Origin of the sequence: Streptomyces ruber, from assembly GCF_014648075.1 — a bacterium.
In the GTDB taxonomy this organism is placed as follows: Bacteria; Actinomycetota; Actinomycetes; order Streptomycetales; family Streptomycetaceae; genus Streptomyces; species Streptomyces ruber.
Genome location: NZ_BMQK01000003.1, coordinates 683411 through 741081 on the forward strand (window position 1 = coordinate 683411; position 57671 = coordinate 741081).

47 protein-coding genes (1 of these 47 cut by a window edge) are annotated in these 57671 nt (G+C 74.7%); 14 read left to right on the forward strand and 33 right to left on the reverse strand.

Annotation, left to right across the window (positions count from 1 at the left end; translation table 11 throughout):
• Positions 1-1251 carry the 3' portion of a glycoside hydrolase family 15 protein gene (locus IEZ04_RS11140; protein WP_189216568.1) on the forward strand. Its footprint begins 552 nt before the window's first position, so only the last 1251 of its 1803 coding nucleotides appear in the window; its start codon lies beyond the left edge, outside the window; it ends in the stop codon at positions 1249-1251.
• A gap of 161 nt (positions 1252-1412) precedes the next feature.
• On the opposite strand, the gene mptB is transcribed toward IEZ04_RS11140, so the two are convergent.
• Complete coding sequence (mptB, locus tag IEZ04_RS11145) at positions 1413-3047, reverse strand: polyprenol phosphomannose-dependent alpha 1,6 mannosyltransferase MptB (protein ID WP_308429792.1); 1635 nt, start codon at positions 3045-3047, stop codon at positions 1413-1415.
• Between mptB and IEZ04_RS11150 the strand changes: the two genes are divergently transcribed.
• Positions 3018-3719 (forward strand): thiamine pyrophosphate-binding protein, encoded by a 702-nt coding sequence (locus tag IEZ04_RS11150; protein WP_189216570.1) that lies wholly within the window; start codon positions 3018-3020, stop codon positions 3717-3719. The genes mptB and IEZ04_RS11150 overlap by 30 nt on opposite strands.
• A gap of 46 nt (positions 3720-3765) precedes the next feature.
• Complete coding sequence (locus IEZ04_RS11155; RefSeq protein ID WP_189216667.1) at positions 3766-4662, forward strand: transketolase family protein; 897 nt, start codon at positions 3766-3768, stop codon at positions 4660-4662.
• Positions 4663-4726: 64 nt separating this feature from the next.
• On the opposite strand, the gene IEZ04_RS34735 is transcribed toward IEZ04_RS11155, so the two are convergent.
• The 7 genes from IEZ04_RS34735 to IEZ04_RS11185 all read right to left on the reverse strand — a co-directional run bounded on the left by IEZ04_RS34735 (position 4727) and on the right by IEZ04_RS11185 (position 11608).
• On the reverse strand, positions 4727-6100 hold the full coding sequence (locus tag IEZ04_RS34735) for a tryptophanase (protein WP_229820949.1): 1374 nt from the start codon (positions 6098-6100) through the stop codon (positions 4727-4729).
• Between the two features lie 60 nt (positions 6101-6160).
• Positions 6161-7312 (reverse strand): tryptophan dimethylallyltransferase family protein, encoded by a 1152-nt coding sequence (locus tag IEZ04_RS34740; RefSeq protein WP_229820950.1) that lies wholly within the window; start codon positions 7310-7312, stop codon positions 6161-6163.
• Between the two features lie 383 nt (positions 7313-7695).
• Positions 7696-9039 carry a cytochrome P450 gene (locus IEZ04_RS11165; RefSeq protein WP_189216571.1) on the reverse strand — a complete coding sequence of 448 codons (1344 nt, stop codon included), beginning with the start codon at positions 9037-9039 and terminating at the stop codon, positions 7696-7698.
• Positions 9036-9641, reverse strand: coding sequence for a GTP-binding protein (locus IEZ04_RS11170; protein ID WP_189216572.1), 606 nt, complete (start codon positions 9639-9641; stop codon positions 9036-9038). Before IEZ04_RS11170 ends, IEZ04_RS11165 begins: the two co-directional genes overlap by 4 nt.
• Entirely contained in the window at positions 9616-10017 is a 402-nt protein-coding gene (locus IEZ04_RS11175; protein WP_189216573.1) for a DUF742 domain-containing protein, read from the reverse strand. The genes IEZ04_RS11170 and IEZ04_RS11175 overlap by 26 nt, the downstream gene beginning before the upstream one ends.
• Positions 10014-10415 carry a roadblock/LC7 domain-containing protein gene (locus IEZ04_RS11180; protein ID WP_189216574.1) on the reverse strand — a complete coding sequence of 134 codons (402 nt, stop codon included), beginning with the start codon at positions 10413-10415 and terminating at the stop codon, positions 10014-10016. Before IEZ04_RS11180 ends, IEZ04_RS11175 begins: the two co-directional genes overlap by 4 nt.
• Complete coding sequence (locus IEZ04_RS11185) at positions 10412-11608, reverse strand: ATP-binding protein (protein WP_189216575.1); 1197 nt, start codon at positions 11606-11608, stop codon at positions 10412-10414. The genes IEZ04_RS11180 and IEZ04_RS11185 overlap by 4 nt, the downstream gene beginning before the upstream one ends.
• A gap of 434 nt (positions 11609-12042) precedes the next feature.
• Here IEZ04_RS11185 and IEZ04_RS11190 point away from each other — a divergent pair, with 434 nt between their 5' ends.
• Complete coding sequence (locus IEZ04_RS11190; RefSeq protein ID WP_229820951.1) at positions 12043-12915, forward strand: hypothetical protein; 873 nt, start codon at positions 12043-12045, stop codon at positions 12913-12915.
• Positions 12916-13207: 292 nt separating this feature from the next.
• On the opposite strand, the gene IEZ04_RS11195 is transcribed toward IEZ04_RS11190, so the two are convergent.
• From IEZ04_RS11195 to IEZ04_RS11260, 14 genes are all read right to left on the reverse strand, one after another.
• On the reverse strand, positions 13208-13594 hold the full coding sequence (locus IEZ04_RS11195; protein ID WP_189216576.1) for a VOC family protein: 387 nt from the start codon (positions 13592-13594) through the stop codon (positions 13208-13210).
• A gap of 692 nt (positions 13595-14286) precedes the next feature.
• Positions 14287-15585: a zinc ribbon domain-containing protein gene (locus IEZ04_RS11200; RefSeq protein WP_189216577.1), complete on the reverse strand. Its 1299-nt coding sequence runs from the start codon at positions 15583-15585 to the stop codon at positions 14287-14289.
• Between the two features lie 4 nt (positions 15586-15589).
• On the reverse strand, positions 15590-16150 hold the full coding sequence (locus IEZ04_RS11205) for a phage tail protein (RefSeq protein ID WP_189216578.1): 561 nt from the start codon (positions 16148-16150) through the stop codon (positions 15590-15592).
• Entirely contained in the window at positions 16147-18108 is a 1962-nt protein-coding gene (locus IEZ04_RS11210) for a putative baseplate assembly protein (RefSeq protein WP_189216579.1), read from the reverse strand. The genes IEZ04_RS11205 and IEZ04_RS11210 overlap by 4 nt, the downstream gene beginning before the upstream one ends.
• Positions 18108-18563, reverse strand: a complete 456-nt coding sequence (locus tag IEZ04_RS11215) for a GPW/gp25 family protein (protein ID WP_189216580.1) — start codon at positions 18561-18563, stop codon at positions 18108-18110. The genes IEZ04_RS11210 and IEZ04_RS11215 overlap by 1 nt, the downstream gene beginning before the upstream one ends.
• Positions 18563-18880 carry a PAAR domain-containing protein gene (locus IEZ04_RS11220; RefSeq protein ID WP_189216581.1) on the reverse strand — a complete coding sequence of 106 codons (318 nt, stop codon included), beginning with the start codon at positions 18878-18880 and terminating at the stop codon, positions 18563-18565. Before IEZ04_RS11220 ends, IEZ04_RS11215 begins: the two co-directional genes overlap by 1 nt.
• Before the next feature lie 71 nt (positions 18881-18951).
• Positions 18952-20778 (reverse strand): VgrG-related protein, encoded by a 1827-nt coding sequence (locus IEZ04_RS11225; protein ID WP_189216582.1) that lies wholly within the window; start codon positions 20776-20778, stop codon positions 18952-18954.
• Positions 20775-21497, reverse strand: coding sequence for a CIS tube protein (locus IEZ04_RS11230; RefSeq protein ID WP_189216583.1), 723 nt, complete (start codon positions 21495-21497; stop codon positions 20775-20777). The genes IEZ04_RS11225 and IEZ04_RS11230 overlap by 4 nt, the downstream gene beginning before the upstream one ends.
• A 113-nt stretch (positions 21498-21610) precedes the next feature.
• Positions 21611-22036, reverse strand: coding sequence for a phage tail protein (locus IEZ04_RS11235; protein ID WP_189216584.1), 426 nt, complete (start codon positions 22034-22036; stop codon positions 21611-21613).
• A gap of 81 nt (positions 22037-22117) precedes the next feature.
• A complete protein-coding gene (locus IEZ04_RS35590; protein ID WP_189216585.1) occupies positions 22118-25360 on the reverse strand; it encodes a hypothetical protein in 3243 nt (1080 codons plus the stop codon).
• Between the two features lie 4 nt (positions 25361-25364).
• Positions 25365-25523: a DUF6760 family protein gene (locus tag IEZ04_RS11245; RefSeq protein WP_189216586.1), complete on the reverse strand. Its 159-nt coding sequence runs from the start codon at positions 25521-25523 to the stop codon at positions 25365-25367.
• On the reverse strand, positions 25520-26023 hold the full coding sequence (locus tag IEZ04_RS11250) for a zinc-ribbon domain-containing protein (protein WP_189216587.1): 504 nt from the start codon (positions 26021-26023) through the stop codon (positions 25520-25522). The genes IEZ04_RS11245 and IEZ04_RS11250 overlap by 4 nt, the downstream gene beginning before the upstream one ends.
• Complete coding sequence (locus IEZ04_RS11255; protein WP_189216588.1) at positions 26020-26460, reverse strand: phage tail protein; 441 nt, start codon at positions 26458-26460, stop codon at positions 26020-26022. Before IEZ04_RS11255 ends, IEZ04_RS11250 begins: the two co-directional genes overlap by 4 nt.
• A 35-nt stretch (positions 26461-26495) precedes the next feature.
• Positions 26496-28070, reverse strand: coding sequence for a phage tail sheath family protein (locus tag IEZ04_RS11260; protein ID WP_189216589.1), 1575 nt, complete (start codon positions 28068-28070; stop codon positions 26496-26498).
• Between the two features lie 199 nt (positions 28071-28269).
• Here IEZ04_RS11260 and IEZ04_RS11265 point away from each other — a divergent pair, with 199 nt between their 5' ends.
• Positions 28270-28431, forward strand: a complete 162-nt coding sequence (locus IEZ04_RS11265; RefSeq protein ID WP_229820953.1) for a hypothetical protein — start codon at positions 28270-28272, stop codon at positions 28429-28431.
• Between the two features lie 28 nt (positions 28432-28459).
• Here IEZ04_RS11265 and IEZ04_RS11270 read toward each other — a convergent pair whose 3' ends face one another.
• The 4 genes from IEZ04_RS11270 to IEZ04_RS11285 all read right to left on the reverse strand — a co-directional run bounded on the left by IEZ04_RS11270 (position 28460) and on the right by IEZ04_RS11285 (position 35343).
• The gene (locus IEZ04_RS11270) at positions 28460-30568 is read right to left on the reverse strand and encodes an ATP-binding protein (protein WP_189216591.1); all 2109 of its coding nucleotides are present in this window, start codon (positions 30566-30568) and stop codon (positions 28460-28462) included.
• Positions 30565-31272, reverse strand: coding sequence for a Pvc16 family protein (locus IEZ04_RS11275; RefSeq protein ID WP_189216592.1), 708 nt, complete (start codon positions 31270-31272; stop codon positions 30565-30567). The genes IEZ04_RS11270 and IEZ04_RS11275 overlap by 4 nt, the downstream gene beginning before the upstream one ends.
• Entirely contained in the window at positions 31269-34502 is a 3234-nt protein-coding gene (locus IEZ04_RS11280) for a DUF11 domain-containing protein (RefSeq protein WP_189216593.1), read from the reverse strand. The genes IEZ04_RS11275 and IEZ04_RS11280 overlap by 4 nt, the downstream gene beginning before the upstream one ends.
• Positions 34503-34647: 145 nt before the next feature.
• A complete protein-coding gene (locus IEZ04_RS11285; protein WP_373296289.1) occupies positions 34648-35343 on the reverse strand; it encodes a helix-turn-helix transcriptional regulator in 696 nt (231 codons plus the stop codon).
• Positions 35344-35571: 228 nt separating this feature from the next.
• Between IEZ04_RS11285 and IEZ04_RS11290 the strand changes: the two genes are divergently transcribed.
• Positions 35572-36957 carry a COG1470 family protein gene (locus IEZ04_RS11290; protein WP_229820955.1) on the forward strand — a complete coding sequence of 462 codons (1386 nt, stop codon included), beginning with the start codon at positions 35572-35574 and terminating at the stop codon, positions 36955-36957.
• Positions 36958-37171: 214 nt separating this feature from the next.
• Positions 37172-37852 carry an ATP-dependent endonuclease gene (locus IEZ04_RS11295; RefSeq protein WP_189216595.1) on the forward strand — a complete coding sequence of 227 codons (681 nt, stop codon included), beginning with the start codon at positions 37172-37174 and terminating at the stop codon, positions 37850-37852.
• Between the two features lie 4 nt (positions 37853-37856).
• Here IEZ04_RS11295 and IEZ04_RS11300 read toward each other — a convergent pair whose 3' ends face one another.
• The 3 genes from IEZ04_RS11300 to IEZ04_RS11310 all read right to left on the reverse strand — a co-directional run bounded on the left by IEZ04_RS11300 (position 37857) and on the right by IEZ04_RS11310 (position 40417).
• Complete coding sequence (locus IEZ04_RS11300; RefSeq protein ID WP_229820956.1) at positions 37857-38330, reverse strand: MarR family winged helix-turn-helix transcriptional regulator; 474 nt, start codon at positions 38328-38330, stop codon at positions 37857-37859.
• Complete coding sequence (locus tag IEZ04_RS11305; protein ID WP_189216671.1) at positions 38327-39400, reverse strand: alkene reductase; 1074 nt, start codon at positions 39398-39400, stop codon at positions 38327-38329. Before IEZ04_RS11305 ends, IEZ04_RS11300 begins: the two co-directional genes overlap by 4 nt.
• A 102-nt stretch (positions 39401-39502) precedes the next feature.
• Positions 39503-40417 carry an NADP-dependent oxidoreductase gene (locus tag IEZ04_RS11310; protein WP_189216596.1) on the reverse strand — a complete coding sequence of 305 codons (915 nt, stop codon included), beginning with the start codon at positions 40415-40417 and terminating at the stop codon, positions 39503-39505.
• Between the two features lie 246 nt (positions 40418-40663).
• Between IEZ04_RS11310 and IEZ04_RS11315 the strand changes: the two genes are divergently transcribed.
• Positions 40664-41989: an FAD-dependent oxidoreductase gene (locus tag IEZ04_RS11315; protein ID WP_229820958.1), complete on the forward strand. Its 1326-nt coding sequence runs from the start codon at positions 40664-40666 to the stop codon at positions 41987-41989.
• Positions 41990-42025: 36 nt separating this feature from the next.
• Positions 42026-42862: an alpha/beta fold hydrolase gene (locus IEZ04_RS11320; protein WP_189216597.1), complete on the forward strand. Its 837-nt coding sequence runs from the start codon at positions 42026-42028 to the stop codon at positions 42860-42862.
• A 223-nt stretch (positions 42863-43085) separates the two neighbouring features.
• On the opposite strand, the gene IEZ04_RS11325 is transcribed toward IEZ04_RS11320, so the two are convergent.
• Both IEZ04_RS11325 and IEZ04_RS11330 read right to left on the reverse strand, forming a co-directional pair.
• A complete protein-coding gene (locus IEZ04_RS11325) occupies positions 43086-43958 on the reverse strand; it encodes an NAD(P)H-binding protein (protein ID WP_189216598.1) in 873 nt (290 codons plus the stop codon).
• A gap of 79 nt (positions 43959-44037) precedes the next feature.
• Entirely contained in the window at positions 44038-47337 is a 3300-nt protein-coding gene (locus IEZ04_RS11330; protein ID WP_189216599.1) for an AfsR/SARP family transcriptional regulator, read from the reverse strand.
• A gap of 197 nt (positions 47338-47534) precedes the next feature.
• Here IEZ04_RS11330 and IEZ04_RS11335 point away from each other — a divergent pair, with 197 nt between their 5' ends.
• From IEZ04_RS11335 to IEZ04_RS11350, 4 genes are all read left to right on the forward strand, one after another.
• Positions 47535-48146 (forward strand): NADPH-dependent FMN reductase, encoded by a 612-nt coding sequence (locus IEZ04_RS11335; RefSeq protein ID WP_229820981.1) that lies wholly within the window; start codon positions 47535-47537, stop codon positions 48144-48146.
• Between the two features lie 26 nt (positions 48147-48172).
• Positions 48173-48928 (forward strand): thioesterase II family protein, encoded by a 756-nt coding sequence (locus IEZ04_RS11340; RefSeq protein ID WP_189216601.1) that lies wholly within the window; start codon positions 48173-48175, stop codon positions 48926-48928.
• Between the two features lie 430 nt (positions 48929-49358).
• Positions 49359-51818 (forward strand): ATP-binding protein, encoded by a 2460-nt coding sequence (locus tag IEZ04_RS11345; protein ID WP_189216602.1) that lies wholly within the window; start codon positions 49359-49361, stop codon positions 51816-51818.
• Positions 51819-51863: 45 nt separating this feature from the next.
• Positions 51864-52460 carry a hypothetical protein gene (locus tag IEZ04_RS11350; RefSeq protein WP_189216603.1) on the forward strand — a complete coding sequence of 199 codons (597 nt, stop codon included), beginning with the start codon at positions 51864-51866 and terminating at the stop codon, positions 52458-52460.
• 325 nt (positions 52461-52785) lie between these two features.
• Here the strand turns inward: IEZ04_RS11350 and IEZ04_RS11355 are convergent, their stop codons facing one another.
• Complete coding sequence (locus tag IEZ04_RS11355) at positions 52786-55008, reverse strand: ATP-binding protein (RefSeq protein WP_229820959.1); 2223 nt, start codon at positions 55006-55008, stop codon at positions 52786-52788.
• A 215-nt stretch (positions 55009-55223) separates the two neighbouring features.
• Entirely contained in the window at positions 55224-56840 is a 1617-nt protein-coding gene (locus tag IEZ04_RS11360) for an aspartate aminotransferase family protein (RefSeq protein ID WP_189216605.1), read from the reverse strand.
• 196 nt (positions 56841-57036) lie between these two features.
• Between IEZ04_RS11360 and IEZ04_RS11365 the strand changes: the two genes are divergently transcribed.
• A complete protein-coding gene (locus IEZ04_RS11365) occupies positions 57037-57585 on the forward strand; it encodes a flavin reductase family protein (RefSeq protein ID WP_189216606.1) in 549 nt (182 codons plus the stop codon).
• The last annotated feature ends 86 nt before the right edge of the window (positions 57586-57671 follow it).

Consider the following 57671-nt stretch of genomic DNA (forward strand, 5'->3'; position numbering starts at 1 on the left):
ACCGCGCCGGACTCCCGGCACCTGCTGGCGGTGATCGTGACCCGCGACGGACCGGTGCCCCTGCTCGACGCCGACCGGGTGCTGGAGGGCATCGGCCGCACCGTGCACCGCTGGGAGCAGTGGTCCTCCCAGCTCGGCTACGACGGGCCGTGGAAGGAGGCGGTGCTGCGCAGCGCCCTCGCGCTCAAGCTGCTGGTCCACGCCCCCACCGGGGCCGTGGCCGCCGCGGCCACCACCTCGCTGCCCGAGAGCCGTGACGGCGGCCGGAACTGGGACTACCGCTACGCCTGGATCCGGGACGCCACCTACACCCTCAAGACACTGCTGCGCCTCGGCGAGCCCGAGGAGGCGCACGGCGCGGTGGCCTGGCTGCTCCGGCTGGCCCGGCGGCACGACTGCGAGCTGCCCGTCATGGCGCGGCTCGACGGCGGTGAGCCGGAGGAGGTGACGTACGCGGACGTCCCCGGCTGGCGCGGCATCGGCCCGGTCGTCACCGGCAACCGCGCGGCCGGACAGCTGCAGCTCGGCGTCTACGGCGACCTGCTGGACATCGTCTGCACCTACACCGAGTACGGCAACGTCCTGGACGCGGCGAGCGGCCGGATGCTCGCGAACCTCGCCGACCGCGTCTGCGACCTCTGGCACCGGCCCGACTCGGGCATGTGGGAACTGCCGGAGGCCCGGCACTACACCAGCTCCAAGATGGGCTGCTGGCACGCGCTGGACAGCGCCGTCCGGCTCGCCGAGGCCGGGCAGATCCCGGGCCCCGCCGACCGCTGGCGCTCCGAGCGGGACCGGATCCGGCGCTGGATCGACGAGCACGGCTGGTCGGCGGAGCGCGGCGCCTACGTCTGGTACCCGGGCACCGACCAGCTGGACGCCTCGGTGCTGCTGCACGCCGGCTCCGGGTTCGACCGGGGCGAGCGGATGTCCGCCACGATCGACGCGCTGCGCGAGGAACTGGGCGCCGGACCGCTGCTGTACCGCCACAGCGAGGCGCCCGGGAACGAGGCCACCTTCACCGCCTGTGCCTTCTGGACGGTGGAGGCGCTGGCGTGGGTGGGGCGGGGCGACGAGGCGGAACGGCTCATGGGGGAGCTCGTCCCGCTCGCCAACGACGTCGGGCTGTTCACCGAGATGATCGACGCGGACGACCTGTCCTTCCTGGGCAACATGCCGCAGGGACTGAGCCATCTGGCGGTCATCACCGCCGCGCTGGCCCTGCACCCGCAGGAGCCCGGACCGCGGTGACGGCAGCCGGGCGTCCTCGCGGTGCGCGACGGTCCGGCAGCGCGTGGACGACGGGCCGGGAAGGCTGACACGGCAACGGCCGTACCGCGGTGTGCACACGCGGTACGGCCGTGTCGGCGCCCGGCCCGGGAACCACGGGCCGGGGCCCGCTCGGGCGGGACTCAGGTGAGGGCCGCCGGCTGACGGCTGCGGCGGGCCGTCCAGGTCAGGACCGCCCAGGTCACCAGGCCACCGAGCACGGCGGCTATCACGTACGTCCAGGTGGGGCCCCGGCCCGAAGGCATGATCATGAGGAGCAGGGCGACCACCGCGGCCTTCGCCCGGGTGTCGGCCAGGGTGCGCCAGGCCACCACGGCCAGCGGCACGCCGCCCCACAGCAGGTACCACGGCTGCACGGCGGGAGAGCACAGCACGATGGCCAGCAGGCTCAGCGCCGTGGCCCGTTCCGCCCCCAGGCGGGGAGCGCGCCAGACGAGGAAGAGCACCGCGCACACCCCGGCCAGTGTGCCGACGGTACGCGTGGCGGTGACCGCGCCGGGGGCCGCGTTCCAGTCCGCCGCGCCCGCGATCCACTCCAGCACGATGCCCAGGTTCGTGCTCACCGACAGCCATGTGTGCACCTCGGCGGGGGTGCCGGCGGTCCGCAGCCACCCCCAGCCCTGCCCGCACAGCAGCACGATCAGCCACAGCGCCGCGCCGGCCACCGCGGTGATGCCGAGCGCACGGCCCACGCGACGCCACGGGCCCGGCCGCGCGGCCACCGCCACCATCGCGGCGCACGCCAGCGCCACCCCGGTGGGCGCCTTCACCAGCACGGCCCCCGTCAGGACCACGGTGCCCAGCACCCACCGTCCGGAGCGGTAGGCCACCAGACCGGCCATCATCAGACCGATCATCAGCCCCTCGTTGTGCGCCCCGCCGACCACATGGGCCAGGACCAGCGGGTTGAGCGGGGCCGCCCACCAGGCGCCGCCCTCACCGACGCCCGTCCGCGCCGCCAGCCGCTGCACCGACCACGCCAGCAGCGCCAGCCCGGCCAGTGCCACCAGCCGGTGCCCGACGGCCGCGGCGACCACGTGGTTCTCGCCGGCCACCGCCATCACACCCTGGCTCGCCAGCACGGACAGCGGCCCGTACGGGGCGGAGGAGTCCCGCCACACCTCGGGGACGTTGGCGGCGAGCGGGCCGCCCAGATCCGCCGGACTGGCCTCGTAGACGTTCCAGCCGCGCAGGGCCAGCGTCCCCTGGGCTATGTAGCTCCAGACGTCGGCGCTGAACAGCAGCGGCGAGGGCACCAGCGGCAGCGTCCAGCAGGCCAGTGAGCGCCACTGCTGCCGCCGGCTCATCTCCGCACCGGCCCGCAGCAGTGTGCCCAACTGCCACCAGGCCCACAGCATCAGCCCGATGCCGGCGTACGCCACCGTGGCGCCCACCGCCGTGAGCGCCGGGCCCGGCGCCCCCCACACCCCGTCCTGTACGCCTCGTGGCAGTGCGCCGGAGCCCCACGCGCCCACCGAGAGAAGCACGGAACCGTACGTGCCCCTGCGTATCCACTCTTCGACTGTGCTCCCCACCGTCCTCATTCGGCGGATCTTAGATGTTCGCCCGGGTCGCCCGATCGGCCCCCGGGGAATTGGGGACGAACTCGGGATGCCGGGCGGGCGGCGGGCACGGTCTCCGCCGGCCGGGGCGGCCCGCCAGGGCTGCGCCTCCGTCCTCCCGCCGCCACTTGACCTCAAGTCCACTTGAGGTCGCAGATTGGCCGTATGACGCTCACCGGTACACCTCTCGCACATGGTTACGACGATCTGGGACGCCTGATGTCGCTGATGACCGGCGACGAGAAGCACGGCCCGGCGGCCACCTCCACCCTCGACGCGCTGTGGGTCCTGTACGACCGTGTCCTGCGCGTGACACCCGAGACGGCCGGGGATTCCGACCGGGACCGTTTCCTGCTGTCCAAGGGCCACGGGCCGATGGCGTACTACGCCGTGCTCACCGCCAAGGGTTTCCTCCCGGAGGACTGGCTCCCCGGTTTCGGCACCTTCGACTCGCCCCTCGGCCACCACCCGGACCGGACACTGGTCCCCGGGGCGGAGATCGGCTCGGGCTCCCTGGGCCACGGGCTCCCGCTCGCGGTGGGCACCGCGCTGGGGCTGCGCGCCCAGGGACACACGCGGTCCGCGGTGTGGGTGCTGGTCGGGGACGCCGAGATGGACGAGGGCAGCAACAGCGAGGCGCTCGCCTTCGCGGGGGCGACCGGGCTGGAGAACCTGCACGTCCTCGTGGTCGACAACGCCTCCGGCACCTACGGCCGGCGCGGCGGCATCGCCTCCCGGTTCACCGTCGAGGGCTGGTCGGCGACGACGGTGGACGGACGCGACCACGAAGCCCTGTACCGGGCGTACACCGCACCGCACCCCGGACGGCCGCACTGCGTCGTCGCCCAGGTCGAGTCCGCGCCCTGAAGCCCGAGCACCGGAAGAGAGAAGACCCTTCGTGAACACGGACACCATGCGGGAACGCTTCACGCGCGTCGCGAGCGAACTCCTCGACGAGGATCCCCGGCTCGCCGTCGTCCTGGCCGTCATCTCGGCCGACCGTTTCGCGCGGGCCGCCCGGGCCCACCCCCACCGGGTCGTCGACGTGGGGATCCGCGAACAGCTCCTCGTCGGTGTCGCCGGCGGCATGGCCCTCACCGGTCTGCGCCCGATCGTCCACACCTTCGCCAGTTTCCTGGTGGAGCGGCCCTTCGAACAGGTCAAGCTGGACCTCGGCCACCAGGCGGCGGAAGCGGTCCTGGTCAGCTCCGGCGCCTCGTACGACGTCGCCTCCGGCGGCCGGACCCACCAGGCCCCCGGTGACATCGCCCTCCTCGACACCCTCGACGGCTGGACCGTCCACGTGCCGGGCCACCCGGACGAGGCCGAGGCACTGCTCCGGCACGCCGCCGCCGGGACCGGCACGCGGGTGTACGTACGGCTGAGCGAACAGTCCAACGGCACGGCACGGCCGGTCGGCCCGGGGCGGTTCCAGGTGCTGCGCGAGGGCCGCGCCGGGGTGGTCGTCGCGGTCGGCCCGCTGCTCGACGCCACGCTGGAGGCGACCCGCGGCACGGACGTGACCGTGCTGTACGCCTCCACGGTCCGCCCGTTCGACGCCGCCGGGCTGCGCGCGGCCGTCGCCGGGACCACGGCGGCCGACGTGGTGCTGGTCGAGCCCTACCTGGCGGGCACGTCGGTGTCCTTCGCCGCGGACGCGCTGCGCGACGTCCCCCACCGCGTCCTTCCCCTGGGCACGGCGCGCGAGGAGCTCCGCCGGTACGGCACCTGGCGGGAGCACGTCGCCGCACACGGTCTGGACGCGGCGGGGATCCGCCGGCAGATCGACGGCTTCCTGGCCCGCGGGTGACGGAACGGGACCATGTGCCTGTTCCGGCGCCCGCGGGTCACGGGGCGGCACCCGCGGGGTGCCGTCAGCTCTGCGGCGTCACCGGCTCCAGTCTGATGCTGAAGTGACGGAGGATCGGCGACTGGCCCACGATGCGGTAACCGTGCACCGAGCCCGGGTCCTTGGCGATGTCCCCGAGGGTCCGGGCGACGTGGTCGTAGTGGCTGCGGGTGTAGACCCGGCGCGGGAGCGCCAGCCGGACCAGTTCGTACGGCGCGCTCCGGACGGGGTTGCCGTGCTCGTCCTCCTCGCCGAGGTACAGGGACCCCAGCTCCGCCGAGCGGATGCCGCCGCGCAGGTAGAGCTCGCACATCAGGGCGGTGCCCGGGTACTGGTGCGGCGGGATGTGCGGCAGCAGGCGCCCGGCGTTGACGTAGAGGGCGTGCAGACCGGAGGGCTCGACGATGTCGACGCCGACGGAACGGATGCGGTCGGCCAGGTAGGCGGCCGCCTCCTCGCGCTCCGCCAGGTAGGACGGCTCGGTGACCTCCAGCAGTCCCTGGGTCATCATCTCGAGGTCGCGTCCGGACAGGCCGCCGTAGGTGGAGAAGCCCTCGGTGGCGATGAGCAGTCCGTTGCACCGTTCGGCCAGCTCGGGGTCCTTGAGGCCGATGAAGCCGCCGATGTGGACGATGCCGTCCTTCTTGGCGCTCACCACGCACCCGTCCGCCAGCCGGAAGGCCTCCTCGGCGACCTGACGGGGCGTACGGTCCTGGTAGCCGGGCTCGCGGCGGGTCACCAGCCAGGCGTTCTCCGCGAACCGCGCGGCGTCCAGGATCAGCGGGACGCCGTGGCGGCGGGCGAGTTCGGCCGCCCCCCGCAGGTTTTCCATGGAGACCGGCTGACCGCCGCCGCCGTTGTTGGTGACGGTCATCAGCACGGCGGCCACGGGCGACTCGCCCGCGTTCTCCAGCGCCTGCCCGAGGGCGGCCAGGTCGATGTTGCCCTTGAAGGGGTAGTCGCTGTCGAGGTCCCTGGCCTCGGCGCAGGGCAGGTCGAGCGCCCGGCAGCCGGTCAGCTCCACGTTGGCGCGGGTGGTGTCGAAGTGGGTGTTCGACACCACGGTGTCACCCGGCTTCAGGAGCGCGGAGAACAGGATGCGCTCCGCCGCCCGGCCCTGGTGGGCCGGGAGGACGTGCGGGTAGCCGGTGAGTTCGGTGACGACCTCGTGCCAGCGGTAGAACGAGCGCGACCCGGCGTAGGACTCGTCGCCGCGCATGCCGGCGGCCAGCTGGTCCGCGGATATCGCGCCGGTCCCCGAGTCGCTCAGCAGGTCGATGGTGACCTCGTCGGCCCGCAGGTCGAACGGGTTGTAGGCGACGCGTTTCAGGGCGGCCTCGCGCTGTGGCCGGGTGGTGAGGGCGAGGGGCTCGACGACCTTGATGCGGTACGGCTCCACGTGGGCTCTTCTTTCTGCGTTACGTGTTCACTGTGTGACTGGTGGTGCGGTGTCCCCGGATCAGGCCCGGCCGGCTCCGGCGCGCTGGGGGAGGGACAGCGGCGGGCGGACCGCGTACGCCTCGGAGGAGAGGTAGGCGGTGATGCGGGGCTGCCGGTTCCGCTGGTGCGCGAGCGCCAGGTAGGCGATCAGGCCGACGCCCTCGTCGAGCCCGCGCGGGGTGAGCGCGGTCAGGGCGCGGCTGAGGACCGAGGCGTCCATGCCGAAGTGGGTCAGCAGGGCCGTCGCCCGGGCGAGGGCCTCCTCGTCGTCGCGGACGTAGTCCCGGACGGGGATGTGCAGGGTGAAGCCGCTCGGCGCGCCGGTCCCGCTGTCCGTGAAGGCGTGGCAGCTGAGCGCCGGACGGCGCAGCAGCCGAGTCTCCTCCTCGGCTCCCGGCCCGAGCGGCGGGGCCGTTCCGGCGGCCAGGTGGAAGAAGGTCTCGACCTGGTCCGCCGCCAGGCCGGGCACCGTACGGCTCATCGCGCGGGCGTCGGCGGCGGACAGGCGGGGGTGGGTGACGTACACCTTGACGCGCGGCGTCGTCCAGCTGCCCAGGTCGAGGGCGAGGAAGGGGTGGCCGGCCCCGTCGGGGAGCGCCGCGTACGCGTCGCGGTGCCCGAGCCGTCGCAGGGCCTCCCGCACGGTCCGGGAGCAGTGCCCGGCGCCGCCGGCGGAGGGGTTGAGATAGACCTTGACCCCGGGTACGCCGCCGGGGCGCAGCTCCAGCGCGTACCAGAGCGCGAGCGGTCCCTCGGCGGCGGCCGGGAAGAAGAGGTCCTCCAGCGCGTCGAGCTGGGCGGTGGAGAAGTCCCACCGGCCGGCCATGTCACGGATGACCGACAGGCCGACGCGTCCGCTGCCGTCCATGTCGGCCGCGGCGAACCCGGGTTCGACCAGCATCCGCAGGACGGGGGCGGCGTCCGGGGTGAGGGCGAGGGAGAACTCGACCGGGGTGTGGTCGTCGGAGATGAAGCTGGGCGAGAGCGGGGGGAGCGACAACGGCCGCAGCGCGGTGTCGCCCAGGGAGTCCAGGAGGACCTGCCCGTACGTGGCCGTGTCCGCGTCCGCCAGCCCGGCGACGGCGCACAGGCGCAGCAGCTGGCCGAGCACGTGGTCGCCGAGCGTCGTTCCGCCGGGTTCCGCGGCCGGTGCGCCGGTCGTCGATGTCACGCTCACCGCACCTCCCGGTGCCGGTGTGCGGCGCGCGTCGGGAGTAACCCGGCGGGTGCCGCCCCGGTGGGCGAGGGCGGCGGGGGCGCAAAAAGATACCCGCCGGGGGAGGCGGGTATCCGGCCGTGTGCTGCGGCGCGTCCGGTGCCCGCGCCTGCGCGCGTCGTTCCCGGCCCGGGGCGCCCGAGAGGCGACGGCCGCCGGGGCGACCGGTCCGCGGGACGGCGAGCGGGTATGTCAGTGGGCTGCAATGCCCCTCCTTCAACGTGTGACAACCCAGAGGGTCCGCGCAGTCCTACCCCGGCGGAAAAACGTTCATGCAACGTGCAACGACCTCATGTGTCTCCTGCGTCACATCGCGTGGCGATCACGGAGGAGACCATTCACCCCTGCAGCCAGGACAGGAAGGCGCTCCAGCGGCCGGGACGCTTGCCCTTGCCCCGGTCGTCGGTGCCGGTCACCGAGGGCTGGGGCGCCTCCGGCGTCTCGGGCGACTCCTGGGTCTCGGGCCGCACGGGGACGCGCGGCGTGACGGGACCGAACCGGACGGGCAGCTGTGCCAGCGCCCGGTTGAAGGGGCCGGGACGCCAGGCCAGACTGTCCGCGGGGACCGAGAGCTCCACGTCGGGCAGCTCGTTGAGCAGGTGCTCGATGGCGGCCAGGGTGATGAGCCGGGCGGGCTCCTTGGAGGGGCACCCGTGCGGTCCCGCGCTCCAGGCGAGATGACCCCGGGTGCTGCCGGCCTGGTCCGCGAGGGCGGCGTTGGCGGCGGCGAAGCTCACCAGCACCAGCTCACCGGCCCGCACCTGGTGACCGGCCACGTCCGTGTCCACGGCCGGGTAGTGGGGGGCGTAGTTGGCCATGGGCGGGTTGCGCCACAGGGTCTCGTCGAGGGCCTCGTCGAGCAGTCCGCTGCTCGCGAATCGCTCGTCGGTGAGCACCTGGTGCAGGGTGTTGCCGATGAGACCGCGCAGCGGCTCGGCACCGGAGCCGAGCAGCAGCACCAGCTGGTGGGCCATCTCCATGTCGTTCAGCTGGGCCGAGTGCTCCATCAGCCAGGAGGTGACGTCCTCGCCCGGCTTGGCCCGCTTCAGGGCCACCAGCTCGGTGACGGCCTGGAAGAGCACCTGGTTGGCCTGCTCGGCGTTGACACCGTCGAACATGCCGGCGATGCCGAACATCACCCGGTCACCGATCTCCGGCGGGCAGCCGAAGAGCTCGTTGAACACGAACAGGGGCAGCGGCTTGGCGTAGTCGTTGAGCAGGTCGGCCGAACCACGGGCGCTGAACTGGGCGATGAGGTACTGGGAGACCCGCTCGACGATCTGGCTCAGCCTCAGGTCGCTGACGCGCGCGAAGCTGTCGGTGACGGCCTGGCGCAGCCGCAGGTGCTCGGCGCCGTCGGTGAACATGCAGTTGGGCCGGGGGACGAGCAGGGGCAGGACCGGGCTGTCCGGGGGGATCTCCCCGTCGTTGAGGGCCTGCCAGTGGTGCGAGTCCTTACGGAAGACCGCCGGGTTCTGCAGCAGGTCGAGCGCGGCGCCGTAGTCCGTGACGAGGGTCGCCTCCACACCGGGGGAGAGCTCCACGGACGAGGCGGGCCCGTGGTGGCGCATGTACGCGTAGAACGCCTGCGGGTCGGCGGCGAACTGCGCCGTGTGCAGGGGGATCGGCCGGCCGCTGTCGTGCGCGGGGCAGCCGGGCGGCGGGACGGGGGTGGTGGTCATGCGTGCTCCAGAGCGGCGCGTTGCTGTAGGTAGCGAACAAGCGTGATCAGGGCGTCCGTGGACGATCGTTCATCCCGTGCGTCCATGACGACGACCGGGGTCTCGGGGAGCAGGTCGAGCGCCTCGCGCACCGCCGCCTCCGTACGCGACGGGGTGCCGTCGAAGTGGTTGATGCCGATGGCGTAGGCGAGCCCGTGCTCCTCGACCAGGTCCATGACGGCGAAGGAGTCCGACAGCCGCTCGGGGTCCACCAGGACCAGCGCGCCGAGGGCGCCGCGGGCCATGTCCTCCCAGAGGTTGACGAACCGTTCCTGCCCCGGGGTGCCGAACAGGTAGAGCACCACGCGGTCGCTGAGCGTCAGGCGGCCGAAGTCCAGGGCGACCGTGGTGGTGGTCTTGCCCCGTACCCCCTTGAGGTCGTCCACGGTCTCGGAGACGCGGGTCATGCTCTCCTCGGTGGAGAGCGGGGTGATCTCGGAGAGCGTGCCGATGAACGTGGTCTTGCCGACCGCGAAGTGCCCGACGACCAGGATCTTGACCGCCGTCTGCTCCGCGCCGGACCGCACGTAGGCGTGATCATCCAAGGCGGGCCTGGAGACCATTCAGCACCTCCTGAAGAAGCTCTTTGTCGACCAGGCGCGCCTGGGGCACCGGTGCACGGGTGACCAGGTAGCCGCCTTCGGTGAGGGAACTGAGAAGCACCTTGAGCACACCCAGGGGGAGCTGGGTGTGCCCGGCGATCTCGGCGACGGAGAGGTAGCCGCCGGAGCACATCTCCAGCAGCTGTTGCTCCTCGGGCGAGAGCCGGTTGGGGCGCTGCCGCTGGTCGGCGGCGGTCGTGACCAGGGTGATGAGCGAGAACTGGTGCTCGGCGGGCAGCTCCCGTCCGCCGGTGATGACGTAGGGCCGGACTAAGTCGGCCGCTTCCAGTTCGGCGTCGGTCTCGGAGTCGTGCTCCGGGAGGCTGTGGTCGGTCATGGGCGGTGGCCGATGCCGTCGCGGGGTGCCGTCGCCAGTTCCTTGCCCAGCTGGCCGACGAGCTGCTGCATGCGGAAGGTGATGTCGGCCATGTCGACCTCGAGGGTCGCCGCGACCGCGAGGTAGGCGCCCGTTCCCGCGGAGATCAGGAAGACCCAGCCGCCGTCGAACTCGACCAGGGTCTGCCGCCACTGCAGGGTGTCGTCGTCGCAGAAGAAGCCGAGGGAGCGGCTGAGGGACTGCACTCCGCTCATGGCGGCCGCGACCTTGTCGGCCGAGTCCCGGTCGAGCTCGGCCGTGCGGGAGATCGGCAGGCCGTCGGCGGAGACCAGGACCGCGTGCAGGGCCCCGGGAATCTCCAGGGCGCTGTTGAGCATCCAGGACAGATCGGTACTCACGGGGCGTCAGGTCCTTTGCGTACGTCGGCGGGGCTCGGCGGGCGCTCGGTGTCCGGCAGGGTGGTCCGGCCGTGCTCGGTGCCCCGCTGGAAGGCACCCAGGATCGAGGCCGTCTCCCTGCTCGACCGAGCCGGAGTGCGTGCGGGGGTGTCGGTGCTCGGCACGACGGACATGGCCCGTCTGCGCCGGCGCTTGGGCAGCCCGTCGGCCGTGGTCGCCGCGGTGCCCGGCTCGCTCCCGTACGATCCGGTCTCCGGCTGCGGGGCGGCGGCGGGCCTCTTCGGCTCCGGCATGCTGGTGAGCAGTTCCTCCGGGAGGAGCACCACCGCGCGGACGCCTCCGTAGGGGGAGGCGGTGTCGACCGTCACCTTGAAGCCGTAGCGGGCGCACAGGGCGCCGATCACCGCGAAGCCGAACTGGGGCGGGTTGCCGAGCTCACTGACGCTGGCCGCACGCGCGCCCGACAGGAGGGCGGAGGCGTGGGTCTTCTCCTCCTCGTTCATGCCGACACCCGCGTCGTCGATCACCACGCAGATGCCGCTCGGCACCGTGCGTACGTTGATCTCGACCACGGTCTCCGGCGCCGAGTAGCTCGTGGCGTTGTCGAGCAGTTCGGCGACCGCCAGCGCGACCGGCTCGACCGCCCGGCTGGTCACGGCGAAGTCGACCTGGGAGAGGATCTCGACCCGCGAGAAGTGGCGGATCCTGCCCTGGGCGCTGCGGATCACGTCGTAGACCGAGGCGGGGTCCCGCTGCCTGCCCAGCCAGCCCTGGCAGAGGACGGCGATGGACTGCGCGCGCCTGCCGAACTGGCTGTTCATGTGGTCGATGTCCAGCAGGTCCCGCAGGACCGCCGAGTCGCCGTACTTCTGCTGCAGCTGCGAGATCGCCTTCTGCTGCTCCGCCGCGAGACCCTGCAGCGTCCGCATGGCGGACTTCAGCACGGTCTTGGTGGCGTTCTCCGCCTCCTCCTTGGCCTGCCGGACGACCTCGTCGTAACCGCTGCGCAGCTCGGCGAGGCCCGCGGCGAGCTCGGCGTTCTGGCCCTCCAGCTCGGCGTGCGAGGACTCGAGCCTCTGCTTGTCCAGGCGTAACGTTCTGAGTGTCTTGCGCTGGCGCACAACGATCGTGGCCGCAGCAGGGACACCGGCGGCGAGCGCCCAGAGTGCCGGATCCTGCAAGTAGTTCGACATATGACTCTCTTTGAGTGACTGGAGTCCAGTGACTGGAACCTGTCCGTGCGGACCCTCGATGGCGGTCGCGGTCGCCGCCCGGATCACCCTTGCCGCAGGCGTCACTCGAAGGGAACATCTGATCGGCAAGTGCCGTGATCATATCACTCGGATGTGGTAACGCTCCGTCAACCACCCTGCATATGGGACGGTTTGGTGGAGGTATGCGTATGGATCCACGGTGAGAACGTGATCGCTTCCTGAGGGTGGCCGGGTGGTGGGGAACCGCTGCGGAACGTGGGCTTCCGGGCGGACCGGTGCGGAGTGCCGACGTACCGCTTCGGCGCGACACGGTGAGGCGCGCGCCGGGCGCGCGCTGCGCGCTTCGCTTCCCGGCCGGTGAGCGCGACGATTGCGCCTCGTCGGCCGGACGGGAGCGGCCACCATCGACCGCGATGACTCCCATGCCTTCCCTGGGGGCGTTGCCGCTGGTACGCCCCGACACGTTCACCCCGGACACCTGTACGCGCGGGCCGGCCGACTGGAACCCGATCGCGTCCGCCGGCGCCATGAGCGCCTTCTGCGGCGTGTTCGCGGGTTTCGTCTTCGCCGGCATCGTGGTGGTGATCGGCCAGAAGAACCCGCCCGGCGGTGACGGGCACGCCTCACGGGGACTGCGGCTGCTGCTCCCCTCCTTCTTCGGGCTGGCCACCGCCTCGTACCTGTACGCGCTGGTGGCGGGCGAGATGGTGTGCCTGCGCTCCTGGACCGGCCAACTGCTGTCCGGGGCGATCCTGGCCGCGGACGCCGTGGTGGTGATCGCCGCGCTGGCCTGGCTGCTGCCCGCCTACCAGCGCGCCGGACACCACGAGATCCGCTTCTTCCGTCAGCTGGTGCACTTCACCGCGCAGTTCTCCGCCCTGATGGTGACCGTGGCCTCGCTCGGCTTCAACAACGCGATGCTGCGGCGGCAGGCCGCTCCCTGGTCGGACGCCCTGATGTGGGGCAGCGGTGTGGCCGTGATGGCCACCCTGACGTGCTGCTGGCTCCGTCCGCCGCCGCCGTATCCGCCGACCGGCCCGCGTCCGGCGCCGCCTCCCGCCCGCTGGCGCGACGAGACGGTGCTCGACCGCCGGGTCGGCCACTGCGCCTGGACGACGCTGGCGGTCAGCGGGGCGCTGGCGGTGGGCGCCGGCGTGCTGGGCGGCGTCCCGCACGAACACTGGGCCCGGATGCCCCGCTGGCTGGTCTACGGCCTGGGCGAAGCCTGCCTGCTGCTGCCCGGCGCCGTCCTGGCCACCGCGCTGCGCGCCCTGCCCAGACCCTGATCCGCTGCCGGGGTGGTGGCGCTGCCGGGCTCCCGAGTCCGGTCCGCGCGCAGCCGGGCCGTCGCCGGTGATCCGGAGGCCGTCGGTGAAGCCGTGCGGAACAGGGAGGGCGGCACCGTGTGCACCCAACGCCTGTGCCACCGTCGACAACGGTGTGAAACGGGCGTGTGCGGGGTGGGGCCCCAGGCGAGGACGTGCACCACGGGTCCGGCCTTCGCCAGGGCCTCGCCGAGCTGCGGCGGGTGTCCCGTCGGCAGACCGTGTCCGGCGGCCCTCCGCCGTGGGCGGGGGCCTACCCGCCGTGCACGATCTGGACCAGGTTGCCGCAGGTGTCGTCCAGGACCGCGGTGGTGACCCCGCCCGCCTCCGCAGGCTCCTGGGTGAAGCGCACCCCGAGTCCGCGCAGCCGGTCGAACTCCGCCCGCACGTCGTCCACGGCGAAGGACACGGCCGGGATGCCGTCCTTGACCAGGGCGGTTCTGTAGGGCTGCACCGCGGGGTGACCGGACGGCTCGAGCAGCAGTTCCGTCCCGTCGGGGTCCTCCGGCGAGACCACGGTCAGCCACCGGTCGGCGCCCGCCGGGACGTCGTGCTTCGTCACGAACCCCAGCACGTCCGTGTAGAAGCGCAGGGCCGTCTCCTGGTCGTCGACGAAGACGCTGGTCAGGTGAATCCTCATGAGGTGTACTCCGGTGCGTCGGGCCCGAGCCGTCGGGTCACGACGAGCTCGGGCGGTTCGGTGTTCGGTGTCCGGTGTTCGAGTCGTGATGCCCGTGTCGGCTCCGGCGTCGCGTGAGCACCGGACCCGCCGAGCACACTACGGCCCGGCACTGACAGCCGCCCGCTTCCGCACCGTGGGCGCGGACGGTCCCGCCGGGCACCGCGCACCGCCGCTGGCGCTCGCGCCGGCCGAGGGGCGCTGCACGTCCCGCGGGACCGGGGGCCGGCCGTCCCCGGTGACGTCGCGGTCGTCGGCTTCGACGACGCGCCGTCGGCCCGGTGACAGGCGGCGACGGCGGGCGCGAGGGCCTCGTGGTACGTCAGCCCGGCCGACCTCAGGGCCTCGCGGTGGCCCGTCGGACGGAACCGCCCGGGTCGCCGCGTGCGGCACCGTCTGACGGCCGATCACCCCCGTCCGGCGCCGGCCGCGTGCGAGCGGACGAGCGGTCGCCTCCCGGGCGCGGGACGAGCGGGCTGAGGACGTGAGCAGCAGGACCCCGCCGCGGCCGGTGCGCAGCCGGCGGGACCTGGCGTCGGGCCGGTACCCGAGGTCCGGGACCGCACGCGGAACGCGTTCGCGGGCGGCGCCGGAGAGCCGCCCCGCACGCACCGTCCCACGGTACGGCGGCGCCGGGAGGGGCCCCACGCCGGTCAGCCCCGCTGGAAGAACTCCACCTCCCCCAGAGCAAGATGACGGCCCGCGGTCAGGTCCACGGGCTCGCGCAGGACCAGGCGTACCGTCGTCACGTCGCTGATCCCGGCCCGGATCGGCTGGCCGCCCGGTCTGTCGCCGAGGGTGAGCTCCTCGTGGTGCACCGTGCCGTCCTCCGACGTCACCTCCAGGTCCATACGCGTCGCGCGTGCCTGGCGGGCGTAGTCCTCCGGTGACGTGGACGCGCCGTTGGTGATGATCAGGTCGACCAGCCGGAACGGCTCGCGGAAGACGTAGGTCACCGAGGCGCCCGGCGCGGGCGCGCCCCAGTAGCGGTTGGTCCGCCCGTCCGTGGTGTTCGTCGCCGGGTGCCCGGGCACCTCGTCGCTCGCCCGGATGTCCACCGGGGTCACGGGCTTCGGGTCGCCGCTCACCTTGTCCAGGGTGTCCTCGTACAGGGCGCGTCCGGCGGGCAGCAGCAGGTAACCGCCCACGCCCAGGGCCACCACCACGGCCAGGATCACCAGGAGCCGTACCGCCCGGCCCGAACCCGCCCGCACCCGGCGGCGGAACGGCCACACCGTCCGCCACCACGGCAGCGGAGCGGGCTTCGCGGCGGGGATCAGCTCCGCCGCGCAGCGCCGGCAGAACCGGCGGCCCGGCGTGTTCGGTGTGCCGCACACGGGGCAGGGCGCCCCCGCCACCTCGTCCGGCGCCGCCGTGGGGCGTACGACGGGCCGTGGGGCCACCGGCTTCGCGGGGCGCACCGGCATGACGGGGCCGGCTGTTCCGGCGGCCGGGGGCCGGGGGCCCGGTACGTCCCGGGAGGGCGGCGGTGCGGCCGGGGGCCGGGCGGGGCGGGCTGCCGGCGTGGACCCGGTGGGCGCGGCAGCGGACTTCTCCGGTGCCGGGGCGGAGGAAGCGGTGCTGTCGGAGCCGGCCCGGGGCGGGTCGGCCGCGGGCCTCTCCCGGCCGCCGGGAGCCTCGTCGGCGCCGGGACGCGGGCCCGCCGCGGCCGGCGGGGTGTCCGCCGTCCCCGCCGCGCCGCGGTCACGGCCCGCCGGCCGGGTGCGCGGCGACGAGGTACGGGACGGCGCGGCGGGCGCGGGCTCGTCCGGCGGGGGCGGCGCCGGTGCCGGATCGGGGCCGGGCCCGGGGGCGGGGTCCGGGGCGGGCGGGCGCCCCTGCCGTCCGTTCCGGCCCGGCGCGCTGTCCGACCAGCCCAGGTACGTGCCGCAGTTGCCGCAGAAGTCGTCGTCCGGGGCGTTGGACGCCCCGCACGCGGGACACGCGCGCACGACGTCACCTCCCTTCGTCGGCGGGCGGGCCGGGCAGGATCTCCACCCGGCATACGGTGTGCACCGGGCACATGGCCCGGACGATCTCGCGGACCCGGTCCGGGGCCGGCCGGCCCTCGGCGACCGGCCACACCCGGACCAGCGTCTCCGCGGACCTCGGCGGCAGCTCGGCGCCGGCGGTGCCCGACCACACGGCGCCGCCGTGCCCGGTCACCTCGGCGTGCACGCCGAGCGCGAGCCGCAGGGCCTCGACCAGGCCGCGTGCGGTGCCCCGCCACCGGTGCAGCTCGACCGCCCGGGCGACCGCCTCGCGGCGTATCTCCACGGGCCACCGCGGGTCGTCGCCGGCGCCCACCCAGGACGCCAGCCAGGCCAGGAAGTCCGCCGGGGCCACCCGGGGGTCGAGGTAGGCGGGCAGGTTGTCGAGGGTCGCGAAGACCGGTGCGAGCACCGTGTCGAGACCGGCGGTGAACCGCTGCGCGAGGTCGTCGTCGGCGTACAGGGCGGGCAGCTGCCCGCCGATCGGGTGCCTGCTCGGCAGTCCGGGCACGGCGGCGCGGCTCACTCCCGTCCCCCCTCCGGCTCGACGGCCGAGACCACCACCTGGTGCTGGTGGGAGAAGACCAGCGCGCCCGCGGCCACGTCGACGCGGTCCGCCGGCGCCCCCCGCCGCCCGGTGATCGGGTCGGCGGGGAACAGCCGGACGTCCTCCACCAGCGCGTTGCCGGTGGCGCGCTGCAGCACGCCGAAGACCTCCCCGTACTGCACCGGCCGTCCGAACGGCCAGCCCGTGCCGTCGGGGCCGCCGCGCAGCGGGTCGAGGTACCCGAACAGCGCGTCGAGCGCCGCGTCGCGCACCCGGTCGGTGTCGCCCCGCGCCGCCGCGAGCCGGGCCACCACGGTGACCCCCTGGTAGACCGGCGGCTCCACCACCAGCCGGGTGCCGATCAGTCGCCGTTCGTCGAGGCTCGCGGTGATCGCCCGGAGCACCTGCCCGGACGGGATCAGCTGCTCGAAGCGGAGCCGGTCGCCGTCGTCGGGGATCGCGTCCGGCACCACCAGGACCCGTACCGCGCCCGCGTCGTCACCGGCGGGCAGACAGCGCACCCGGCGCACCGAGGGCGCCGCCTGACGGCTGATGATCTCGTAGTCCTCGGCGGTCACCGCGCGTTCCTGCATCCGCAGCGCGTCCGGCGCCCGCAGCTTGGCGTTGGCGACGGTCTCCCCGGCGACACCGCCGCGCGCCGCCTCCCGGTTGACCACCCGCGCCACGTACGGGACGGAGCTGCGCAGCACGGAGATCGCGCCGCGGGCGACGTTGCCCGCCGGGCCGCCGCCGGTGCGGTAGCGGACCACCCGCACCTGGGCGCCCTTGGGCGGCACGGCGCCGCACTGACGCAGCGAGCCGTCCGGTTCCCGCAGCACCGGCGGGAAGGCGAACTCGCCGGTGGTGGCGTCCACCCGGACGTGCCGGTCGTCGGGCGCGGACCGGCCGAAGTGCTCCACCACCTCCCAGCGCTGCCACCCCTCGGCCGAGGACACCTCCACCACGGGGGGCTCGCCGTCGAGCAGGACCGGCGGGCGGCCGAGCCGGAACGTCTGCCCCGCGACCCCCTCCGAGGTGCCGAGCGGCACGTCGGTCACGGTCTCGGCGTGCTCCACCGCCATGGTGCCGCCCACCGTGAACACCGCGGCCTCCCGCACCGTCGGGGACTCCGAGTAGAAGGGCTGGCCCGGCTCCGCCTCGGTGACGCGGCAGCGCAGCCAGCCGGCCCGGGTACCGCCGATCACCGACGCCGTGTGCCCGGCCGGCACGTGCACGATGACCTCACCGGGCCGGTTCAGCCCGCCGGTGGTGTCCGTACCGGTCTCGCACAGCTGCCAGCCGCCGCCGTCCCACGCCTCCCACGCGAGCGGTGGCTGGCGCGGGTCCACGCCGACGCCCTCCACCCGGCTGTCCAGGCGCACCGCGACGATGCAGCGCGGCACCGCCGTCGGCAGGCCGAACAGCAGCGCGTCACCCGGCTGCGGAGCCGCCTGGAAACACGGTATGTCGCGGCCCTCGGCGAGCATCCCGGTCCGGTCGGTCTGCGCCCCGCCCCGCGGAGCGGTCACCAGCCGCGTCAGTTCGCTGGGCAGGACGCGCAGTTCGTCGGTGGTCGTGAACACCACGGGCTCGTCGGTCTCGCCGCGCGCGGTGGTCACCTCGGTGCCCGCGGGCAGCACCACCGTGTCGGGCTGCGGCGCCGACAGCCAGAAGTCGACGTCGGCCGCGGCCGCGGCCGGCGGGAACAGGCGGATGCCCAGCAGGTCGAGGAAGGCGGTGTAGTTCTTGTCCGGCACCCGGTTCAGCCGGTACAGCAACTGGTCCACGAGGTAGGCGAACGTCTCGATGAGAGTGACGCCCGGGTCGGACACGTTGTGGTCGGTCCACTCCGGGGCGCGCTGCTGCACGTACCGCTTCGCCTCGTCGACGAGCTGCTGGAACCGCCGGTCGTCCAGGTTGGGGGAGGGCAGGGCCATCAGGCGGCACCCCCTTCGCCGGCCATCTCACCGGTCACCCCGCCGGTCACCTCGTCGGGGCCGTCGGAGGGGATCGTGTAGAAGGGGAAGACCAGGTTGCGCCGGTCGTTGGTGGACCGCACGGTGTAGTGCACGTCGATGTACAGGGTGCCGGCGTCGACGGTGTCGAAGGCGACCACCACGTTCTCCACCGCGATCCGCGGCTCCCACCGTTCGAGGGACTCGCGCACCTGCTGGGCGATCGCGCCGGCGGTGGCACCGTCGCCGGGGGCGAAGACGTAGTCGTGGATGCCGCAGCCGAAGTCGGGGCGCATGGGGCGCTCGCCGGGCGCGGTGCCGAGCACCAGACGGATCGCCTCCTCGATCTCCCGTTCCCGCTCGACCAGGGCGATCCCGCCGGTCGGCCCGACGCGCAGCGGGAACGCCCAGCCGCGGCCGATGAACCGCTCGCTCATCACACGCCCCCGATCAGGACGTTCGGGGCACCGGTCACGATCATCGCGCCGCACGCGGTCCTGTCACGGGCCCGCGCGGCCGGCAGCCCGCCGATGAGGACCTGGCCCCTGACGAGCGAGGTGGGATCGGGCACGATCACGTTGGCCGGCCCGAGCAGCGCGTGCGGCGGCATCGGGCAGGTGTGCAGGCTGCCCACCACGGCGGCGGGACGGCCGCCGATCAGCACGCGCGCCACCGCCTGGGCGGCACCGGGCGGCGGGGTGGCGACGACACCGCCGTGGCTGGTGGGGTCACCGGTACGGGCTGCGGCCGGCATGGGCTGCTCCTCTGGGAGGTCGGAAGGTCGTGGGGAGGGGGCGGCGGAGGTACGGCGAGTACGGGCGGGCCTCAGTTGATGTGCACCCACGCGGCCTTGAACACGCCCTTCATGCCGCCGTCGACGGTGACGTCCGTCGTGCCCCTGACGTTCACCGAGCGGCCGCCGACCCGTACCGAGGACGTGGCGTCGATGTCCACCTGCTGGCCCTTCACGGTCACGTTGCCCTGCCGCGCGTCCAGCGTGATCCCTTTCTGGTCGAGCAGGACGGAGGTGAGGGGGCGGCCTCGCCCGGCGTACACCGTCAGTTCGATCCGGTTCTGCCGGTCGTCCATGCGTACTTCGAGACGCTCGTCACCGGTCACGAGCCGCAGTCCGGAGGGACCGGGCGCCGCGGCGTCCAGCAGCTCCACCCGGTGCCCCGAACGTGACACGACGGAGCGCCGGTTGACCTTCCCGCTGGTGCGGTCGATCAGCGGGACGTCGTGGGGCGAGGGCCTGTCCACGCCGTTGTACAGCCCGCCGATGACGTACGGACGGTCCAGCAGGCCCTGTTCGAAGCCGACCAGGACCTCGTCGTTGACCTCCGGGCTCACCACGCCCCCGCCGCCCTTGCCGCCCCACTGCACGGTGCGCACCCAGTCCGTCGTGTAGGTGTCGTCCAGCCAGGGGAACTTCAGCCGCACCGCGCCGCGTTCGGCGCCGCCCGGCTCGTCCACGTGCGTCACCACGCCGATCGCCAGACCCGGCATGCGCGGACCACGGCTCGGCGCGTTGGCCCCGGTCACCAGTCCGGTCAGCGAGCGGTCCGGGCTGGCGCTCACCCACACCGTCGTCCGGTACCCGCCGTGCGGCTCCAGGACGTGCTGCACCGCCGTCGCCGTGTACCTGCCCGAGAACGCCCGCCCGACGTTGCCGAGCGCCACGGGCCTGCCCGCCCGCAGCAGCGGGTTGCCCTCGGCCACCGCCTCCAGATCGGCGAAGCCCGCACCGACCTGCGCGGCGGTCGCCTCGGCGACCGCGGTCGTCTCGGCCAGGGTGCGGTACGGGGTGTCGGTGACGGTCAGCTGCGAGGAGGTGCCGAACCGGGCGGCGAGCGCCGGGCTCAGGCCCGGCACCGCCGTGTCGCTCGCCACCGACGCGTGCCGGGACACCAGCGGCTGCTTCGTGGTGACGTCCCAGCCGCGCACCTCCACCCGGGACGCGCCGTCCGCGGCCGACAGCGCGGCCCGCAGCGCCAGCAGGTTCCGCCCGTACTCCAGCACCATCGGGTCGCGCACCGCCGAGGTCGACGGCGCGGGCGCGCCGGACGCCTTCTCCGCCCTGGTGAACTGCAGCAGTCCCTTGTCGTCCACACGCACCTGCGCGCCGCTCTCGGCGGCCAGGTACTGCAGGAACTCCCAGTCGGAGACGTTCGCCTGCGAGAGCTGCTGGTACGTGACCGGCGCGGCCTCCACGGTGCCGCAGGCCAGTCCGGCCCCGGCGGCCACCTTGCGGACGATCGCCGCCGCCGTCATGTTCCGGAACGCCTCCACCTTGCGGCCCCGCTGGAGGCGGTGCGCCTTGGAGTAGGCGCGCACCACCGTGAACGAGCCCGTACGGTCGCGGTCCACCTCCAGGGCCGTCACCTCACCGTTGAACAGCCGCTCGCGCGCCTGGCCCTTCACGGTCACCACCGACACCCGCAGCGGCGTGCCGATGGTGATGCCGGTCGCCTCCAGGAACTCGTGGTCGGGGTCACGGAAGGTGAGCACCGCCGCGTCGGGCAGACCCACGTTCTCGTCCACCACGCAGGACACCAGCTGGGCGGCCCAGACCGGCGGGAGCTCGGCGGGGGTCTCCACGATCGGGTCCGCCGCGAACGACCGGCCGCCCCGGGCCGCTTCGGACGTGCTCACCGCTCCTCCTCGCCCGCCGCGTCCCGCAGCCCCGGCACCACCAGTTCGGTGCCGGGCGCGAGCGCCATCGGGTCGTCGATGCCGTTCGCCTCCGCGATGGCCCGCCACGCCGTCGGGTCCCCGTACTCCCGCCAGGCCAGCAGGGCCAGACTGTCGCCCGCCACCACGGTGTGCGTACTGCGGGCGGTGCGGGCGCCGGACGTCGGGTTCTGGCCCGGCGGATCGACGCTCGCCTCCTCGATGGACAGCGCACAGGTCGCCCGCAGCGGCTTGCCGTCCACGTCGAACAGCGTGTACGACACCGACAGGCTCGACAGCACCCCGTCGAACGCGGTCGTCCGCGCGGTGCCCCACTCGAACCGCACCCACGGGCTGGCCGGCTTCTTGCGGCCCAGGCTGGCCGGGGTCGGCACACACGCCTTCATCAGCTTCTCCACCGCCTGCTCCACGGAGTTGTCGTGGGTGGCGGTGGCGTCCAGGAACACCTCGAGGCTCAGTGTGCGCGGGCCGCTGCCGACGAACTCGGGCAGCGCCGACTGCCCCGCCATCCGCGAGGGACTGCGGCGCCACTCGGTGGTCTTGTTCAGCTGCAGGGTGTTGGGGTTGAACTGCAGGTCGAGCCGCGCCACCGTCCCGCCGGGCTTCGCGCCGACCGAGGCGGGAGGCTCCTTCAGGGTCAGCTGGGCCCTGGCCCGACTGGAGCGGACCGCTGGGGACATGGCGGGACCTTCCTTTCCGAGGACGAGGACGAGGACGAGAACGGAGCGTGGAGAACGGAGCGTGGAGGACGGAGGACGGTGGGAGGGACGGAACCGGGCGGTGCGGGGGTGTGTCAGGAGGGGCGCAGTCCCTCGTGGGCGATCTCCAGGGTCTCCACCGCGGCCTGGGAGCTGCCGGGGTCGAAGGACGGGCCCTGCCAGCGCACGGGAACGATCCCGAACACCTGCCAGCTGATGATCCGGCTCAGGTCCGGTTTCAGCGCCACGATCTCGCCGTCCTTGGGTTCCACCTGCTTCAGCGTCTCGTCCAGCCAACGGGCGATCTTCGCCGTGTCGGCGGTGACCGGCCGGGTGAGCGTGATGTTCGACCAGGTCACACGCCCGGGGAGATTCCAGGTGAAACCGTTGTTGCCACCCTCGGCGTAGGTCTCCATCTCGACCTCGGCGCCCATGCCCGAGCAGGTGTGGAAGGCGCCCAGGTCGTTGCCGCCGATCGCGAGCCGGAAGAACACGCTGGTCGCGAAGATGCTGTCGGTCATTCGTCCGTCATCCGTTCCGTGCCCTCGTCCGCTTCGAGCCTTCGTCCGCTTCGAGCCTTCGTTTGTTCCGTGTACGTGTCCTCAGCGCCGTCCGTCGTGGGGGCGGCCCACGCGTTCCCTTCCGCGCCGCAGCTCGGCGCGGAGCAGCCGGGCCACCGGGTCGATCAGACGGCGCGCCAGGTCGTCCAGGTCCTGGCCGGCCCCGGGATCCTGCGGTGCCTCGCCGGGCGGGTGCGCCTGCGGGGGCGGGGCCGGGGCCCCGGCGGAGCCGGACGACGCGGAGGCCGACCGGGGCCGACCGCGCGCGGGTACCGCTCCGGCCGGTGTCTCCTTGGCCGGCGGACTCTCGGACGGGGCGGCACCGCCGGTGCCGGTGGTGTCCCGTTGCACCGTGGGCAGTGCCCGGCCGGTTCCGCCGCCCGTCGACGGTGGCGGGATGGCGGCGGCCGGGTGCGGCGCGAGGGGCGGCGCCGCCGGTCCCGCGAGCGCCGAACCCTGGGGCGCGGCCACCGGCAGGGGCCGCGCCGGTACGGGGGCGGTCGGAGCGGCTGCTCCGTACGTCCCGCCGGACGGCCCTGCGGGAGGTGCCCCGTAAGTGCCTCCGTGAGGCGGCGCGGGCCGGACGACCGGGACGCGCTGGACGGGGACGCGCTGGACCGGGACGCGCTGGACGGGACCGGGAAGGCCGGGTCCGGGGAGACCAGGGGAGCCGGAGGGCGCGGAAGCGGCGGGAAGCCCGGGGGAGCCGGAGGGCGCGGGAGTACCGGGAGAGCCGGAAGCCTCGGGCGGGTCGGGGGTGCCGGGCGAGCCGAGGACGGTGGGCGAGTCGGGGACGGTGGGCGAGTCGGGGGCGGTGGGTGCGTCGGCCCTCCGTACGCCGCCGCCCGGACGCTCCGGCCCGGGGCGGGTGGCCGTGGCCCGCTGCACCTGCGGCTTCGCCGGTTCGGCAGGCGGTCGGGGAGCGCCCTGGGACCCGGGCTGCGCGGCCGCCGCGCCGGGCCACCGCGCCGCCACCACGGGAGGGCCGTCCGAACGGGAGACGACGGGCGCCGTCGCCCCTTCCGGAGCACGGGTGTTGAGGGAGAGCGGGCGCGCGGCGAGCAGCGGCAGGACGCGGGGCGCCACCGGGACGGAGTGCGCTCCGGAGCGGGTCCCGGTGTCGGCGCGTGGTCCGGTCACGCCGGAGGGCCCGGCTTCCGAGGCCGAGGGACCTTCGGCGACGGCCCGCGCGACGACGACCGGGCCCGGTGCGCCGGACGCCGTACCGGGCTGCCGTGCGCCTCCTGCCGGGCTTGTTGTCCCCGTTGCGGCGGCGTCCCGCGCGGGGTGGTTCGGTGCTGTCCCCGGGGCGGGGGATACGGAGGAGGCGGGGGAGGCGGGGGAGGCGGGGAAGGCGGGGGCGGGTTCCGCGGTGTCCCCGGTGGGGGAGCGGTCGGCGAGGCTGCGCTGGACGGCGCCCGTTCCCAGCAGGGGTGCGTCCGCCCCGCGCTCTCGCGGCGTGTGGCGTGTGGGTTCCGTACGCGGTGCGGGCCCGGTCGGTGCCGGGGCGCGCCGGACGTCCGGTCCGGACGTCGTACGGGAGGCAGGAGCGGCGCCGGGCGCGGCGGAAGCTGGCAGGCCGGCGCTGGGCGGCAGTGCGGGGAGCGGGGCGCCCAGGCCACCGCGCGCGCGTGCCCCGGTGCCGCCGGTCCCCTCGGAGGACCGGCGCGGGGCGTCGGCCGGTGCGGCGGAGCCGCCCGGGGCGCCGCCGGGGTCTTCCGCCCGGCGCTGGACGACGGGCAACGCCGGACCGGGCGCGGGATGCGGTGCGGGGGCGCCCGAGGCCAACGGCGCGGCCGTGGGCGGCAGTCCGGTCAGCGGGGCGCCGAGGGGCGCGCGAGTATCCGTTCTCGGCGTGGCGGCGCGCTGCACCGGCGCGGTGGAGCCCGGCGCCGTCCCGGCGGGTGCCGTCCCGGCGGGTGCCGTCGTGGTGGGCGTGGGCGGCGCGGACGTGGTGGCGGGCCGCGTCGCGGGCGCACGGCGCACGGGCCCGGCCGGGCGCCGGGCGACGGTCAGCCGCGGCCCCACGGGGCGGACCCGGACGGCCGGACGAGGCGGCGCGTCGCCGCCGGAGGTGCGAGGCTCCGTCTCCGCCCGCGCGCCTTCCCGGGCGGGTGGCGAGCCGGTCGCCCCTGTCGGGGTGCGTTGGACGGCGGGTCCGCCCGGAGCGGGCCGGGGCGCGGGTGCGCGGAGGGCCGCGGCCGCCGCGCCCGGGATCACCGCGACACGTCGTACGAGCGGGATCTCCGGTACGGCGGGCCGGCGGCCGGAGGTGCCGCCGGTGTCGGTGCCGTCGATGTCGTCGGGGCTCACGACAGGGCCGTCGCCCCGCTGCACGGCGCGTTGGACCGGGGGAGCCGACGGGAGGAGCACGGTGGGGACATCCGCGGACACGAGGCCACGACGCGTACGGTGAGCACCGCCCCGGCGCGCGTCGCCCGTGGCGTCGCTGTCGGCGCGACGCGCCACCACGGGTACCGGCCCGGCTCCCGCGTCCGCCGCACCGGCACCGCCGCTACCGCCGCCACCGCGCGAGGGCCGTGCGGCGGAAGACCGCGAGCTGGACGGGGAAGAGCCCGGCGAAGCCGGGCGGGACGACGAGCCGGCCGGAGCCCCGCCGGACGCGGTCGACCCGGACGCGGCCGGCCCCGACGCGGCCGGCCCCGACGCGGCCGGCCCCGACGCGGCCGGCCCCGACGGCCGCGTCCCCGACTGCCTCCCGGACGACCCCGCATCCGTACGCGCCCGGCGCGCGCCCCGCAGTGCCGGAGCGTCGGCCGACGGCCGGTCCGCACCGCCCGGGTCCGCCTCGCCCCGCGGCTCGTCCGCTCCCTGCGGACGCAGTGCCCGGAGCAGCAGCGGACCCCCGCCGGTGTAGGTGGGCTGCGGGCCGGCCGGACGTGCGACGTCGCGGACCAGGCCGGTCGGGGCCGTGGGCAGCAGGGCGTGCCCGAGGCCGGTGCCGAACGACGGGTTCTGCCAGGCGGTCAGGCCCGCGCGGAAGGCAAGGCCGTCGCTGACGCCGAGCGGCGCGCGGGAGACGGTGAGCCGCGGCGCCGGGGTGTTGCGCCAGCCGCCGTCCCAGCCGCCGGGCACGGCGGAACCAGGGCCGCCCGGCACGGGAACCCCCGGACCGCCGGACGCGCTCCCCTCCGGCCCGTCCGGCCCGTCCGGGGCCCCGCCGGACGGACCGCCCGCTGTGGCGCCGACCCGTTCCGCACGCCGCGGACGGTCCGCGGCGTCCGGTCCGGCGGCCCGGCGGCGCAGCCAGTCCCGCCATGCCATGTGATCAACCGCCTTCGTTCACGCGGGTGTTGATGCGGGCGATCTCGGCCACCCACTGCCTGCGTTCGCCGTGGGTCAGGCCGAGGATCTCCTCACGTGGCCAGTGGAAGTGATAGGCGATGTACGCGATCTCCTCCCGGAGCCGGGGAAGCGCGTACGTCACGATTCCCCCAGGCGCCCACCCGAGAGGTCGACCTCGAAGCCGCCCTCGCAGTGGGGGCAGGTCACCGCCGCGCGGGTGTGGCCCTCGCTGTTGACGCGGCGGTAGAAGTCCTGGAGGAAGGCGACGTCGGTGGCGTACATCCGTTCCACCACCCCGGCGTGCACATCGGTGATCGAGCCGATCCGGGTGATCACCTGGCTCAGCAGCACCACGCTCAGGTACGCCGGGTTCTCCTTGACCCGCAGGTCGATCTGGGGCCGCAGCTCGTCGCGGGCCGTGGCCAGGCGCATCGCGCCGTGGCGGTGCACCGTGCCCGTCTCGTCGACGTACCCGCGCGGCAGCTCGAACTCGAACTCCGTGCGCAGCCCGTGGTCCTGGTCCTGCCGGGGCGGCGGGGCGGAGGCGGGCTGTGCCGCCTGCTCCGCCGTCCCGGCCGGGGCGGGCGCCGTCATCTGGAGGATCTCGTCCAGGTTGCCCGCCGTCACCGTACGGCGCTTCATTCGACGATGATCTCCTCGAACACGATGGTGACGGTCTCCGTGGCCGCGGCCGACTCGCCCGCCTTCAGACCCGGGCCCTCCCACTTGGAGGCCCAGCCCTGCATCAGCTGGATACGGCGGACCGTGTTGCCCTCGGAGTCCATGATCTCGATGGTCAGGTTCTGCCGGGCGGTGTTGACGGCGCCGTTGTTGAGGGTTTCCTTGATCCAGTTGGTGAACTCGCTGCTCTGGTCGAGTCCCCGGGTGATCGTCACCTCGCCGGCCAGCCGGCGGCCGGGCTGCTTGCGGATGATCTGCTTGCCGAGCGAGCTGACGGCGTTGACCTCGACGACGTCCTCCTCGACGCTCAGCCCGCTGATCTCCTGGATCGATTCGACCATGTAGCCGCCGAGCTGCACGCCGAAGACGTGGGTGGAAAGAGCATCGCCCTCTGCCATGACTGTTCGTCACCTTTCCTTGACCGACCCGCGGGTCACTCGTCGACGAGGCTGGTGCTGTCGGAGAACTGGGCCAGCCGGAACACCACGAACTCCGCGGGCTTGACCGGCGAGACGCCGATCTCGCAGACGACCCGGCCCTGGTCGATGGACTCCTGCGGATTGTTGTCGCGGTCGCACTTCACGTAGAACGCCTCCTGGGCGGTGCGGCCGAACAGCGCGCCCCGGCGCCACTCCTCGGTGAGGAACGCCGTGACGTTGCGCCGGATGCTCGACCACAGCCGGTCGTCGTTCGGCTCGAAGACCACCCACTGGGTGCCGAGGAGGATCGACTCCTCGAGGTAGTTGAACAGGCGGCGCACGTTCAGGTAGCGCCAGGCCGGGTCGGAGGAGAGGGTGCGGGCGCCCCACACCCGGACGCCCCGGCCGGGGAAGGTCCGCACGCAGTTCACGCCGATCGGGTTGAGCAGGTCCTGCTCGCCCTTGCTGAGGCGGAACTCCAGGTCCACCGCGCCGCGGATCACCTCGTTGGCGGGCGCCTTGTGCACGCCGCGCTCGGCGTCGCTGCGCGCCCACACACCGGCGATGTGACCGCTCGGCGGGACGGTGGTGTTGCGCCCGGCGGCCGGGTCGAAGACCCGCACCCACGGGTAGTAGAGGGTGGCGTACCGGGAGTCGTAGCCCGCCTCGTCGTTGCGCCAGGTGCGCACCTGCTGGGCGGTGAGCCCGGGCGGGGTGTCCAGGACGGCCACCCGGTCGCCCATCTGCTCGCAGTGCGAGATGACGGCGAGCTGCACGGTGCGCACGCCCTCGGCGTCGATGTCGCCGCGCTCGTGGGCGCTCATCAGGTCCGGCACCGCGACCATGGTGATCTCGTCGATGGCCTCCAGGCCGCCGAACCCGGTGCGGGCCGCGGCGTCGCCGACGTACTCGGCAGGATCCAGGCGGGCCACCTCGCCGGAGCCGGAGCCGGAGCCCGGCACGGCGGGCGCGGCCGGGGCGTCGGGCAGCGTCACGGTCTGGTTGGCGGGCCGGCTCTGTGTGGTGCCCCGCTTCTCGGTGACCTCGACCAGCCTGGAGGAGCGCGCCTGGGTGACCAGGTAGCCCTTGACGTTCCTGCGGGTGGAGGCGTCGTACGTCTCCGCCACCTGGTCGCCCTGGCGGACCAGCACCTTGAAGCGGTCCTCCGGCGGGTTCTCGCCGTCCGCGTCGGCGACCTCCACCGACACCCCGGAGACGCCCGGCCGGGCCGCGACCAGGAAACCGCCGAGCTCCACCGGCTCCGCCGCGTCGGGCTCGCGCCGCTGCCGGGAGCCGTTGCCCGCCGGGGCGGAGGCGTCCTCGGCGGAACCGCCGATCCGCACGATGTACGCGGCGCCGCCGCCGTTGGCGAAGTACCCGTAGACCGAGTGCGGCAGGTAGGCGCCCTCGGCGAAGCCGCCGAAGAGCTGGGTGTACTGGTCCCAGCTGGTGACCAGCGTCGGCGCGTGGAACGGGCCGCTCTGCGCGAAGCCGACGAACGCGGCGACGGCGGTGCCGACCCCTTCGATCGGTCGCGCACCGGACTGCACCTCCTCCACGTACACGCCCGGGGTGAGGTACGTCGGCATGCTCGCTCCTTCGTGTCCGTGCGGGGTGTCCTTACGGATCGGTCACCTGTGTCCACGCCCGAGTCTTCGCGGCAGGTCCGCCGGTGCGACAGGGCCCCGTGGACCTGGCCGGGGGCAGGACGGCTGCCTTTCCGGGCCCTCCGCGGTGACCGCGCGGTTCACTGAGAGGTCGCAGCGGTGTGCCGACGGGGGCCCCACAGTGAACGTGCAGGCGCCGCCGGACGAGGACCGGATGAACGAGTTCGCCTTCCGAGCGCTGACCCATGACAGGGCCGTAGCCCTCTCGCACGAGGACCACGAGGACCACGAGGACCACGAGGACCACGAGGACCACGAGGACCGGATGCCGACCGTTTCCTGAGCCGCCGGGGTCCGGGTCCCCAGGCCCCTCACGCCCCGACCGCCACCGCCAGATACGCCCCGAACTCCCCCTCCAGCACCAGCCGCCCCAGCTTCCGGTACTCCTGGGCCACCGCCGTCACCAGCTGCCGCATGGTGAGCGGCTCCCCGGACTCCGCCGCGAGGTAGGCCGCGGTCACCGCGCAGGCCCGGATCGAGCCGCCGGCCAGTTCGAAGCGGTCCGCGCAGAAGGCGAGGTCCAGGTCGTCGGCCCGGGGGAGCCGGTCGCCCAGGCAGCGCTCCCACAGGGACCGGCGCTGGCCGGCGTCGGGGACCGGGAAGTCCGCCACCACGTCCAGGCGGCGGGTGAACGCCTCGTCCAGGTTGGCCCGGAGATTGGTCGTCAGCACCGCGATGCCGTCGAACGACTCCATGCGCTGCAGCAGGTACGCCGACTCGACGTTGGCGTGCCGGTCGTGCGCGTCCTTCACCTCCGAACGCTTGCCGAAGATCGCGTCGGCCTCGTCGAAGAGGAGGACGGCATTGACCGCCGACGCCTCGGTGAAGATCCGCTCCAGGTTCTTCTCGGTCTCCCCGACGTACTTGTCGACGACCGTGGACAGGTCCACCACGTACAGGTCCATGCCGAGGTCCGCCGCGACGACCTCCGCGGACATCGTCTTGCCGGTGCCCGACTCGCCCGCGAACAGCGCGATCACACCGCGCCCGCGGCCGCCGCCCGGCCGCATCCCCCACTGCCCGAGCACCTGTTCGCGGTGGCGGGCCCGCAGCGCCAGTTCGCGCAGCCGCCGGTGGGTGGACGGCGGAAGCACCAGGTCGTCCCAGCCGACCCCCGGCTCCACCCGGCGGGCCAGCCGGTCGAGGCCCGCGCCGTTCTGGGCGCGCACGGCGGCGCGCAGGTCGTCCGCGCCGACCGGGCGGCCCTCGACGGCCGCCGTGCGCGTCGCCACGTCGGCGGCCCGGCGCAGCTGCCCGGAGTCCAGGCGGTGCGCGGCGACCGCCCGGGCGAGCTCCTCCACGTCACCGGTCACGGCGCCGCCACCGGCGGCCCGGTCGAGGGCGTACCGCCAGCGCGCCGCCTGCCGCCCGGGGGACGGCGCCGGCACGTTCACGACGACGGGGGTGTCGGCCGCCCACGACGGGTCCCAGCCGACCGTGCCGTACGTCACCGTCGGGATCCCCCGCAGCGCCGCGCACACCGAGTGCAGTACGCGGGTGCGTTCGGCGGGCTCCGCGGGCAGTGCCTCCAGGGGGCCCAGAACGATCCCGGCACCGGTCAGGCGGGCTTCCAGCGCGGCCACCCGGGCCAGCTCCGCCACCTCCGCGGAGCGGCGGGCTAGCGCCACCGCGTCCAGGGCGAGCGGGCGCAGCCCCGCCGCGCGCAGGGCGGCGACGGCCAGCCCCCCGGCGTCACCGCCCCGGCCGCGCAGATGGACCGGCCCGGCGCCGGTCCCGGCCGCGGCGGCCGCCGTCCGGTGGACCTCCGCCGCGTCCGCGGCCGGGTCCTCCCGCACGTCACCGAGGACCCCGGCGAGCCGGGCGTCGGGCCGCGCGTCCCCCAGCAGGTGCCCGGTGACCCGGTCGGGCACCGCCAGAACACGGGACAGCGGTGGCCGTTCCGGCTCGGTGACCTCCAGCAGACCGCCCGCGACCAGCGGCGCCCCGGGAGCGAGCCGGAAGCGGGCGGGCGACGCACCGGCGAGCCCGCACAGCTCCAGGGCGAGCCCGACCGTGGGCCGACGGCGCGTCAGGTCGTCGTTGAGGTAGCCGTAGAGCCGTTCGAACCGTGCGTCCAGGTCGGGCGCCACCGCGATCAGCAGCAGGTCCAGGTCCAGTGAGGTCAGCCCGAAGTGCTCGGCGAGGCCGCCGAGGACGGAGCCGGCCGGCGGGTGCGGCGGCTCGTGGGCGGGCACGTCGAGGCCCCCCGGTCCGTCCAGGATGCGGGCCGCCGCCTCCGGGGTGAGGTACTGGCCCCGGTACGGGTCGTCGGGGTCGGGATCGGCGGCGCGGCGCACCGCGACGGCGTGCCGCACACGCTGTTCGACCTCGCGCAGCCGCGTCCACAGGTGTTCCGTGCCGGACGGCGGGGGACCGGCGCCGGGCCGGGCGGTGAGGCCGGGGTCGGCGGTGTACGTCACGGCTGCCGGTCACCCCGGCGACGGCGGCGGGCGGGTGCGGCCGGCCGCTCGCGCGGGCCGGTGAAGCCCTCCGCACCGGGGTCGGCGATCCCGGTGTAGCGCAGCCGCCGCCCCGCCGTCGTCCCGCCGCCCTCGCGGCGGGCGGCGGAGCGCACCACGAGCCCCTCGGTCACCGGGGGTCCGGAGACCCGGCTCACCCCGGCGAGGGGCGCGCTCACCCGCACCCCGAGCGACGCCTTCAGCTCACCGCCGAGCGCGGACCACACGTCGGAGGCGGGCGGCCCCTCGGCCCCCACCCCGGCGGTCTCCACGCCCACGGTCAGGCCGAGTTCGGCGAGCGTGCCCGTGAGCAGCCGCCGGGGCAGCACCTCGGTGGCCACCAGAGTGGCCAGCACCTGCGACAGCAGCCGGTGCTCGTCCTGCGGGCGGCTCGCCCACGCCGTGACGAGGTACGTCAGCTCGAACCAGCGGGGCGGGGTGCGCCGCGCCACCACGTACCCGTCCTCGTCGTGCACCTCCCCGCCGCCGCTGCCGCGCCGGGCGGCGTCCTCGCGGATGTCGTACAGGAAGACGCAGACCGTGGGGCCGGTGCGGCGTGCCGCCCAGTCCCGGGTGGGGGCGTCGAAGACCACCTCGACGCCCGACGCCTCGAGACCGGACTCGCCGAGCAGGCGGCGCAGCCCCTCGTCGACCTCGTGGATCATCGGCGGGTCACCTCGTCGGGCGGCTGCACGGTACCGCTGACCACCAGGAAGCCGGTCGTCACCGGGGAGAACCCGGATCCTCGGGCGGTGATGACACGCGGCCCGGTCCGGTCCTTGGCGAGGATGAGCAACTGGCCGGTGAACGTGCCGTCGGGCTTCGGCACGGTCGGCGCCGCCGCCGCGGTGATCCCCGGGTCCCAGGTGAACCGCACCGGCACTCCCGGCGGGAAGTCCCGGCCGCGCACGGAGGTGACGAAGCCGGGCTTGCCGATCTCGGGGACCGCCTCGATGCGCGGCTGGAGGATGCGCAGCCGCTCCCGGGCCGTGTTGTCGCTCCGGTCGGCGTCCGTGCCGGTGGTGGTGAGACTGCCGGTGACGTCGGCGGTCAGCGCCCTGTTCGGGCTGAGGACCACCCGGACGACGGTGCTCGCGCCCGGCTCCAGGTCCGGCAGCGCGCACACCCAGGAGTCGTCGCACCCTTGCGGCGGCCCGTTGCCGGGGACGCCCGCGGGCAGGCCGATGCGCAGCCGCAGCCCGGTGGCGAGCGCGTCGCGGCCGTTGCGCACGGTGTACGTCACCACGACGCGTCCGCCGACGAAACCGGGGTTCGGCTGGGCCGTGACGCGGACCCCGGGCCCGGCCTCGGGCGGCTCCGGCTCCGGGGGGACGGGGGGCGGCGCGGGCGTCGTGGGCGGTGCGGGGGCGGGCGGCGGAGCCGTGGGCGGCTCGGAGGTGGGCGGCTCGGGCGTGGGCGGCTCCGTGGTCGGCGGCGGAGTCGTGGGGGGCCCGGTGGTCGGCGGCGGGCTCGTGGGCGGGGCCTCGCGCACCGGCACCACGGTCCGGCCGGCGTTGTCGCCGGGCTGCGGGTCCAGGACGGTGCCCGTGACCGACCAGTCGACCGGTGCGTCACCGGGGGTGAGACCGGTCAGGGTCACGTCCACCGGAACGGTGGCACCGGGCGGCACCACGCCGACGTCGCACACGAGGGAGGCGGCGTCGCACGTGCCGCCGGGCCGGGTGATCCCGGTGATCCGCACCCCGGGCGGCGGTACGACGGTCAGCCGGGTGCCGGGGGAGGCGGCGGGACCGTTGTTCACGACGTCGACCCGGATCGTGGCGGAGCCGCCGACGACGAGCTCGGGGGCCGTACCGGGCGCCCGCACCGCGAGGTCCACGGACGGCTGGACGCTCGGCTCCTTCTGCCGGCCCGGGAGGTCACCGGTGAGCGGCGTGACGTCACCGGACGCGATGTCCAGACGGCTCAGCTTCTCGGGGCTGTCGACCTCGACGGCGGCACGGGAGCTGAACACCAGGCCGGTGCCGTCGGCCGTCCAGGCGGCGTCGCGCGGCTGGAACGGACCGGTCTCCGAGGTGTCCGGCAGCTGCTGCCGGCAGGCATCGGGGACGTCGCGGGCGGCGGCGGGCAGCAGCACCCGGCAGTCGTCGTCCGACAGGGAGGCCAGGAGGATGCCGTTGCGTTCGTCGGCCCGGCCGCCGCGGTTGAAGGCGACACTCAGCCCGTCCGGGGAGAAGGCGGGGCTGTCGTCGAGGACCTGGCAGCCGCTGTCCGGGCAGAGCGTGGCACTCACATCCCGCTGTTGGCCGAGGTCGTCCACGCGCACGGTCCAGACGTGCTTGTTGCCGCCGGTCCCGTAGGCCGCGTGGTTGCGGGTGAAGGCCAGGGTGGTGCCGTCGGAGGACCAGGTGGGCTGGGCGTCCTGCCCCTGGAGCTCCCCGGCCGGCGGGACGACCTCACCGGTGATCTCACCGGTGGCCACCTCCGCGACGAGGATGCGGCTGGGACCGGCGGCCTCGCCGACGCCGCCCGGTGAGGTCCGGGTGAAGGCGAGGTACCTGCCGTCGGGGGAGAAGGCGGGGTCGGTGTCCCAGTCCGTCGGTTCGCGTCCCGCGAGCGGCAGGAGTTCCTCGTTCGAGCCGTCGGCGTCCACCATGTAGATCTGCTGGGCCCGGCTGCCGGCCGGGCCCGTGAACCGGGTGAACACGATCCGGCGGCCGTCGGGCGTGTAGTTCTGCCGCTCGGTCCACGGGTCGAAACCCGGCGCGGGCCGGAACAGCGGGTCGTCGGCCCGGTCGTCGTCGGTGTCGGCCGCCGGGTCCTCCCGGAGGAGCGGGTCGAGTCCCAGGTCACGAGGGTCGGCCCCGTCCGCTCTGGCGTCCTGCAGGGTCACCTCGTTCGGCCTGTCCGCGGTGACGCGCTCCACCACCACCCCACCGTCCAGCCAGGTGGGCGAGCCCACCTCCCGGTCCTCGTCGAGCACCGTCGCGGGGTCTCTCGCCAGGTCCTCCGTCGCCCTGTACACATGGTCCCAGCCGCTCGTGCAGGTACAGGTGACCTCGGGACTCAGGAACAGCACCTCGTTCCCGTCGGGCATCCACGCCGCCCCGTGGGCACGCCACCTCTCGTACGCGCCCGCGAGCCACGGTTTGTCGGTGCTCCCGTCCGCCATCCGCAGCTGGGGCCGGCCCTCCTCGGCGGTGGCGGTGTACACGATCCGGTTCCGGTGCGCCGCGTCGTCGACCGGGTTCCACACCGGTTCGGTCGCCTCGCCGTTCGCCGGGTCGGTGAGCCGGGAGGCGGTGCCGCCGGCCAGGGGCCGTACGTGGACCTGCCGGCCGGCCAGCGGGTCGCTGTCGCTGGAGTACGCCAGGCGCCGCCCGTCCGGGGAGACGGTCGGCCACTGCTCGTTCGCGGGGGTGTCGGTGAGCCGCGTCAGGGCGTCGGAGCCGTCGGTGCGGACCGACCACAGGTCGCGCTGCCCCCGCCCGTCCGGACTGCCGGGTCCGGGCGAGTCGAACACCACCGCGCCGCCGTCCGGCGTCAGCCGGGGGTGCGCCGCGTTCATACCGGTGGTGAGACGGTGTACGGAACCGTCGGCGGCCCGCAGGTAGACCTGCGGGTCCTTCTCGTCCCGGCGGCTCGCGAAGACCAGCGTGTCGCCGAAGGCGGACGGCTGGGTGTCGTAGTGGGCCGGGCCCTCGCCGAACAGCGGCGGACTGGAGGTGGTGGAGCCGGCGGCGACCCGGCCGAGACTCCGGTGCAGCGTACCGGCGTACGCCACCCGGGTGTCGGCGGCGTCGACCGCCCGCGTGCCGGGGCCGGTGGCGTCCTGCCCGGAGGCGGCCGTCACCCCGAGCAGCGGAACCAGCAGCAGCAACGACGTGCCGAACCTGCCCGGGCGGCGTCGTCCGCCGGGGCCAGCGGTTGCCATCACAGTTCCCCTCGCGTTTCGGTGCGGCGTTCGGGCGTGCCCCGCCACCCTGCGACGGACGTGTGCGGCGTGGCAGGGCGGCGGGGCCGTACCCGGGGGAAGCGCGCGGTGTTCTTTCGGGCAGCGCCGGTTTCCCGGCCCGCCGTCAGATCAGCCCGTTGCGCAGCGCGTAGCCCACCGCGTGGGCCCGGTTGCGCAGTTGCAGCCGCGTGGTGATCTCGTGCAGCACGTTCTTGACGGTCCGTTCGGAGTACGCGGTCTTGCGGGCGATCTCCGCGGTGTCCAGGCCCTCCGAGACCAGGCGCAGCATGTCCGCCTCGCGCGTGGTCAGCGTGGACAGGGACATGCTCTGCGGGGCGAGTGAGGAGCGCTGCAGGCCGCCGACGTGACTGAGCAGCTTGCCGAGCAGGTCGCCGGGCAGCACTCCCTCGCCGTTGGCCATCGCCAGGACCAGGTGGAGGAGGTGGTCCTGGTCGGCCTCGGCACGGCGCAGCACCGCCGCCACGCCGCACTCGATGACGCGTTGCAGCGTGCCGGAGCCGAGGGTGCCGACCACGAGACCCGTGCGGGTGGCCGGGTTGTGCCGCAGCCGCTGCAGCAGGGCGGCGACCTCGTCGTCGACGCTGTCCACGACCACCAGCGACGCCTGGGCCCGTTCCGCGTCCGCGTCGTCGAGCAGGTCGATCTCGGGGCGCGGACGTAACTGCTGCACGACGCCGACGCGCAGGACCGGATCGGCGGCGTAGACGGCCACGGTCACCCGGCCGGGGCGGTCGTGGGGGACGGCCCGGTGCGCGGTCCGGGCCGTGCCGGGCGTACGTGACGTGGTGGCGGACACCACCGGATCGTTTCTCTCTGCACTGGACATAGGGGGCTACCTGTCTCGTAAGTCCGTGGTGTGACGCGGGGACGGCCCGGCGGCCCGTGTGCGGGGCACAGGAGGCGCCGCGACGCCGTGGTTACGTACCATCACAAGAGAGTCGGTCATTGCCTCCCGGGCACCACGACTGCCCGGGTGTTGCCCTCGCGCTCCTCGTTGAGCCGGCGGGCGCGGTTCTACCGTCGTGGCGTGACGCCTTCTGCAGCCTCTTCCGGTGCCGGTGCGCCCGGTCCCGACATCCCGGCGGTGACGGTCACGCCGGGCGCTACCGCCACGACCAGCGTGACAGTCCGCAACGACAGTGACATCGTCGAGGCGTACAGCCTGGAGATCGTCGGGGACTGCGCGCCCTGGACCACGGCGCAGCCGGCCCGGGTCTCCCTCTACCCCGGCACCTCGGAGACGGTGACGCTCCTCCTGCAGCCGCCGCGCTCCCCGGAGGTCCGGGCCGGCGACCTGCCCCTCGGGGTGCGGGTCCTGCCGGCCGAGCACCCCGAGTCGGTGCGGGTCCTCGAAACCACCGTGCACGTCGAGGAGTTCCGGGAGCTGCAGACCGAGGTGCTGCCGCGCCGCCGGCGCGGCTGGCTGCGCGGCCGCTACCGGCTGGCGGTGCGCAACCAGGGCAACTCCCCGAGGCAGGTGGCCTTCACGCCCGGTCAGGCGGGGGAGGAGCTGGGCTTCGCCTTCAACCCGGCGAGTCCCGGGCTGGAGCCGGGCGAATCGGTGGAGGTCGGCCTGCGGGTCCGTACCGGCAAGCCGGTGTGGTTCGGCGCCCCCGTGGTGTGGCCGTTCACCGTGGACACCGTCGAAGCCGGTGACGGGGAGACGGCAGGACAGCGACAGCGGGAGACGGTGCGGCAGGACGTGACCGCCGTCCGGCCGCCGCTGGACGCGGAGTTCGTCCAGATCCCGATCTTCCCCAAGTGGCTGCTCGCGGTGCTGGCGGCACTGCTCGCGCTGCTGCTCGCCTGGTTCGCGCTGGTCCGTCCGGCCGTGCGCAGCGCCGCCGAGGAGGCGGCCACCGAGGCGGTCCGGCCGCGTCCCACGCCCCCGGGGGAGGACGGCGGGCAGGCCCCGGGCAGCGGTTCCGGCGACGGCTCGGGCACCGGGCCCGGCGGCCAGGAGTCGGGCGCCCCGCCCGGAGCGGGCGGTGACGGCACCGCGCCCGGCGGCGGCAGCGGACCGGGTGCCGGTACCGGTACCGGCACCGGCGGCGGTGGGCAGAGTTCGCAGACCATCGACGTGCAGACGTCCGCCGGGGACACCGCGACCGGTGTCTACGAAGTGCCCGACAACAGCGTCTTCCGCGTCACGGACGTCGTCATCGCCAATTTCCAGGGCGACGAGGGGGTGCTGACGTTCAGTTTCGGCGATCGCAAGATCACCACTATCGCGCTGGAGACCTTCCGCAACCAGGACTATCACTGGGTCACCCCCATCGAGATTCCTGAGAACGACACCGTGACCGTCGAAGTGACCTGTAATACGCCGGGAACACCGGCCACCGGCCGTCGGGCACAGGAATGCCACGAGGTGCTGAACGTGAGCGGTGTGCTCAGTCGTACCACGCAGTGAATGGCGTCTCACGTTTCACGACCAGACTGGTCGGTGCAGGCCCCCATCGGTAAGAGCCGCATGCTCTTACGACTGAAAAGCGATATGCCGAGGCTTGAAATCGCGCTCCGCAGCGGCCGGAAGTGTCCGGTCCCCGCACTGTTCGCGGAATGGGCCCAGCGCCGCCACGGGCCACGGAGAACTCGCATGCGCACGACTTCCCGACCGTGCCAGGATGGCGACCGGGAAGCGAGGTTCCGTGGACGAGTCGAGACGGTTGGGACCGGCGCCGGCCGCGTGGGCGGCCGGCGGGGCGGGGGCGGCCGCGGCCGCGACGGCGGCGCGGGAGCTGGCCGGCGACGGGGTGCGGACGGTCGTGCTCGTCGAGGGCGGCAGTGACCGGGTCGCCCTGGAGACGCTGGCCGCGCGGTACGGCCGCGACCTCGGTGCGGAGGGTGTCGTGGTGGTACCGCTCGGAGGCGCCACGAACATCGGGCGTTTCCTGGACGTGTGCGGTCCCGCGGGGCTGGGACTCCCGGTGGCCGGTCTCTACGACATCGGTGAGGAGCGGCACTTCCGGCGGCATCTGGAGCGGGTCGGGCTCGGCTCCGGTCTCACGCGCGAAGGACTCGGGCGACTCGGCTTCCACGTGTGCGTCGCCGACCTGGAGGACGAGCTGATCCGCGCTCTCGGGGCCGAGGGCGTGCGGGAGGTGATCGAGTCCCAGGGCGAGACGCGCCCCTTCCGCACTTTCCTCGGCCAGCCGGCGCAGCGCGAGCGGCCGGTGGAGCACCAGTTGCGGCGCTTCCTGGGCACCCACAGCGGTCGCAAGGCGCTCTACGCGCGGGCGCTGGCCGCCCGGCTGGACCTCGAACGCGTACCGCGACCGCTGGAACGTCTCCTCGCCCACGTCTGACACGTCACGGCGTACGCCCGGCGTCGACCGCTCGCTCGATCCTGTGCGCGAGGCCGATGAACGCCTCGATCTCGTCCCGGGTCAGGTCCCGCACCGAGTCCTCCTCCAGCGTCCGCCACATCGCGGTGATCGGCTCCCGCATGGCACGGCCCCGGTCGGTGAGGTGGACGACCATCACCCGCCGGTCGTGTGCGGCCGGCTCACGGGTGAGCAGCCCCGCCTCCTGCATGCGACGCAGCGACTTGGAGACGGTGGAGTGGTCCAGCCCGACGCTCTCGAGGAGTTCGGACTGGGTCTGGCCGTCCTTGTCGAACAGCTGCATGAGCAGCAGTTCCTGTCCCGGGTGCAGCTGCATCCGGCGGAGCATGGCGGCGGCCCTGCCGCGGTGGGCACGGGCGAGCTGGAAGACCGCGTAGCTCAGCCGTCCCTCGCCGACCGCGCCCGGGAACTGCGGTGAGGGGGAAGCGGGGTCGGTCACTGGTCGGATCTCCTTCGGGCGAGTGTGGGGTAGTCGGTGCACCCGGCCGCGCCGCCGCCGTGGAACGTCGTCGGGTCGGGGGTGTTCAGCGGTGCTCCGGAGCGTACCCGTTGGGCCAGGTCGGGGTTGGTCAGGGCCGCCGCGCCGACACTGCTGACGTCGGCGCGGCCGTCGGCGACGTCCGCCGCGCGGGTGAGCAGGTCGGCGCCGGCCCGGTTGAGCACGAGGGCGGTCGGCCACAGCCCGCGCAGGGTGCCCAGCAGTTCCTCGTCCCCGGCGTGGACCAGGTGCAGGTAGGCGAGACCGAGCGGGGCGAGCGCGCGGACCAGCGCGGGGTACAGCTCCTGGGTGTCGTCCTCCGTGATGTCGTTGTACGGGTTGCCGGGAGAGAGGCGGATGCCGGTGCGGCCGGCGCCGATCTCCCCGGCCACCGCCGTGGCGACCTCCACGGCGAAGCGGACGCGGTTCCCGACGGAGCCGCCGTAGCGGTCGGTGCGGTGGTTGGCGTTGCTGGACAGGAACTGGTGCACGAGGCAGCCGTTGGCGCCGTGGATCTCGACGCCGTCGGCGCCGGCCGTGACGGCCGCCCGGGCGGCCCGGCGGAAGTCCTCGACCGTCGCGGCGACCTCCCCGGTGGACAGTGCGCGCGGCTCCGGCATCGGCCGGGGGCCGGCGGTGGTGAACATGGTGCCCGCGGGGCGGATCGCCGACGGGGCCACCGGCTGCCGCCCGTGCGGGGTGTTGTCGGGGTGGGCGATCCGGCCGGTGTGCATGAGCTGGACGACGATCCGCCCGCCGGCCGCGTGCACGGCGTCGGTGACCTTCCGCCACCCGGCGACCTGCTCCTCCGTGTGGATGCCGGGGGTCAGCAGGTAGCCCTGCCCGTCGGCGGAGGGCTGCGTCCCCTCGGTGACGATGAGGGCGTGCGAGGCCCGTTGGGCGTAGTACTCGGCGTTCAGCTCGGTGGGGACGCCCTCCGGGGTGGAGCGGTTTCGGGTCATCGGGGCCATGGCCGGCCGGTGCGGCAGGGTGATGTCACCGACGGTGGCCGGTGTCCACAGGACGTCCAGGGAGTGTCGGACATGACGGATTCTCCGTGAGCCGTGAGCCGTGAGCCGTGAGCCGTGAGCCGTGAGCCGTGAGCCGTGAGCCGGTACCGGTGCGGGACCGCCTCAGGCGACGGTGAGGACGAGCTTGCCGCGGCCGTGGCCGGCGTCGCTGAGCCGCTGGGCCTCGGCGGCCTCGGCGAGCGGGAGAACGGTGCCGACCGTGGTCACCAGCTCCCCGGCGGCGGCCAGCCGGGCGAGTTCGCCGAGCCGGGCGGCCGACCTGCGCTGGGGGCCCTCGGCGAAGACGACGCCCAGCTCCCCGGCGCGGAAGTCGGCGGTGGTGACGATCCGGTCGGTGCCGCCGCGCAGGGTGACGGAGTCCTCCAGGGCGCCCTTCCCGGCGGCGTCGAACACGGCGTCCACCCCCTCCGGGGCGAGGGCGCGGACCCGCTCGACCAGGTTCTCCCCGTAGACCAGCGCGGTGGCGCCGAGCGAGGTGAGGTACTCCTGGTTGGCCGGGCCGGCGGTGCCGATGACCCGCGCACCGCGGGCGACGGCCAGCTGGACGGCGACGGTGCCGAGCGCTCCGGCCGCGCCGTGGATCAGCAGGGTCTCCCCGGCCCTGACGTCCAGCAGGTCCAGGACCCGGTCGGCACCGTCGCCCGCCACCGGCAGCGTGACCGCGGACGTCCAGTCGAGCCCGGCGGGCTTGTGGGCGAGGACGTCGGCGTCGGCGAGGGCGTACGCGGCGTAGGAGCCGGTGTCGGACCAGCCCAGCACCTCGTCGCCCACCTTCAGCCGGTCGACTCCCTCACCCACGGCGTCGACCACCCCGGCGATCTCCCCTCCGGGGACGGCGGGCAGCGTGGTGGGGAAGACGGCCTCCATGATCCCGGAACGGATCTTGCCGTCCACCGGGTTGACCCCGACCGCCTTGATGCGGACGCGGACCTGGCCGGGGCCGGGCTCGGGCGTCGCGATCTCCGTCTGGCGCAGGACCTCGGTGCCGCCGAACCGGTCGAAAACGATGGCCTTCATGACAACTCCTTTATCGGTTTCGCCAGCCACACCCTTCGTGTGGCTGGCCACATAAAAGTAGCACCGATCGTGTGGCTAGCCAAGTAATTGGAGCGGGCGCACGTCCGGGGGAGGTTGAGAGGATTGTCAATGGTATGCGGAGGCACCATTACCGCTTCATGGGTGGCGGGTTACTGGATCGTCCTACCGTCTGTGACGCGTCGGGGGGAGGTGAATGAGCTGAGGAGGAAGGACGCTGTGGACGGTGTGACCACTGTCGCCGGACGACGGGCCGTGGTGATGGGGGGAAGCATGGCGGGCCTGCTCGCGGCGCGGGCGCTCGCCGAGTCGTTCGACGAGGTCGTCGTGGTGGACCGCGACGTACTGCCGGACTCGCCCGCGAACCGGCGGGGGACGCCGCAGGGCCGGCACGTGCACGGACTACTGGCGCGCGGACAGCAGATCATGGAGGAGTACTTCCCCGGGGTGACGGAGGAACTGCGGGCGGCGGGCGCCGTCACGGGAGACGTGGTCGGCAACGTCCGCTGGATCCTGGACGGCGTCCCGATGAGCAAGGGGCACGCGGGGCTCCTCACGGTGTCGGTGTCCCGCCCCATGCTGGAGGCGCACGTGCGGCGCCGGGTGCGGGGCCTGGCGGGAGTGCGGCTGCTGGACCGGACCGAAGTGGTGGGCCTGCGGTTCTCGCCGGATGGACAGCGCGTTACCGGGGTGCGGACGGTCGGGGCCGGGGGAGCGGCGAGCGGCTCGGTCCTCGCGGCCGACCTGGTGGTGGACACCCTCGGACGCGGGTCGCGGGTCCAGCGGTGGCTCTCGGCGCGCGGATGGCCCGAGGTCGCCGAGGAACGCACACAGGTCGGACTGACCTACACCACGCGGCACTACCGGGCGGGACCGCAGCCGTCGCCCGAGGACTTCTCCGTGGACGTCGTGGCCACGCCGGACCATCCACGGGGCGCCGTCTGCGCGCGGATCGACGGCGACCGGCAGGTCGTGACCGCGTACGGGATCCTGGGGGACGTGCCGCCCACGGACCCGGAGGGCTTCCTCGACTTCCTCAAGTCGCTGTCCTCGCCGGAGATCTACGAGGCGGTGGTGGAGAACCCCGAGCCGCTCGACGACCCGGTGTCGCACCGCTTCCCCGCCAGTCTGCGCCGCCGCTACGAGCTGGCGGAACGGCTGCCGTCCGGGCTGCTCGCGCTGGGCGACGCCGTGTGCAGCTTCAACCCGACCTACGGACAGGGCATGACGGTCGCGGCCCTCGGCTCACAGGTGCTGCGCACGCACGTGGCGGACGGCCGGGTGCCCGACCCGGCCGCCTACTTCTCGGACCTGGCCCGTGACGCGGTCGACGAGGCGTGGCGGCAGGCGCTGAGCAACGACCTCGGCTTCCCCGGGGTGGCGGGCGACCGGACCCCGGAGATCCTCGCCGACCAGGAGTACCTGGGCCGGGTGCTGGAGGCGGCGCAGTACGACGGCGCGATCGCCGCCGCCTACACCCGGGTCATCTCCTTCGTCGACCCGCCGGAGGCCCTGCACGCGGACTGGGTGCACCGGGCCCTGCGGCCCGTCTGACCCGGTCGACGGCAAGCGCGCGGACAAGGAGTGGAGATGCGAGTAACTGTCGACGACCTGGTCTTCGACGTCGACGTGGCGGGCCCCGAGGACGGTGAGGCGGTCCTGCTGCTGCACGGGTTCCCGCACAGCCGCGAGTCGTGGACGGACATCGCGCCGCTGCTGCACCGGGCGGGGCTCCGCACGGTCGCCCCCGACCAGCGGGGGTACTCGCCGGGGGCCCGTCCGGAGGCGGTCGAGGCGTACGCGCTGCCGGAGCTGGCCGCCGACGCGCTGGGCGTCCTGGACGCGCTGGGCATCGAGGCGGCGCACGTCGCCGGGCACGACTGGGGCGCGGTCGTCGGCTGGTACCTGGCGGCACGGTTCCCCGGGCGGGTGCGGAGCCTGACGGCGGCCGGGTTCCCGCACCTTGACGCCTTCCGGCACGCGCTGCGGGTGGATCACCGACAGCGGCTGCACTCGGGCTACATCGACACGCTCAGCGCCGAGGACGCGGCCGACACCTTCCTCGCGGACGGCGCGGCCGGCCTGGAGGGGTGGTACCGGCAGACCGAGGGAGTGCTGAGCGAGGAGCAGATCGAGCGCTACATGCGCACCCACACCAGCCCCGGCACGCTGCGGGCGGCGCTGAAGTGGTACCGGGCGGGCAGCCTGCAGGACGACAGCGACCCGCTCGGGCCCGTCACCGTGCCGACCACCCACATCTGGAGCGAGAACGACCCGGCGGTCGGCGTCCTCGCCGCGGAGCGCACCGCCGACCACGTGACGGGGGAGTACCGCTTCGTCCGGCTGCGGGGGGTCTCGCACTGGCAGCCCCAGCAGGTGCCGGAGAAGGTCGCCGCGGAGATCCTGGACCGGGTCCGCGGGGCCTAGGCCCGTCGCCGCGGTCCCGTCCGCCCCGCGGCGCCCGGCGCGCCTCCCCGCTTCCGGCCCCCGCCCGAGCCGGAGGGGGCCCGGAGCACGGGCCGACACCGCGAGGCCGTCCTCCGGGCGGCGACGGGCCCGGCGGCACGACCGGCATCCGCCGCGGCCGGTGCGCCGCCGGGGACGGACGACGTCCCCGGCGGCGCACGGCGCGTCGGCCGGCCTTCTCGGGTCAGGCGTCCCAGACGCCGGTCGCGGCCGCCTCCGCGACGAAGTCGGTGAAGTCCCGGGGCGCACGGCCCAGTACGTCCTGGACGCCGCTGGAGAGGTGGGCGTCCTCGCCGTCGCGTATCCAGGTGAAGAGCCGGGCGACGAAGCGGGCGTCGCCCTCGGGCACGCCCCGGCCCGTGAGGTCGGCGACGTACTCGTCGGCGGTGACGGCGTGGTAGCGGACGGGGCGGCCGGTCGCCCGGGCGATGGTGTCCACGGCTTCCGCCAGGGGAAGGGCGCGCGGGCCGGACAGGGCGTGCACCACGCCCTCGTGGCCCCCCTGGGTGAGGACCGTCGCCGCGACCTCGGCGACGTCCCGGGCGTCGACGAAGGGCTCGGCCCCGTCGCCGGCGGGCAGCCGTACGGTGCCGGCGCGCACCGGGGCGCGCAGCAGGTCGTCCTCGGTGAAGCCCTGCATGAACCAGGTCGGCCGCAGGATGGTCCAGGCGTCGCCGGACCCCCGCAACGCCTCCTCGGTCGCCAGCATCCCCGGTTCGCCGGAGTCGGCCCAGCCGCGGGCGGAGAGCAGGACCAGCCGGGTGAGGCCGTGACCGGCGGCGAACGCGACGAAGGCGCGCAAGCGGTCGGCGGCGTGCTCGTTCTGCGCGTCGACGAGGTAGGCGGCCCGTGCTCCGGACACCGCGGCCGGCCAGGTGGACTCGTCGAACCAGTCGAAGCGGACCGGGGTGGTACCGCGGGCGACGGCCCGGACGTCCGCGCCGAGCCGCCGCAGGTGCGTCACGACGTGCCGGCCGGTCTTCCCGGTGGCGCCGATCACCAGGACGGGGCCCTGTCCGCCGTCGTGTTCCGCACTGTGCACATGACCGTGTCTCATACCGCCGAGTAGATCATGAACATGCCCGCCGCGGCGGGGAGTTGGCCGCGCGTGCCGCCCGTGGCGCGCGGCCGGCGGGTCAGGCCGGGCACTCGGCGGGCGGGTCGAGGGGGAGCTTCTCCTCCTCGTCGGCGGCGGTGTCGTAGTGACGCGCGGCGCCCGCGTCGAGCGCCTCGCGGAACCTCTCCTCGCCGAGGGCCTCGCGGATGCGGGCGGAGATGCGCTCGACGTCACGGCGCTCGGCGGGAGGCAGCGGCGCCTCGCACTCCTCCCGGGTGTGGGCCGCGGTGCCCAGCAGCCGGGCCGCGCGGACGTGGCGTCCGGCGAGGGAGTGGGCCCCGGCGAGCCCCTCCAGGGCCAGGGCCACCGCGCGGGCGTCGCCGGTGGCACGGGCGGTCGCCAGACAGTCGCGGTGGAGGCGGAGCGCGGCCGGGGCGTCACCGCGCTGTTCGGCGATGAACCCGAGTTCGGCGAGGACCAGGGCGAGACCGGTGAGGGCGCCGTGGCTGCGGTTCCACTCCCGCCACGGCTGCAGGTGTTCCTCGGCGGCGTCGAGCAGGCCCCGGCGGCGGGCGGCGAGGGCGAGTCCGATCTCGGCGAACTGCTCCACCGGCCGGTTGCCCTGGTCGACGGCGAGCCGCAGCGCGCGGGAGTGCAGCTCGTCGGCCTCGGTCAGCCGCTCGGTGAGCAGGGCGATCCGGCCGAGACCGGAGAGCTTGCGGGAGACCTCCGACCACAGCTCCAGGGACTCGGCGATGCGCAGCCCCTCCGAGTGCAGCCCCGCCGCCTCGTCGTAGTCGGCGTTGATCTCCGCGAGGACGCTGAGGACCTCGGTGGCCTTGAGCTGTCCCCAGGCGTCGCCGAGCGTGATGAAGTGGGTGCGGGCCTCGAGCGCGTTGCCGCGCATCGCCTCCAGGTTGCCGCGGGCCATGGCGAGGGCGGCCCGGGTGCTCAGGGCGGCGGCCACCCCCCAGGTGTCGCGCAGCACGCGGAAGTCGGTCAGGGCGCCGTTCATGCGCTGTTCGCCCGCGCTGAGGGAGCCCAGGCTCCACTCGGCGAACCCGAGGAACCACTCCGCACGCGCCCGGCCCACCGTCCGCTCCCCGGCCGCCGGGTCCGGACGCTCCCCGGCGAGCAGCGCCGACGGGGGCTCGTCCGGCGGGGGCACGAGGCCGGGCCGGTGCTCGCCCAGCAGCATGGCGAACCCGGTGTGCCAGGTGCGGGCCTCGGCCCGGTCGGCCGCGGGCGCCTCCCCGGGGACGGCGAGGGCGAGGCGCAGGGCCCGGGAGCCCTCGCCGAGCCGGCCGCGCAGGAACCAGTACCAGGACAGGGCGTTGGCCAGGCGCAGGGCCCAGGAGGCCGCGCCGACGCGCCGGGCCTCGTCCAGGGCGCGCTGGAAGTTGGCGGTCTCCGCGTCCAGGCGCTGCAGCCAGCGGCGCTGGTTGCGGCTGTGCAGATGGGGGCGGGCGAGTTCGGCCAGCTCGGTGTAGTAGCGCAGGTGACAGAAGGCCAGCCGGGCGCTCTCGCCCTGCTCGTCGGTCTTGCGCTGGGCGTAGGCGGCGACGGACTCCAGCAGCCGGTAGCGCGGCCAGTGCGGGCCGTCGACCTTGATGACCAGGGAGCGGTCCACCAGCCGGGCCAGCACGTCCAGGATGTCGCCGTCCGCGCCGCCCTCGGCGCTGAGGTGCTCGACGGCCTCCAGGGTGCAGCCCTCGGCGTGCACGGCCAGGGTGCGCAGCAGGTACTGCTCCTGGCCGGTGAGTAAGCTCCAGCTCCAGTCGATGGCCGCCTGGAGGGTCTGCTGACGGGGCGGGGCACCGCGGTAGCCGTAGGTGAGGATGCGGAAGCGGTCGTCGAGCCGGTCCAGCATGTCCCGCAGGCCGAGGGAGCGCACCCGCGTGGCGGCCAGTTCCAGGGCCAGGGGCAGGCCGTCGAGGCGGCGGCAGATGTCGGTCACGAGCGGAGCGGTGGACTCGTCCAGGACGAAGTCGGGGTCGACGGAGCGGGCCCGGGCCGCGAACAGCTGGACGGCGCTGGAACGTGCCAGGGTGTCCGGGTCGCTGTCGGGCAGCGGCAGGTCGAGCGGCGGCACCGGCCAGATCGTCTCGCCGGGCAGGTGCAGCCGTTCCTGACTGGTCGCCATCAGGTGCAGTTGCGGGGAGTCGGTGAGGAGCCGGGTGACCAGCTCGGCCACCGGGTCGACGAGGTGCTCGCAGTTGTCCAGGACCAGCAGCAGCCGACGGGTGGCCAGGGCGGTGGCCAGCCGACGCGGCGGGCCGCCCGCCGCGTCGGCGGGGAAGGGCGCGGTGTCGGAGTCCTCCCGGATGCCCATCACCGCCATCACGTGCTCGGCCAGTGACGTCAGACCGGTCGTGCCGCTCAGCGCCGCGAGCTCCACCAGCCAGACACCGTCGGGGAACGCGTCGTCCAGCTCGCGGGCCGTGGCGGCGGCCAGCCTGGTCTTGCCCACTCCGCCGGGACCGGTGAGGGTGACCAGCCGCTTCTCGCGGACCAGCTGCCGCAGCTCGGCCACCGCCTCGTCCCGTCCGACCAGGGAGTCGACGCGGGCGGGCAGGTTGGTGCGCGAGCGGGTGCCCGAGGGGGCGTGCGCGGTCCGCGCGGTGTCCTGCAGGGCGGGGTCCTGGCGGAGGATGGCCTGCTGCAGCGTCTCGATCGCGGGACCGGGGGCGAGGCCCAGCTCACGGTCCAGGCGCCGGCGCAGCTCCGCGTAGCTGTCCAGGGCCTCCGAGGAGCGGCCGACCCGGTACAGGGAGCGCATCTGCACCGCCCGCAGCCGCTCGCGCAGCGGGTGGGCGGCCACCAGCGTGGTGAGCTCACCGATGAGCGTGCTGTGCTCGCCCAGTTCCAGGCGGGTCTCGGCGTGCTCCTCGACGGCGGTGAGGCGCTGTTCCTCCAGGGAGGCGGCGGCCGCCCGGACGAACGGTTCGTCGGCGAAGTCGGCGAACGCGGGTCCCCGCCACAGCGAGAGCGCGTCCGCCAGCACGGCGGCCTTCGCCCGCGGATCCTGTACGGTGCCGGCGTCGGCCACCAGCGCCTGGAACCGGCCGGCGTCCACGGACTCCGCCGGCGCCGTCAGCACGTAGCCCGGGGCCCGGCGCACGATCAGCTCCCGGCTGCCCGGCTCGGCCTCCTCCAGCGCCCGCCGCAGCTGGGACACCTTGGCCTGCAGGGCGCCCAGCGGGTTGGCGGGGAGCGTCGAACCGCCCCAGAGGGCCTCGACGAGCCGGTCGGCCGCCACCACCCGCCCGGGGTGCGCGAGCAGATTGGCGAGCAGGGCCCGGACCTTCACCTCGGGAACCCTGACCAACCGCTCCTCGGTCGCCCACACCTCCAGTGGCCCCAGCACCCTGAATTGCATGAGCAATAGCCTAACTCAGGGTACTCACATGGTACTTATAGCGAGCGCCCGTCCGCCGACCGGTCCGAAGCGGCCCGAAGCGCGTCCGAAGGGAATCCGAAGGACCATGCCGCACGATGATCTGCGGCGAGTGCGAACATCGCGGAGGGGGCGGGGACTTGGCAGCCGACACGGACAGGGACACGGACACGGACCGGATGCGGTTGGTGATCATCGTCGGCAGTGTGCGGCAGGGCCGCTTCGGCCTCGTCGCGGCCGAATGGCTGGCCTCCCAGGCCCGGTTGCGCGACGACTTCGACATCGATGTCATCGATCTCGACGCCGTCTGGCTGCCGGACGTGATGTTCGCCGACCCGGCGGCCTCCAAACCACAGGCGGTCCAGGACCTGGCACCGTGGCTGGCCGCGGCCGACGCGTTCGTGGTGGTCACCCCCGAGTACAAGCAGAGCTTCCCCGCCTCCCTGAAGAGCGCCGTCGACTGGTACGACGAGGAGTGGCACGCCAAACCGGTCGCCTTCCTCTCCTACGGCGGCGCCTCCAGCGGCCTGTGCGCGGTCGCCCAGCTCCGGCCGATCTTCGCCGAGGCGCATGCCGTGACCGTCCGCGAGACCGTCAGCTTCCACGTCCACCACGACCAGGAGCACCTCGACCCGCACGGCCGCCTCGACCCGGCCGGCTGTCCCCTCTGCACCGGCCACGAGGCCGCCCGCGCCATGCTCGACCGGCTCGGCTGGTGGGCCCGCGCACTGCGCCGGGCCCGCGAGGCCGAACCCTACGAACGCGCCACGAACCTCTGCTTGGGAGAGTGACCGTGCACAACGCAGGAACGAGCGTCATGGACAGCCGGTGGTTCCGGCGCTACCACCGGCCCGCCGACGGCGGCACGGACCGGACCCGGCTGATCTGCTTCCCGCACGCGGGCGGCGCCGCCGCCGGCTACGCCGGCCTGGCCCGCCGGCTGGCACCCCACTTCGACGTGTACGCCGTGCAGTACCCCGGCCGGCACGACCGCCGGCACGAGACGCCGGAGAGCCGCCTGACCACGCTCGCCGGACGTGTCGCCCAGCGGCTGCTGGAGAGCGCCCCCGGACCGTACGCCTTCTTCGGCCACAGCATGGGGGCGCTCGTCGCCTACGAGACCGCCCGCGTGCTCCAGAGGCACGGCGCGCCCGCCCCGCTCCGGATCATCCTCTCCGGCCGCGGCGCGCCCACGCCGGCACCCGACCCGAACGACCGGCCCGACGACGACGCGGCGATCCTGGCCGCCGTCCGGCGCCTCGGCGGCACCGACGCCGCGGTGCTGGACGACCCGGAACTCCTCGAGCTGGCCCTGCCCGTGCTGCGCGCCGACTACGCCGCGCTGGCCGGCTACCGCTGGAGCGCCGAGCCGGTGCTGAACACGCCGCTGAGCGTGTTCACCGGGGCCGACGACCCGCTGGTGCCGCAGGAGGCGGCGCGGAGCTGGGCCGACCGCACCGAGCAGGCCGTCGACACGCTGCTGTTCCCCGGCGGCCACTTCTACCTCGCCGAACAGCTCGACAAGGTGGCCGAGGCGATCGTGGACCGCGTGCCGTCCCGCCCGCGCACCTAGCGGCCCGGTGGGGTAAGGACACGAACGGCGAAGAACGAAGAGACGAGAAGACGAGAAGCCGGGAAGAGGAGCGGCCCGCGGTGTTCGCGGGCCGCTCCCGGCCGGACGGACCCGCCGCGGGGCCGGGGCAGAGCTGCGCCCGGCCCCGCGGAGGAGCCCGGGAACCGGCGGAGAACGAGAAGGAACTGCGCGTTCACAACGGGGTGAAGCGCACTCGGGGGCCGCGGGTACCGCCGGCGCCGTCCGGTCGACCACCGGACGCGCCCGGGCCGGCCGGGATCCGGTACGGCCGGTCGCACCCGCGTCCCCCGAGGAGGACGGGACAGCCATCGACACCCCGATGCTGGTCGCCGCAGACGGGGCCGCGCGCCACATCGCGGCCCGCCCGCACGCCGGGGTCGGGTCACACTTCGCCCACGAGGAGTCAAGCGTGCAGTTCAGGATCCTGGGTCCGTTAGAAGTGTCGTTACTGGACGAGGTGGTCCCACTGGGGGGCTTCAAACAGCGCGCGGCGCTGGGACTGCTGTTGCTGCGGGCCAACCGCGTGGTGGCCACCAGCGAGATGCTGACCGCGCTCTGGCCGGAGGAGGAACTCCCGGCGACCGCCCGGAAGATCGTGCAGAACGCCGTCTGGGGCCTGCGGGCCCTCCTCGGCGCCACGCCGGGTGACGGGGACGCCCCGCGCGGCCACCGCCCCGAACTGCTCACCCAGGCACCGGGGTACGTACTGCGTGTCGACCCCGACCGCCTCGACGTCAACCGTTTCGAGCGGCAGGTCGCCGAGGGCCGGGCCCGGCTCTTCGCCGGCGACGCCGAGGAGGCGGCACGGCTGCTGCGCGAGGCGCTCGCGGAGTGGCGCGGACCGGCCCTGGCGGACCTCGCCGAACACGGCGTGGCCTGGCCGGAGCTGACCGCGCTCGGGCAGCTGCGGCTGGACGTCATGGAGGACCGCTTCGAGGCCGAGCTGCTGTGCGGCCGCCACCAGGCCGTGCTGGGCGAACTGGTCTCCCTGGTCGCCGAGCAGCCGCTGCGCGAGCGGCTGTGCAGACAGCTCATGCTCGCCCTCTACCGCTGCGGCCGGCAGGCCGAGGCCCTCAGCGTGTTCACCCGGGTGCGCCGGGCACTGGTCGAGGAGTACGGCCTGGAGCCCTCGCGGGACCTGCAGTTGCTCCAGCAGAGCATCCTCACCCACGACCCGGCGCTCGCCGCTCCCGCCGACACCGGCGGGGAACGGCTCGTCCTCGCGGACGTCCGCCCCCTGCACGGCGGCCCGCAGCCCCAGGACACCGCGGCGGAACGGCGGCAGCCGCACCGGGTGGAGATGCCCCGGCAGACGGACGGGCCCCGCGCCGCCGTGCCGCAGCCGGCCACCGCGCCCGGCGCGGAACGGGACGGCGACCGGGGCGGGGACCGCACCGGGCCGCACCGCGTCCACGAGGCGGACCCCGCTCCGGCGGCCCCGCCCGCGCACGGCCCGGCCGTGCCGGAGTGGCCGGCTGCGGGCGCGGCGGGCGGCCGGACTCCGGGCGGGCCGGTGGCCGAGCGCCGGCACGTCAGCGTCGTGCTGGTCCGCACCGGTTTCACCGGCGAGGCCGGCGCGCTCGGCGACGACCGCATCGCCTCGGCGCTGCACGACGCGGTCAGCGCGTTCGCGGAGGGGGTCGAGAAGTTCGGCGGCACGGTCGTCGGCTCGCTCGGCTACGTCTCGGTCGCCCTGTTCGGGCTGCGCGACGACCCGTCCACGGCGTCGCTGGACGCGGTGGCCGCGGCGTTCGCCGTGCGCGACCGTCTGCTCGAGACCCCGGGCCCAACCTTCCACGCGGTCGTCATCGCGGGGCCGGCGCTGGTGCACCACGACCCCCACGACCCGACCGTCCCGGTCACCGTCGCCGGCCGGCTGCTCGACGACGCCCAGACCCTGCTGAGCGCCGTCCCGCCCGGGGAGGTGTACGTCAGCGGCGACGCGGCCCGGGTCTCCGAGGCGAGGAACCGTCACCGTCCCGCCCCCCACTCGGGACGGTCACCGCACGGCCCGGAGCCCGACCGGCACGTTCCCCGCCAGCCCGCCTGGGCGGACGTCCGGGACGTCCGCCCAGGGGCGCCGAAGGAACCGGCCGACCGCGAGCACGAACTGTCCATCGTCGCGGGCCTGCTGGACCACAGCCGCCGCACCTCGGCACCGCACCTCATGACGATCCTCGGGGAGGAGGGCGCCGGCAAGTCCTCGTTCCTGGAGGAGTTCGAGCGCCGGGTCACCCAGCGCTCGCCGGAGGTACGGGTGATCCGCGCCGGCGCGACGGCGAGCGCCGGGAACGCGAGCCGTCTGGGCCGCGACATCCTCGCCGCCTGCTGCGGACTGCCGCCCGGGGCCGGCGCGGACGGCCGGTTCGCCGAGGCCGTGCGCCGCCTGGCCGGTCCGGGACCGGCCGAGCGGCTGCTGTACGACCTCCTGCCACTGATGGGACCGGCCGCCCGGGGCACGAGTCACGAGGAGGCCGACGCCAGCTGGATCGAGGTGGTGTCGCTCGCCGCCCGGGAGCGGCCCGTCGTCCTCTGCTTCGACGACATCCACCGCTCCGAGGACGCGCTCCTGGACTGTGTCGAACGCCTGGTCGCCACCGCGCGCCCCGCCCCCCTGTTCGTGATCGCCTCCGCCCGGCCGGAGCTGCTCGAGCGCCGGCCCTTCTGGGGCAGCGGACAGCGCCACGCCGGCACCCTCACCCTGGAGCGCCCGCGGACCCGGCGGGAGGACTTCCTCACGCGTTTCGCGGAGCGTCCGCACCTGCCGGGGAACTTCACCCCACCGGCATACTTCCCGCGTCAGGGGACGCGATGGGCCCGTCGCTTCGCCGAGCATGAACCGTTCGTGGCCCGGCATGCGGAGCGGTGACCGCCCGATGAGTCCTTCGGGTCCGGCACTTGCTTCCCTGAACTCATGGATACCGACGTCCCCACGCCGTCCCCCGCCCACCGGTCCGAACGCCCCGCGGAACTGACCCTCGCCGCGCTCGTGGGCCGGGAGTTCGTCGAAGTGCTCGACGCGGGGCTGCGCCGGGCGCGCGCCGCCGGCCGGCGCCCTGCCCAGCCCCCGTCCCCGCCGCCGGCCGAGCCCCGGGCCGCCGTCCCGCGCCGGCAGCGGGAGCCGGAGCCCGGGCCCGGTCCGGCCGCGGCCCTGCTCAGCCGGCACGCCCCGGCGATCCTCCGGTCCTTCGAGAGCGCGCTGCCCGCGCCGGGGCGCGCCGGGCAGACCCCGCGCCGCGCACCACGGCTGGCGCTGCTCGTGTGGGCCCAGACCGTGCTCCGCCGGGCCATGGACCTCGCGCCCGCCGCCGTCCCGGCGCCGCCGCCCACCCCGGAGCAGCAGGTGTTCGCCGCGGCCCTGCTGCTGGAGTGCGCGGCCGTGACGCTGCCGGCGGGGCATCCCGCCGGCCCGGAGGCGCTCGGCGCCCTGGCCCGCGCCATCCGCGCGCCACGCACCGGCGCCGCACCGGAGCGTACCGCCGCGGTGTCCGCTCCCGTCCGGCGTCCGTGAGCGCGGACGCCGGACGGGAACAGGAGACAGGGACACTGGACGGGAACGGGAAACACCCCGCCGGACCGGGCGCCCCGCGCGTGCCGGACCGCTCCCCGCGGCCCCGGCCGCACGGGGCGACACGGCCGGGGCCCGCAGTCCCGTCGTTCGCCGAAGGGCGGGCCGGGCGGCGTCGGACGTGTGCTCCGGAGCCCCTCCGACCGGAGGCCGCCGGGGGAAGTGCCGGGGACCCGGATCGCCGTACTGGCCGTACTCGGGTCCGGGCCCGGTGCGGCGAGGGCGCGGGCACGGCGTCGCCCGGCAGGCGGGACCCCCGCGACGGGCCCTAGGCCACTTCCGCGCCGCCGTCCTGGATCAGCAGGGGCGCCAGGAGCCGGTCCAGCGCGCCGAGGCCGGTCGGAGGGAGGCTGACGGTCACGGCGTGCCGGCGGCCGCCCGCCCAGTCGGGGCGGCGCTCCACCAGGAGCGGGCGGGTACCGACGACGTTCAGCAGCGGGACTCCGTCCCGGTGTTCCGTGAGCTGTTCGACCGTGTCCAGCAGGAGGTCGTCGGCGTGGTGCAGGCCGTCCCAGACGAGCACCAGCGGCTGCGCGCACGCCACCCGCACGACGAAGTCGCGCCAGGCCAGCAGGGTCCGGCGGACGTGGGCGGCGTCGGTCGCCCCGGAACCGGGCGTGACCAGCGGGCGCAGCAGGGAGAGCAGCGGCCGGGCGTGGTCCGCGTGGCCGGTGAGCCGCAGCAGCGCGGCCTCGGCCCCGCGCAGCGCCGTGTCGGGAGTGTCCCGGGCGGTCGTCCCGCAGTACGCGGCGAACATCTCCGCGGGCGCGGCCAGCGGACCACCGTGACCCGGCGGGGGCACCGTGGCGGACAGGACCCGTACGCCGTCCTCCTCGGCCGCGAGGGCGTCCCGGAACCCGGTGAGCAGCCGGGCCGTGCCCGCACCGGACGGGCCGAGCACGGTGACCAGGTGCGGGGCGCCGAGGTCCCGGGCGCGCCGCAACAGGCCGCGCATCAGGTCCAGTTCACCGCCGTGGCCGCCCGGCGGGGCGATGACGCCGTCGTCCGCCGTCGTCCCCACCCGCCAGTGGGAGGGGGACGCGGGGACCGGCTGGTACGTCACCCACGGCTCGGTCAGCCGCCGGGTGCGGTCGCACACCCGGATCTCGTGGGCCGCGGTCGGCTCCAGCGCGTCCTGGCACCTCTCGACCAGCTCACCGCCCATCAGCGGCCGGACGGTGCCCGCCACCGTCAGCTCGGTGACCACCGCCTCCCCCGTGGTCACCGCCGCGTGCACGCCGAGCCCGGGGACCAAGGGGGCGGGGCCGGCGGACGGGGCGCGGGCCGCAGCCGGAGCGGTGAGGCGGTCCCGGACCGCGACGGCGGCGCGCACCGCGGGACCGGCGCCGTGCCCGCGCCGCGCCGAGTCGGCGAAGAAGCCCAGCTGGACGGAGCCGACGGACGTCGCCCGGCCGCCGGAGTCCTCGATCGTCTCGCGGACGAGCCGGGAGAGCGCGTCGAGCACCTGGTCGACGTCCTGCGGCGGCAGACGGTCGAACTCCGCGCCGAGACGGAAGCGGAACATCAGCACGCTGCCCGGCTGACGGAGGGCCGGCGGCTCCGCGGGCGTGTCGCCGGGGCGACGGGGCGCGTCCTCGGGTGGCGCCGCCGCGGGGGTCCCGGTGGCCGGGCCGGGGCCGGCGGACGGCGCGGGAACCGGTACGTCGTCGGAGGCGCCGGGGGGGTGCTCCGGAGGCGACGCCGGCTCGGCGGGCGGGGACGACGGCAGGTCCAGGGAAGGGTCGTGGGTGAGGACCGACTGCTGGAGCGTGCGCATCCGGTGTCCGGGCTCCAGACCGAGCCCTTCGAACAGGGCCGTCCGCAGCCGGTTGTAGACGTCGAGCGCCTCGGCCTGTCTGCCGCAGCGGTAGAGCGCGGTCATCAGCTGCCGCGACGCCCGCTCGCGCAGCGGCTCCGCCTCGACGAACGCCTCCAGCTCCCGCAGGACGGCGTGGTGCCCGCCGCAGGCCAGCTCCGCCTCGAACCGGTCCTCCATGACGTCGAGCCGTCTGTCCTGCAAGGCGGTGAGCTGGGGCCACGCCGTCCCGTCCTCCACCAGGTCGGCGAGTGCGAGGCCCCGCCACAGGGACAGGGCGTCGCGCAGGGCGCGGCTCGCCGTGAGCGGGTCACCGGCCGCCAGCGCCGCGCGCCCGGCGGCGACCTGCTGCTGGAAGACGAGAAGGTCGACCTGTTCCGGGCGGACGCGGAGCAGATAGCCGGGCGCCCGGGTCAGCAGCTCCGGGGCGCCGGTGTCCGCGCCGTCCTCGGAGGCCGCCGCGTCGGCGAGGGTGCGGCGGAGCCGCCAGACCGCGTTCTGCAGGATCTTCCGCGCGGTCACGGGGGCGTCGTCCACGGGCCACAGGGCGCCGAGCAGATGGCTGGTCGGTACGACCCGGTTGGCGTGCAGCAGCAGGAAGGCCAGGGCCGCCCGCTGCCGGGTACCGCCGAGTTCCAACGGCCCCGAGCCGGTGTGGACTTCCAGTGGACCCAAGAGCCGAAAGTGCATGGATCTCCCCGCCTCGCGCTGCCGCACGCTACCAAAAGCTTGATCGTGCGTGCCAAGGGGCGGCCGCACCACCGGTGACCGCGCCGACGGTGACCGGGCCGCCGGTGACCGGGCCGACGGGGAGACCCGCCCCGGCGGGTGGGGGGAGGACCGCCGGGGCGGGAGCGAGGGAGGACGTACGTGCGGGACGGGGCGTCGGCTCAGCGCGCCGGGCCGTTCGCCAGGCGCTCACCCGCCTCGTCGCGCATGATGGCGCAGACGTCCCGCAGCCCGCCCTCGAGCTGGGCGATCTCGGCGTCGGTCAGCAGCAGGGACGGTTCGAAGCGCAGGGTGTTGAGCGCGCTCGCGGTCGGGAACGTACGGACGTTGTGCCGGTGCAGCAGATGCCCGGCGAGCACATAGCCGAACAGGCCGCCGGCCGCCGCGTCCCGCAGGGCAGGTGAGGCGGACCCGGACTGGTCGTGGAACTCCATGCCGAGCATCAGGCCCCGGCCCCGCACCTCCTTGACCACCCCGGGGAAGTCCTCGGCCACCGACGTCAGCATGCGGCGCAGCGCCTCGCCCCGCTCGGCGGCCCGGCGGTAGGCCGCGCCGCCGTCCGCCTCCAGCAGCTCCAGCACCTTGAGCGCTATGTGGCAGGAGAAGCTGTCCTTCGCGAAGGTCGAGCTGTGGACGATCTCGAACTCCTTGCGGTACCGCGCCTCACGGACCAGCATCACCGACGTCTTGGCGATGCCGCCGCCCAGCGTCTTCGCCAGCGTGTAGTAGTCGCCGCGCAGCCCGACCTGCGAACTCGACAGCAGGGCACCGGTGCGTCCCATGCCGCTCTGGATCTCGTCGACCACCACCGGGCAGTCGACCGACTCGCAGAACCGCTGGATCTCCGCGGCGAACTCCGGCGACAGGACGTGGATGCCGCCCTCGCCCTGGATCGGCTCCACCAGGAAGGCGCAGAACGCGGGGAACTCGCGCTCGGTCACCTCGACCCGGCCGTCGACGACACGCACGTCCCGGACCGTCCGGCGCTCCTCGGCGTAGATCTCCTTGAGCGCGTCGGGCCGCTCGCGGGGCACGAACCGGGCCTGCGCCGCCAGCGCCTTGAACGGGGCGCGGTACCCCTCGTTGTGCGTGAGCTGCACGCTCGCCGCCAGCTTCCCGTGGAAGCCGCCCTCCAGGCTGAGGAACAGCGGCGGCCGGGCGAACTGTTCGGCGTTGTGGCGCTCCAGCTCCGCGGCGAGCGCCTCGAAGTCACCGCCGGCGGCCGCCGCGTCGAGCCCGGCACGGCCGAGGGCCTGGGCCGTGACCGTCGCCGTCCCGGCCGCCACCGCCGCGCGGGCGCTCGCCGTGTGCTCCGCGAGCTCCTCGCGCAGTGCCGCCAGCCGCATGCCCCGGTCCATCTCGGCGTGCTTGATCGCGGCCTCCACGGCCTCCGCGCCGGTGTTGGCGAAGATCGCGAAGTACGGTTCACCGGTGCCCAGTTCACGGTGCACGATCCGGTTGAGCTCGGCCGCGAGCCGGTTGGCGTAGGGATGGCGGGAGAACTGCGCGTGCACCGGGGTCCCCGACGCCAGCAGCTCCGTCGCGCGCTCGACGATCTCCGGGCGGTTGTGGCCGAGCAGGACGGAACCGTAACCGCCGGCGAAGTCCACCACCGGGATCTCGGTGCCGTCCTCGTCCAGCCGGAACAGCGTGTTGTCCTGGGCCCGGACGTACTCGACGGCCAGTCCCGCGGTGCCCAGCACCGCACGCAGGTGCGGTTCGGCGAGCTCCGGCTCGGTGACCTCGGGCCCGGCTGCTGCGGTGTCTGTGTGAGTCATGGTCACAGGGTGCGCCCGCGGGGTAAAGCCGCGGTCACCGCACAGTCACCCCGGCGGCCGTGCCACGGGCGGGGGAGCACGGTTACCCGACGGTGGGGGAAGGGCGTCCGGGCGCCGGTACGTTGAGGAATCCGCCGGCCCGTCCGTACCACTGTCACGGGCCGCGTGTGCCCCGACGAATCCCGGAGAAGGTGGCATGAATCCCGCGTCCGCTGAACTCGAATCTTCAGCTTCCCCCTCCGAGCCGCGCTGGGTGGGGCCCGGCCGGCTGAGAGAGGTGATGTCCCGTTTCGCGACCGGCGTCACGGTCATCACCGTGGGCCGCGAGCACCTGCACGCCATGACGGCCAATGCCTTCAGCTCGGTCTCGCTCGACCCGCCCTCGGTGCTGTGCAGCGTGGGCCACGGCGCGGTGATGCACCAGGCGCTGACCGACGCGGGCCGGTTCGCCGTGAACATCCTCGGCGCCGAGCAGGAGCCCCTCGCCCGGCACTTCGCCGACAAGAACCGCACCCTCGGCGCCGCGCAGTTCGACGGGCTGGAGTGGTGGCCCGGCGCGCACACGGGCGCGCCTCTGCTGGCGGGTTCGCTGGCCTGGGTGGAGTGCGAACTGACCGCCGCGCACTCGTTCGGCGACCACACCATCTTCATCGGGACGGTGCTGGAGGCCGGCCGCGGCAGTGACGGCCACGAACTGCTCTTCCTCAACGGCACATTCGGCCGCCCGGAGCCCTCCACGCGCTGACCGTCCCGGCCCCCGGAACCGGCCCTCCGATCCCCGTGCCGCCCCGACAGCGCCGTCGGGGCGGCACGGTGACCGGGGGGCCGGAA

What these genes read in the sequence shown, in the direction of transcription:
- IEZ04_RS11150 (WP_189216570.1), top strand. Translation starts at nt 3,018, where the DNA reads ATGACGCTCACCGGTACACCTCTCGCACATGGTTACGACGATCTGGGA.
- mptB (WP_308429792.1), bottom strand. Translation starts at nt 3,047, where the DNA reads ATGTGCGAGAGGTGTACCGGTGAGCGTCATACGGCCAATCTGCGACCT.
- IEZ04_RS11155 (WP_189216667.1), top strand. Translation starts at nt 3,766, where the DNA reads ATGCGGGAACGCTTCACGCGCGTCGCGAGCGAACTCCTCGACGAGGAT.
- IEZ04_RS11165 (WP_189216571.1), bottom strand. Translation starts at nt 9,039, where the DNA reads ATGACCACCACCCCCGTCCCGCCGCCCGGCTGCCCCGCGCACGACAGC.
- IEZ04_RS11170 (WP_189216572.1), bottom strand. Translation starts at nt 9,641, where the DNA reads ATGGTCTCCAGGCCCGCCTTGGATGATCACGCCTACGTGCGGTCCGGC.
- IEZ04_RS11175 (WP_189216573.1), bottom strand. Translation starts at nt 10,017, where the DNA reads ATGACCGACCACAGCCTCCCGGAGCACGACTCCGAGACCGACGCCGAA.
- IEZ04_RS11185 (WP_189216575.1), bottom strand. Translation starts at nt 11,608, where the DNA reads ATGTCGAACTACTTGCAGGATCCGGCACTCTGGGCGCTCGCCGCCGGT.
- IEZ04_RS11190 (WP_229820951.1), top strand. Translation starts at nt 12,043, where the DNA reads ATGACTCCCATGCCTTCCCTGGGGGCGTTGCCGCTGGTACGCCCCGAC.
- IEZ04_RS11195 (WP_189216576.1), bottom strand. Translation starts at nt 13,594, where the DNA reads ATGAGGATTCACCTGACCAGCGTCTTCGTCGACGACCAGGAGACGGCC.
- IEZ04_RS11210 (WP_189216579.1), bottom strand. Translation starts at nt 18,108, where the DNA reads ATGGCCCTGCCCTCCCCCAACCTGGACGACCGGCGGTTCCAGCAGCTC.
- IEZ04_RS11215 (WP_189216580.1), bottom strand. Translation starts at nt 18,563, where the DNA reads ATGAGCGAGCGGTTCATCGGCCGCGGCTGGGCGTTCCCGCTGCGCGTC.
- IEZ04_RS11220 (WP_189216581.1), bottom strand. Translation starts at nt 18,880, where the DNA reads ATGCCGGCCGCAGCCCGTACCGGTGACCCCACCAGCCACGGCGGTGTC.
- IEZ04_RS11230 (WP_189216583.1), bottom strand. Translation starts at nt 21,497, where the DNA reads ATGTCCCCAGCGGTCCGCTCCAGTCGGGCCAGGGCCCAGCTGACCCTG.
- IEZ04_RS11235 (WP_189216584.1), bottom strand. Translation starts at nt 22,036, where the DNA reads ATGACCGACAGCATCTTCGCGACCAGCGTGTTCTTCCGGCTCGCGATC.
- IEZ04_RS35590 (WP_189216585.1), bottom strand. Translation starts at nt 25,360, where the DNA reads ATGGCATGGCGGGACTGGCTGCGCCGCCGGGCCGCCGGACCGGACGCC.
- IEZ04_RS11250 (WP_189216587.1), bottom strand. Translation starts at nt 26,023, where the DNA reads ATGAAGCGCCGTACGGTGACGGCGGGCAACCTGGACGAGATCCTCCAG.
- IEZ04_RS11255 (WP_189216588.1), bottom strand. Translation starts at nt 26,460, where the DNA reads ATGGCAGAGGGCGATGCTCTTTCCACCCACGTCTTCGGCGTGCAGCTC.
- IEZ04_RS11260 (WP_189216589.1), bottom strand. Translation starts at nt 28,070, where the DNA reads ATGCCGACGTACCTCACCCCGGGCGTGTACGTGGAGGAGGTGCAGTCC.
- IEZ04_RS11275 (WP_189216592.1), bottom strand. Translation starts at nt 31,272, where the DNA reads ATGATCCACGAGGTCGACGAGGGGCTGCGCCGCCTGCTCGGCGAGTCC.
- IEZ04_RS11280 (WP_189216593.1), bottom strand. Translation starts at nt 34,502, where the DNA reads ATGGCAACCGCTGGCCCCGGCGGACGACGCCGCCCGGGCAGGTTCGGC.
- IEZ04_RS11295 (WP_189216595.1), top strand. Translation starts at nt 37,172, where the DNA reads ATGGCGACCGGGAAGCGAGGTTCCGTGGACGAGTCGAGACGGTTGGGA.
- IEZ04_RS11310 (WP_189216596.1), bottom strand. Translation starts at nt 40,417, where the DNA reads ATGAAGGCCATCGTTTTCGACCGGTTCGGCGGCACCGAGGTCCTGCGC.
- IEZ04_RS11320 (WP_189216597.1), top strand. Translation starts at nt 42,026, where the DNA reads ATGCGAGTAACTGTCGACGACCTGGTCTTCGACGTCGACGTGGCGGGC.
- IEZ04_RS11325 (WP_189216598.1), bottom strand. Translation starts at nt 43,958, where the DNA reads ATGAGACACGGTCATGTGCACAGTGCGGAACACGACGGCGGACAGGGC.
- IEZ04_RS11330 (WP_189216599.1), bottom strand. Translation starts at nt 47,337, where the DNA reads ATGCAATTCAGGGTGCTGGGGCCACTGGAGGTGTGGGCGACCGAGGAG.
- IEZ04_RS11335 (WP_229820981.1), top strand. Translation starts at nt 47,535, where the DNA reads ATGCGGTTGGTGATCATCGTCGGCAGTGTGCGGCAGGGCCGCTTCGGC.
- IEZ04_RS11340 (WP_189216601.1), top strand. Translation starts at nt 48,173, where the DNA reads ATGGACAGCCGGTGGTTCCGGCGCTACCACCGGCCCGCCGACGGCGGC.
- IEZ04_RS11350 (WP_189216603.1), top strand. Translation starts at nt 51,864, where the DNA reads ATGGATACCGACGTCCCCACGCCGTCCCCCGCCCACCGGTCCGAACGC.
- IEZ04_RS11360 (WP_189216605.1), bottom strand. Translation starts at nt 56,840, where the DNA reads ATGACTCACACAGACACCGCAGCAGCCGGGCCCGAGGTCACCGAGCCG.
- IEZ04_RS11365 (WP_189216606.1), top strand. Translation starts at nt 57,037, where the DNA reads ATGAATCCCGCGTCCGCTGAACTCGAATCTTCAGCTTCCCCCTCCGAG.